Source organism: Shewanella sp. OMA3-2, assembly GCF_021513195.1.
In the GTDB taxonomy this organism is placed as follows: Bacteria; Pseudomonadota; Gammaproteobacteria; order Enterobacterales; family Shewanellaceae; genus Shewanella.
The window spans coordinates 1067401-1125071 of sequence record NZ_CP090974.1; the positions used below are offsets into that span (position 1 = coordinate 1067401).

A 57671-nucleotide genomic window follows, 5' to 3' on the forward strand; every position below is an offset into this window, starting at 1 on the left:
AAACCAACTTCTTCATTAAACCATCATTTTTTTAAAGGTGATTTTTTCAGTAAAGATAATGGCTTAGATCAGGCAGAGAAAGCCATTGCCACCGTGCTTAAAATTCCTGGGGTTATTAATCAATATCCCCCTTGCAGTAAAGACGTGTTGCCTGTGCCTTTATGGCTTTATCCACCAGTAGATGTACAAGGGCAAGGGGCTAATTTTGACCCTATGGACGAGAAAAACAATCAGAAAAACAGCAAGCGAAAACCGGGCGAACTGCAAGAAATTGAGCAACGTAAGAAGGCGCAATATACCGACGACAACCGTAAAACCGATGGTCTTTTAGTGTTTCAAGCTGAAGCCTTGATGACCTGGACTGAACAGATCAATTTAGATCGCTGCCAAAGCGATGAAGACGATGATGCCGATGTCACTGAAATAGCCAAAGACTTAGATATCATTAGTTTGTCTAGGCACAGAAAAGCCAATGCGGCTCGGATTCGATTCGACTTAGATTTACCCGCAGCCGCCCAAGATGATTTACGTCTTGGCGACGGTATTCTGTTACCTGAGTGGGACTATAAACAGCAGCGCTTAGTAGACAATGCTTGTGTGCTGCAAACCATGATAAGTGATGATGTTGAGCCGATGGCGTTATCCTGTGAATACCAAAAGCTTAGCCAAGATATTCTGGCACTGTTTGCGCACATAGGCTTAACCCCAAATCGTCGAAAAGCTCAACCTAGCGGCGATGAAATCGATCTTGATGCCTGGATTGATAACTTTGCTTTACCGGTTAAAGACAGCAGTAAACAAGCCTTTTATATTGATACCCAGCGCCAAAACAGGGATGTGAATTGTCTTATTCTGGCAGACTTATCACTATCAACTGAAGCTTATGTTGATGATAAACAAAGGGTCATTGATGTTATTCGTGACAGCTTAATGGTGTTCAGTGAAGCATTGACGCGTTTGGGTGATGACTTTGCTTTATATGGTTTTTCATCGGTGCGCAGTCAACATGTTCGTTTTCATATTCTTAAAAATTTCGACATGCCCCATAGCGATCATGTGCGTGGCCGCATAGCCCGCATCGAACCCGGTTATTACACCCGTATGGGCGCCGCTATTCGCCAGTCGAGTCAGTTATTATTGCAGCGCGGCGGAGCGAACAAGGTGTTATTGATCATAACCGACGGTAAACCAAACGATTTAGACCAGTATGAAGGTCGTTACGGTATTGAAGATACTCGCCAAGCGATAGTTGAAGCCAAACTATTAGGTTTAGTCCCCTATTGCGTCACCATAGATAAAAAAGGCCATGATTATTTACCTTATCTATTTGGCAGCAATGGCTTTGCTATTGTGAGTAACGCCAGTGAGTTACCGCGAGTTTTACCTAAAATTTATCTGCATCTTACTGCGGTGCATTAGAGACTTCTTGTGAGTTTATATTTAATCATTTTTCGATATAAGAGAAACGGCAATGACAACAGACACGCAAATCCATAAAACTGAAACAGCTAACAATTGTTACTACCAAGTGCAAGACAACGAAGTCGATATTTTTAACTTTGCCATGGCACACAATTTACCGATCCTTATTAAGGGGCCAACCGGCTGCGGTAAAACGCGTTTTGTAGAGTATATGGCACAAGAACTTGAGCGCGAGTTAGTGACCGTTTCTTGCCACGACGATTTAACTGCTGCCGATTTACTTGGCCGTCATTTAGTCAGTTCTGACGGCACGTTTTGGCAAGATGGCCCACTGACGCGTGCGGTGCGTCATGGCGGTATTTGTTACTTAGATGAAATTATTGAGGCGCGCAAAGACACAACCGTTGTACTGCATTCGTTATCTGATCATCGCCGCGAGCTGCATCTTGAACGCACAGGTGAAGTGATCAAAGCCCATAAAGACTTTATGTTGGTGGTGTCATATAACCCAGGTTATCAAAATATGATGAAAGGGCTTAAGCCCAGTACCCGCCAGCGTTTTGTGGCTATGTCTTTTGATTATCCAAGCCCAGATAATGAGGCCGATATTCTGGTACATGAAGCGGGAATAAATCTTGAACTGGCTAAAACCTTAGTCAAGTTAGGCGCTGATATTCGCCGTTTAAGTGATATTGATTTAAAGGCCGCGGTATCAACCCGTTTATTAATCTATGCAGCAAAAATGATGTCCAGCGGCTGTCATGCCCAAGTGGCCTGTCTGCATTGTATTATCGAGCCGTTAACCGATGAAACTGAAACCATTAAAGCTTTGGTTAAACTTGTTAATGCTCATTTTTAAGCCGCTAGCATGATTGACGCTACGGTTAGAGTGACACCCGATTGTGCTGCTGAGCCCGCGCCCAAAGCGCCGGGTTCATTAGCCGTATGGGTATTTATTTACGCTGAATTGACCGAGTTTGGGCTATTTTTCATTTTATTTTTAGTGGCTAAAGCTTATTTTCCTGCAGACTTTAGCCAAGGCCCACAAAAACTCAGCACGCTTGCTGGTATAACTAATACCTTGATATTACTTTCAAGCAGCTTATGCGTGGTTAAGGCTATGGCTGCGATTAAGCTTGGCCATATTAAAAGTACAATTAATTGGTTACTGCTCACTATTATTGCTGGTGGACTGTATTGCACTGTTAAATACTGGGAGTTTGGTCGCAATGAGGCCTTGGGTATTAGCCCCAGAGATGACTACTTTATTGCCGCTTATTATTACATTGGTTTTAATCATTTACTGCATGTGTTGATAGGCATGGCCACCATAGGTTTTGTGGCATTATTAACCGCTTTTGGCTTTTATGATGCTAAAAACCATGAGGGATTAGAAAGCGCAGCAACCTATTGGCATATGATTGATATGGTGTGGATTATCATCTTTCCGCTTTTATATGTACTGCATTAATGTATGTACTGCGCTAAAGCGGCAATGGCTAGAAAGAGCGAGTGGCTATGACAACTAAATTATTAAAGTCACTTATGCAAAGGTTAAAGTCGCACATTAAGCTGCGATTGACTCCAGCGCTTAGCACTAACATTAGCACTCGCACTCGACCTATTTGGGTGTGGGTCACTTTAGTGTTGTTAACGCTATTAAGTGCCGCGCTTGCCGAAGGGAGTTTGATAAAGGCCGCAGTTGGAAATAATATTCAACTCATTGAAGTTAATGAGTTAATCCACATAAATCACATCAGTCAATTAAGTTTACTGCTGGTATTGGGGATAGTGTTGGTCAAAGGCTTATTAGTGATTAACTATTTCATGGGGCTTAAACACACCCAAGGTTGGCCACAACGAATAATGAAAGGCTACCTTGTGCTAGTTCTATTGTTGATTGGCGGCTGTTTTATTTTTTATTAATTGCTCTCCCCCTAGCTTTATCTTTCATTATCAACTTGCTTAGACAGCCAATATCTACATGGGGGGTATATGTAACGTTTGAGCATTTAAAGCATTTTTTGTCCGATATAAGTAGGGGCATAAAATATTCTTGCTCCAAAGTGTGTTTCAAATATGGCCTACGGCCACTATGAACATGAAGCTTCGCTCATAGCAAAGAATGTATCGTGAAGTTTATCTATGTGGGTTCAGCATGGCATTCACTCACCGACACGCAACATTCTTTCGAAATAAAAAAGTCCCTGTAGCTCAACCGACCCATCCCTGGGTCGGATGGTCGGCTCGCAAACTACCATAATGAACCTTTCGAGTATTTTCATAATCTGCTAGTTTTAAAGATTGAGTAGAATAAGATTATTTTTAACACTGACTTGGTTTTGCCCCATTAAGGGCTAGGGATGCTAATTCGCCGATTTCAACTTACTGAATATTTTTCAGTCTATTCGGGTAATAAAGGTTTGCTCGTCATTCACAAAAGCGACAAAGCCGCCGTGATAGATAAATACCCGACCACGCCCCTCAACTAAGCAGGCAAGCTGTGGGTTCAAATCTTCTTCGTTACCCTGTCTTTGATATGTGCCGATTTCAGTGATTACGCCGCTGAGAGTAGGCAAATATCTATAAGTTCGCTTTGCTTGATCAACCAGGTTTAATTCGCTGGCGGTAGAGAAGCAAGAGGGTATCGTACCGGTTTCTTCGATAAACATAGTTTTCAGCTCTTCAAAAGCGGTGATCACTAGCCAGTCGATGCCGTTAACATGATGGATAAACATTGAGTTTCTCTGTAATTCTGATGCGGATATTTTAACATTATCAGGTGCAGAACGTAGTAGAGATTTAGTCATTCTGTGCAATTTACGGTCATTCACTAGGCCACCTTGAAACACGCCTTTGCCCCAAAGTTTGATTAGATGTATGGCCTAGGGCCACTATGAGAATGGTGCTTCGTTTATAGCAAAGCATGTATCGTGAAGTTTATTTATGTAGGTTCAGCATGGCATTTACTCACCGACACGCGCAAGTACGTCCTTGTAGCTCAACCGACCCATCCCTGGGTCGGATGGTCGGCTCGCAAACTACCATAATGAACCTTTTCAGTATTTTCTTAATCTGCTGGTTTTAAAGATTGAGTAGAATAAGATTATTTTTAACACTGACTTGGTTTTGCCCCAAAGCTACTTAGAGCCAAAGCTCTATTTAACAATGCTTACCTTCGTTTTCCATACAAAATTAAATTGATATTGCTCTTTTACCGATGCCATTCTTACTGCCTAGATTGCATAATTTAATGAACTGGTTTTAAACACAGGTATAATGAAATTTGGCTGAATTTAAATCAAACAACTCATTAAGTCAGCCTAAAGTCGTAACGTAGGTTTAATTAGAAAACTATAATTGATTGATAATATTGTAAATAAACATCATCGCTTATTTTTTAAACGACATTATCGTGCAACCTCGATTTATTTTGGTATGTTGAGAGTGTTTTATCACTTTACATCAAAGACATAGAGAATGTAGGATGATATAAATCAATAACTTGAACAGCCGACTTTATCGGGTGAGCCGTTCAATAAGCTTTGAATCTCAGGGAGATTAGCGTGCCTATTAATGTATCGGGTCAAACAATACATAATGGATTCATATTGTCTGAACCATTTATTCATAACGGTAACATGGTAGTACTCACAGGTCGAAACGGATGTGGTAAGACACGCCTTCTAGAAAGCATCAAAAATCAAATGTCAGTAGTTGATTTAGCAGGCGTTAGGATTACAAATCAAGAAATTATGCTTGTAGGTCAAGCCCAACTAACTCCTAATTTTGGTGGTGCATATAATGACGGCCAGTTTCAGACGAAAATAACGTCATCACTCCAAATGTTTGATCGAATTAAAAATCAATTCGACTCACCTTTATCTCATGAAAATGCTAGAAATTATGGAAGGATGCAAGAAGATTCATTACCTTATGAATCACTTTTTAGATTATGTAGTTCAATTAGTCAATATTTAAATAAGCGACCAAGCGAATTAACACATGATGAAATTAAAGTGCATTTCGAAGACCATATTCATAGTGTTCTAGGTTCTCAAAATATATCGAGTATATGTAATCGATACATTCAACGAAAAAAACTTAATAAATATAATAAATATTGTGCCGAACAAGAGGGAGAGGATGTTTCATATCTTAGCGAAGAATCATTTTTAAACAGATTCGGCGATGAGCCATGGAAAATCATAAATAAAATTATCGAGTCAACTTTTGATAATAAGTTTAAATTCTCTGAACCCGATACTCTGTCACAAAGTTATTCGTATAACGCCACTCTAATACAACAAGGTAGCGGCCTTCCTGTCGCGGTCGATGCTTTATCATCAGGTGAAAAAACCTTACTTTGGTTGGCTCTAACATTATTTAACAGCCAATATTATGATCACACTGCCGTGCAAGCCCCTAAATTGCTACTGCTAGATGAGCCAGATGCATTTTTACACCCTCAGATGGTAGTTAAAATGTACAGAGTTCTAACTGAATTTTCTGAAAGTTTTAAATCACGAATATTTATTACTACACACTCCCCAACAACTGTCGCCTTGTCACCAGAAAATAGTACATATATTGTTAGTGAAAACTCAATTTCTCCAGTTACTAAAGATGAGGGAGTTGCGGAGCTATTAGACGGTGTCACTCAAATATCAATTAATCCAGAGAACCGAAGGCAGGTTTTTGTCGAAAGCCAATATGATGCTGATGTATATCAATCTATCTATGCAAAACTATTACATAGTTCAAAATGCTTAGATCCTAAAATTTCACTTAACTTTGTAAGTTCAGGCCCTAAAATGCCAGAACAGCAGTTGAAGGATAAGGTTAAACAGATTTTAAAAATTCATGATGAAAATCTACTGAATGAATTCATAAAATCAATAAACGGTGTTGGAAATTGTGTACAAGTCGTTGGTCAAGTAAAGGCATTAGAACAGGGGGATAATAAAACAGTAAGAGGAATAATAGACTGGGATTTGAAAAATAAACCTTCCAAGCACGTTTCGGTTTTAGCTCAAAATTTTTCGTACTCTATTGAAAATATTACCCTTGATCCTATATGCATACTTCTATTGCTTCATACTAATAAACCTGATGTTTTTACTATGGCCCAAATTTGTGGTGTTGAAGTTCATTGGTCAGATTGGCTAAATAATGACAAACTACTACAAGAGTCTGTAAATCGTTTTATTTATAAGGTGCTGGGTGAAGACAACAATAAAGAGGAGGAGCTTTCTTATGTATCAGGGAAAACGTTACTTACTGATTCTCGATATTTGAAAATGAAAGGGCATCCATTGGAAAAGCTAATCAAAGAAAAATATGGCGCTCTGAATGAATTTTCAAAAACAGGAAAAGAAGGTGAGCTAAAGTATTCCATAGTAAGTAAATCAATGGTAAACCTCACAAATGGACGTTTTATCCCTAGTGTTTTTGAAAATGTACTTTCGTTGGTGCAGAAATAACAGCGAACAAGAGACAATGACACAATAACTATGATTAAGCTTTAGCATTTGAGACTAAACATCATTTTCCTGATGATAAAAAACAACAGTTTAATGTAACAATTAACTAATCCAATACTCGTACAACCCGCGTTTACTGGCGTCTTAGAATTAGGGGGAGGGTTCAAATCTCTACCCCTTGGCGACACAAAGTAATTAATTCATGTTTTAATAGCGCTTTTATCACAATCATCTAACCACTTAATTTAGTGGTCAGGTTAAACATTTATGATATGTGGGGGCAAGGATATGTGGGTCAGTGTAAACTTTAATTGAACCCCATACATTTACTAATCCCACTACCCATTTTTAGACCTTTTGCCACTAACAAACTTTTGTCCAGAAATGAGCTAATTTTTTTGTGTTTATCGTTTTCCACAGCTATCAATGAAGCTAAATCGAAGAGGCAAAAATTCAGGTGCAGATGAGCCAGCGAGTATCCAAAACAGGGATGTTTTGGTTAAGCCCACATGGATGTGCTTGCGGCGTCTCGCTGGATCATTTGCACTTGAAGTTACATTTTAAACCCACTTTGTCCAGAAATGAGTTAACTTTTTATGTTTATTGTTTGCCACAGCTATCAATAAAGCTAAATCGAAGAGGCAAAGATTCAGGTGCAGATGAGTCGGCGAGTATCCAAAACAGGGATGTTTTGGTTAAGCCCACATGGATGTGCTTGCGGCGTCTCGCGGGATCATTTGCACTTGAAGTCAATATGAGGTCTATGAGTATTTAATTGTATTCGGTTACACTTTTATAAAATGAAACCTTCCAACCCGCTTTTGTCCAAATGTAAGGCTAGGTAAGCCAGTAGATAGAGTTTTAGCCTTGCTCAGTTTTTGCCCATAAATGAATTGATTCTTGTTGTTACATAGCTTTTGCCACAATCATCAACAAAGCTAACTCGAAGAGACAACCATCGGCACTAAAGGTCGCGCTGTCACATCCATGTGATCAAGACATTCCGTTTATTCTGAACATCTCAGCGGCAGGCAATAGTCCCGATGAAGTATTGGGCTGGCTACACTAACCAGAGTGATTGCCGTTCAGTCATTTTGTTGGGTCATAATTTAGTTGGGTTAAAGCAAATCTTTATAAAATATCCACCTTAAGATATCAGCCCTAATCGCTTGGCTTGGCGGTGTAGATTTCCCCTGTCTAGTTGTAATTGTCGTGCGGCTTTAGCCCAGACTTGGTTATTGTCCTCAAGACTTTGGCGTATGATTTGACGTTGAAAGTCTGCCACTTTGTCGTTAAACGACTGACCATCGTCTAAGAACAGTGAATACAGACTCTCGTTATTATTCAGTGCGTCATCACCCTGTGTGTTATTAGCTGTTGTTGTGGATGTTACAACCGCGATGGCAGGTTCTGATTTAGGGCTTTCTTGATTGGTAAGCCCTTGCTTAAACTGCTCTGGCTTTAAAGGCTCTGGCTGCAAAGGCGATGATGTAGAAAATTGAGCCGCTGATGCAACTGATAAAGAGCTCCTTGGCTGGGTGGACACGTGTTTAAATTGTTCACCCGCAAAAGTTAAGTGATGAGGTTGAATGATGGTGACACTTTTACCTTCGGCACTGGCTTTAAGGGCGGCGCGCATCAACACATTTTGTAATTCACGCACGTTACCTGGCCATGAATAAGTTAACAATGTTTGCATGGCATCTTCACTTAGGCGCACGGTTTTAGCGCTACTTAAGCCTATTTTGTGTTTTAGGTTGGTGACAATGTTGCCGCACAGGGGCGGAATATCTCTTTGGCGTTCACGTAGTGGTGGCACATGCAGCGGATAAACACATAACCTGTGGTATAAATCTTCACGAAAACGCCCTTCACTCACCGCATGGAGTAAGTTACGGTTACTGGCAGCAATAATACGCACATCCACATGGATATTGCGATCTAGCCCCAAACGCTGAATTTCACCATCTTGAATAACCCGCAGCAGTTTAGCCTGTAACTCTAAAGATAATTCACCTACCTCGTCTAAAAACAAGGTGCCCTGGTGGGCTAATTCAAATTTACCCATACGATCTTTAGTCGCACCGGTAAACGCCCCTTTTACATGGCCAAACAGCTCACTTTCAGCCAAAGTTTCTGGCAATGCAGCGCAGTTTAATTGCACTAAAGCTTGCTGTTTACGCTTAGATTGGGCGTGTAAAGTACGGGCGACCACTTCCTTGCCTACACCGGTTTCACCACTGATTAACACGGATAAATCGGAATTAGCCACAATGCGAATATCGTCTTTAAGCGACAGCATGCAAGGGGTTTCACCAATAAAATCTGACTTCTTTAATGGCTTTTGTTTAAACGAGCTTTCAATATCATTGGCCCAATGGCTTTCTTGGCGCTCAAGTAGGGTAAGCAAGTTAACGTTACGTATAGTGGCAGCGGCAAGGGCGGCTAAAGTAGCAATGCTAATATCGCTTGTGGTATCAAATGCACCGACATTGAGCGAATCTAAGGTGAGTACCCCTACTAGGGTATCTTCAACATATAAGCTGCAGCCGATACAGGCGTGGACATCTAACACGCGTTTGGGATCGATGACTAGATAACCATCATAGGGATCGGCAAGCTCTGAGTCTGCATTAAAGCGAATAGGGTGGCGAGAGGCCATAATGGCTTCTAATCTTGGGTGCTCATGGGGGGCAAAGCCCATACCCAGCACTTCAGGTAATAGGCCATCAACCGCAACAGGTCTAAGTTCATTGCCTTGGTATTCTAATAAGGCAACCGCATCACAGGGCATGACTTGATTAACTGCTGTCATAAAGCGTTGATAAAGCGCTTTTTTAGGCAAGCTTTGGCTAAGATCCACTGCAATATCCAGTAAGGTTTGCGCTAACATGACAGGCTCCGTGGGGTAATTGACAACAAAATAACTAGGTCGTGAGTTTATGTTGTCAATATATCAACGTTTAAGCTTCTGCCCTGTAACAAACTGATAGAGTTGTGACCAACCACACAGTTTTATCGGGGGGACTTAATGGCTCCTGTATTGCTTCTGCTAAGAATTAGTAGCGTGCCATATTTAAAGGTAGAGAATTAAGGTAAGCAGTAGCGGGATAAGAATAGGATAACTTAATGCTAACCAACGCCAGTGCTTAGGTGCGTGGCGCATTTCCATAAATGTATCTACAATTTGCACGCCTTTAACTATGGTCATTAACACTATGATTAAAATACCAATAAGCCGCACGCTGGGTCGTATGCTTTCTAAAGACAATGCATTTGAAGACAGTAAAGCTGCGGGGTAATAACTAATAAACGTAGTAAAGCAGGTTAGCCCGACCAAGGTAATGGCGGCAAGATGTATGGGTTTAGTATTACTGATATATGCATTCATAGGGGTATTCCTGTCATGTGTAAGCAGAGTTTTAATGAGCAATATAAATTAAGAAAAAAACTAAAATCCACACTAGATCAACCATGTGCCAGTAGGTCGCTGCGGCTTCAAAACCTTGATTTTCATTGGTGCTATAAAAGTGTTTACGGCTTTGTTTATACAAATAAAATAAAATGCCACAACCTAATACTACGTGCATAAAGTGGAATGCGGTGATCAGATAATATAAGGTAAAAAAATCATTAGTAGACAGACTAAACCCAGCATTTATCAGTAAAGAGTACTCGTAGCTTTTAGCCATCAGATAGATAAAAGCAAAACATAAGCTGGCAATAAGTTGTTTGCCTACTTTAGGGTTATCGCCACATTTTGCTGCGTCGAGTGCTAGCGCGACAAAATAGCTGCTTATCAATAAACTTATCGTACAAGCAAGCCCTATGCTGATATGTATAATCCCTTGCCCATCGGCAAACATTTGTGGCTCTAAGCGCTTCATTACCGCAAAACCGATAAAAAAAAGCGCAAATACCGTTAATTCCATCATGATGACAAACCACATTGCAATGTCACCAGGTAGCCTAGCCTCGGGATCTGTAGTGTTTGATACCTGACACGGTTGTTGATATGACTGATGTGCAGATAAACGAGCGGGCTCATCGATAATGGTAAATGGCAGCATATATCACCTTAACGGGTAAACTATTTTAATAGTACAAAGCAACAATTGTGCCTATGTTTGATAGGTTAGTGTAAAACTGCTATTTATATGAAAAGTAATGATATTTTATATTTTTTGTTGAGGTTGAAAATACTAGCAGAATTAAGGTGTGTTAATTAGACACGGATTAGACTGACAAACGGATGAATTCCGACAATTCATTTGTATGAAACTCAGCATAACTGTGGTGTAAATCAACTTTTTATCAGTGTTACTTACTGTGACCTGGGTTTTATTTTATAAGCATTGAAGGGCTACAAAATGAACAAGGATAGCGCAATGATAAAATTGATGGTCAACTACTTATACGCAAAGGCTAAACACTGCCTGAAGAAGGGCACTGATTGGCTGAATTGACACTACCAAAGGGCTAACCAATAAATTAATTGCCAGAGAGCTCGATATTACAGATGATACTGTTCAAGTTCCTGTGAAGCATTTGTTACACAATAATGATTAGATGTGCAATAGTATTGGTTTGGATGTTTACTATCAGGTTTGCTATCTTTTGTATCCTACTGTTTATAGTATAAAAAATAAAATATGGATAAGATGATTTATTAAGGTTTTCTTAATGAATCAGCGATATAATTTTCGCTGTATGTTTTTTGTAGTCATAAAAAGTCGACTAAAATAAACATTATCTTTTAAAGCAATAGCATACCTGGCAACATCTTAATTTAAGCGTAATACAACCCACCCATTACTCTTGAATTAATGGGTATACTTTTGAGGAAAAAATGAACAACAGACCTGAAATAACGATTTCATCATTAGATGCAGATAGGCTGTATAACTTAATTGAGTCATTACCGACAAAAAATTTGGTAGGCGTAGCTGAGCTTGAGGTGGAACTTGCCCGAGCGAACATTGTTGAACCAACAGAGATCCCGCCGACAATTGTGACGATGAATTCAACCGTTAAATTTTCTGTTGAGTCATCCAAAGAAGAGTTCATGCTGACCTTGGTATACCCGAAAAACCTTGATGCTGCGGGTGATAAAATATCTATACTCGCGCCAGTAGGCAGCGCCTTACTTGGCTTGTCGCAGGGTGATGAAATTGAATGGCCTAAGCCAGGTGGAGGATTTATCAAAATTAGAATAGAAGAGATTTTCTATCAACCAGAAAGAGCCGGTGAATATCATCGTTAATATCTGATGAGTTAAATCGTTTTATGACAATGTAACTTTAATTGATGCAGGCTGGCTATCAAGAGTCGTTCGACTTAAGCCAGTCTACATACTTGTATCATTCACTTCATATCACTTCATACTGTTCTTCTTTATAACGGCAGCACTGATGCCTTAACCTTTTATAACAAAGTGCTTTGTGGTGTAAAAATGAGCACTATCTTAGTTCGGCCACCTAATCTTGTTCTCACGTTTTAACACTATCTTGTTGGCCTCGATTTGTTTGATTTCTATCCCCGGAGGACTGCTAACTATGGTGTTTGATAGGTATTGAAGCTGGGCTTCAACTGGCCGAAACCTTACTGCAGAATATCGATGATAAGTAGCCTGCGGTAATATCATCACGGTGCTGCTATAAACGTTAAACAAGGAATGCACATTATTCATGTAAGCTGAGCACAATTTATGACATTTTAATATTATTGCTGATTTAAAAATTTATTTATATTAAGACGTTACTTAAAACAAGATGGTGAATAAAAAACAGTCGCAGTTCTAAGATAACTTAGTATACTTAAACTCCCATGACATTGAGTATCAACCTACATTGGACGTTTAATTATGACTAAATTTAGAACACTAGTAATAAGCTTTGCTGCATTTATTGCTATATTTTCCATGAGTATTCCTGCTCAAACAAACCAAAAGTTAGATACCGTTGCAGAAAATGCTTATCTGTACGGGTTACAACAAGCCATTTTTTATGGTCAACGTTGGATTTACACTCAGAATAACGTTAAAGCAAACGAAATCTATTCGGGTGTTAACCGTATTTTTTGGGTCCGTAAACAAATCACCCCTGATTTCCCTGTGGTAACGCCTAACGCCACAACGCTATATGGTTCAGGATTTCTTGATTTACAAAATGGTCCTATCGTAGTGGAAGTACCTGAAATTTCTGATCGCTATTTTAGCGTTCAAGTGATGGATCAATATGGTATTTTTAGGATGATTGTGGGTTCACCGTTTAATGGTACTCAGGCAAGAAAATATATCCTGGTGCCACCAGGATACGAAGGAAACTTACCCGCAGACTTTCCAACAACTGACATTATTCAGTGGGAGTCAAAAACCGCTTATATCGTTGTTCGTATGGCTGTTGAAACAGGATCTGATAAAGAGATTAAAACCATCAATCATTATCAAGACCAAGTGACGACTACACCAGTGAGTGAGTGGGTCGCTAATGGTAATAAAGGCGTATCACAAGCCACAAGCACTATTAAACCTGGAAAATATGTAATCCCTAAAGATCTACCTAGCTACGCAATTAGCCAAGTAGACAAACAGACCGCCAAACAATATTTCACTTTACTGAGTGTTATTTTGAATGATCCAACCATGACGTTATTGCCAGATTCTGCACTTGAAGCGGATATGTTGGCACAACTTAAAGTGGTTAATATTGGTAAAGGGTTAACATTTGATTGGGCTAAATTGTCAAAAGAACAACAATCTGCCCTTGAAGTCGGCTTTAAAAATGGCTTCAAAAGTGTGCGCACCACATTAAAAAACAACCTGATTAACATGAACGGTTGGGGGTCTGTACGTAATGCTGGTGGGTTTGAAACTCGTTGGATGGACCGTGCAGTTATTGCTGACGCAGCTTGGGCCGCGCCGGATAAAAATATTTCTCATGCTGGTGCTTTCTTGTTTACTGACGCTGACGGTAATCCGTTGAATGGTAAAAATAAATATACCATGACATTTGATATGGCAGATTTACCTCCAGTGACACAATTTTGGTCAATTCCTTTATATGATGCAAATGGTTACTTTGTGGCTAACGAAATCAATCGTTATACCGTAAACAGCTTCATGCTTGCTGCAGGCGATTTAGTTGTTAAAGATGGTAAGTTAGTTGTTTATATTCAAAAAGATAAACCAACCGACGCTGACCAGTTAAAAAACTGGTTGCCAGCACCTGCTGAAGGAATGCGTTTTACCGCTCGTTTTTATGGGCCATTAGTACCGCTAACAGACGGAACTTATAACATGCCTAAAGCGGTTAAAACTCAGTAATGTCATTAGCCTCAAGGTTGATCATATTCATTATCATCACTTGAGGTATCCATGCACATTAACCTGCACTTATATTAGAGCTAAATCAGAACTAAATCAGAGCTGGGTTCGAGTCAGGTCAATGTGCATTTCAGTCAAAAATCGATAGGAATAGTATGAAAATATTAAATTCACTCTCCATTCACATCGCTGTTGCCAGTTTACTTTTAGTGGGCAGTTCATCTGTGCAAGCAGAAGTGTCTAAAAAAACACTTGAGTCTATCTCAATCGCTGACACTGTCGAAACACCGATAGGCACACTTGAGTTTTTTGATGGTGTTCCATCAGATGCCACCATTAATAAAGTGTATGACAACCTTGACCGCTCACGTGCCATGGGTGTTTATCTAGACAATATGGGTGCCGTATCAATTAATGCGGTACTTGATGGGCTGGCTGACGCAGGGGCGAATACATCAAATAAGGTTGCTTTATTTGAACAATTAATGGACTCAAAGACACTGGTTATTACGGCTAATACATCGACACTTTATGCCTATGCTGGTACCGATTTAGCTAATGATGGCCCAACGGTTATTGAAGTGCCTGCAGGCATGTTGGGTTTTCTGGATGATAGCTGGCAACGGTTTGTCGGTGATATTGGCGTGACTGGACCTGATAAAGGCAAAGGCGGTAAGTACTTGGTGTTACCGCCAGGTTATAAAGGACCGGTGCCCGATGGATATTTCCTCCTTAAGCCTAAAACGAATCGAAACTTTTTATTTTTACGGGGATCAATCAAAAATGGTTTAGCAAAAGCGGCTAATAATATTAAATCTGGATTGAAAATATACCCACTTAAAAATGCTACCAAACCCGCCAAAACTGAGTTTGTTAATGTATCTGGCAAAGAGTTTAATACTTTATTTCCAAATGACTTAGGCTATTTTGAAATATTGAACGACATTATTCAGCGTGAACCTGTTGATGCTATCGGGCCTGAGGTCCGCGGTGCAATAGCAAGTATCGGTATCGTTAAAGGGCAAGCCTTTAAACCCGATGCACGGATGAATAAATTGTTGCTAGAGGCAGGTACATTAGGTAATGCGACATCTCGTGCTATCACGGTACAACCTCGAATCGATGGCGTGGCTATTTACCCAGACTCAAACAGCGGCTGGACAATGGCCTATGCAAATAAGAACACTTCATTTGAAGCTAATGGCACCATGAACTTAGATGCTAGAACACTGTTTTATTTCAATGCGGGTGGTGTAACGCCTGCAATGGCGGTGACTAAATCGGGTGCGGGTTCTGACTATGCTCTAGCGTTTTTAGATGCTCAAAAACAAGCGTTTGATGGTGCTAAAACCTATAAGCTGCACTTGCCTGCCAATGTGCCGGTGAATAACTTTTGGGCCGTAACTATGTACGATACTCAAACTCGTTCACAGTTACAGACAAGCCAACCTTTTCCTACAGTGGGTAGTTTGACCGATGGGATCAAAATGAACAGTGATGGTTCTTACGAATTATTCTTCGGCCCTAAAGCCCCTAAAGGGCAAGAAGGTAATTGGTTAGCAACAGTACCAGGTAAAAGCTGGTTTTTAATTTTGCGTATGTACGGTCCATTAGACCCATGGATTAATAAAACATGGCGGCCGAGTGAAATTGAATTAGTTAAGTAATCTAGATTACAACATACACCGACACTGCATTAAGCCTTGTCGGTGTTTTTTTATGATTAACGTTGATTGACTGTGTAGAAATACAATGAAGACACAATAAATTAAAACCTAAGTGAGTATCAGAAATAGAGGGAATTAATCGATGAGAAAAATTAACCAAGCGGCCTGGATATTGGCTTCGATTGGAGTTGCATTGACTGGAGCGCAAACGGCTCAAGCAAATGTATCAGAACAACAACTTCAGCAAATTTCAATGCCAAATAAGGTTGAAACATCAATAGGAACACTTGAGTTTTTTGATGGTGTTCCCAACAAAGCAACGATTGATACTGTGTATGACAACCTTGATAGGATGCGTGCGGTACAAGTCTTTTTGGACCATCAAGGTGCAGGTTCACTTAATGCTATGCGTAAAGGCAATGCCAGTATTGGCGCCGATAGCTCAAATAATATTACGATTACAGAACAATTACTTAAGTCTGAATCATTATATCTCACCGGCAACACGTCGACTTTATATGCACTGGCTTATATAGATTTAAAAACGGAAGGCCCACTAGTTGTAGAACTTCCTCCTGGGATGCTGGGTTTTGTGGATGATGCTTGGTTCAGATATGTTACTGATCTTGGTGTAATCGGTCAGAATAAAGGTAAAGGGGGCAAATATTTATGGTTGCCGCCAGGTTATAAAGGCGAAGTGCCTGAAGGTTACTTCGTTATTAAATCTAAAACTTACAATAACTTAATGTTTCTGAGAGGATCAATTGATAATGGTTTAGAGCCTGCGGTTAATAACATTAAGTCAAGCCTTAAAGTATATCCATTATCAAAAGTAGCTAACCCTCCTGCCACGCAATTTACCAATATCTCGGGCAAGCGTTATAGCACTCTTTTAGTTAATGATTTGAGCTTTTATGAAGATCTTAATACGCTTGTTCAAGTCGAACCAATAGATGCTATCAGTGCAGAGTCTAGAGGTTTGTTAGCCTCGATTGGGATTGTGAAAGGTCAAGCGTTCACACCTGATGACAGAATGAAAAAACTACTTAATGAGGCAGCAGTTATCGGTGCAGCAACTGCAAGAGCTATTACCTATGAACCGCGTATAGATGGCGTATTTATTTACCCTGATACACAAAGTGCTTGGACAACAGGTTACGCGAATAAAAATACCTCATTTGAAACTGATGGCGCTATGGGGTTGGATGCAAGAGTACTATTTTATTATAACGCTACCGGTGTTACGCCAGCCATGGCAATAGCGCGAGCGGGTCAGGGGTCTGATTATGCATTGGCGTATGTTGATGCGAATAAACAAGCATTTGATGGTGCTAAAACCTATAAATTGCATCTGCCACCGAATGTGCCAGTCAATAATTTTTGGGCCGCCACTTTATATGATACTCAAACACGATCGCTATTGCAGACGGGGCAAACATTCCCAACAGTAAGTAGTCAGGACAAGGCAATCGAAATGAATACCGATGGCTCGTTTGATATCTATTTTTCACCTCAACCTCCTAAAGGTAAAGAAGGTAACTGGGTACAAACTGTTCCAGGTAAAAGCTGGTTTACGATTTTACGTATGTACGGTCCACTTGAACCTTGGTTGAATAAAACATGGCGACCAAGTGAAATCGAATTAGTTAAGTAATCTGGATTAAAAATATCGCAGGCACAGGATTAAACTGTGCCTGCGATATTTTACCGTTTTATCAACTCTGCTCATTCAAGTATCGAATCACTACTATATTCAGATTTTTTGATTAATATTTGGTATAAAATCAAATCTTTCAGTTATTTAATTATAGCTGTCGAGTGTGTTTAACTCCGCCAGCGGAATAGGTTTGATACACTGATGTTAAATTCCATTATCAATTTATCTTTTCTAGTAATGTGCTTATCGTTCAATTATCCAAGTCATAAAAAACAGATTGAGATTTATTCATGTGATTGAGATTATGTTCCTGATAATATGACCTTTGTCTTTTTTATTGCGCGCATTAAACAACTTTTGATAATGCGCCGACACTTGTGCTACCGCAAAGGGTGCGCTGTCACCAAAGGTATGGAATGAAACCAACAGAGCCTGATTTACAGCTAAAATCTCCTATTCAACGTAATTATAATCGCGCGGTTTTTTACACTTATATTGGTGTGATTGTCATGTCACTTATTTCTGCGGCCATTTTTTATGAACGCCAAAAAGAAGTGCAAATTGAACAGCGTGAAGATCAAGTTGCGCGGCATGTATTGCAAATCGATTTATTATTAGAGTCCAGTATTCGTGCGGTAAAAAGTTTACGTGATGTGGCGGTTGATCATCTGCGCCTAGGCGAGCAAGTGCGTAAAGATCGTCTACCCCAATATGAAAAATTCAATGCTGACGGACAATTTTTTAGTTTAGAACCTAATTATGTCAAAAGTGGTGAACCCTTTACCAATATGGGGCGCATCACAGGTATGGGGTCACTTGATGGGCGCAATGAGCAGTTTTATCAAGAATTAGAAATGTTGTTTGAGCTATCCCTATCGTTTCCCGTTGCCAAAGAAGCCGCACCAAAAGCTTCATCTATTTACTACGTCTCTAAGCGAAAAATGATGTCGTACTTTCCTTGGAGCAGCTCTGATCAACGTTTCAGAGAAGAGCAACTTAATAAGCAGCAATTCCAATTGGCCACACCAGAGCTAAATCCGCAGCGAAATGCTTTTTGGAGTCCGGCTTATGTTGATGGTGTCGAGCAAGGCCTACTCACCACCTTAGGCTTACCGGTTTATCTTGAAGATGAGTTTATCGGCACGATTAACCTCGACATGACCTTAGCATCACTGGCTAAACAAATACGTACCTATTTCAAAATGCCTGGTACGGTAATTTTATTGGATCAACAAAATAACATTTTATCCCACAGTGATTTTGACTCCAATGAAATGAATCGCGTTTATCATATCAGTCAACGTATTCCAGCAGAGTTACATTCATTATCAGAATCTGAATTGTTTGATGCCCATGAAGGCATATTACGTAATAATCATTATATTCATTCGGTTGCATTACATAATGCCCCATGGCGATTATTGTACATCCAAGAAGAAGGTGCGCTTTTTCAAGATTCATGGGAAAAATTGCAACTGACTTTTATCTTGGTTGTGCTAGCACTGTCTGTGTTAGTGACCATTGTGCATTGGCAAACCCGTCGGGCGTTTGTTAGCCCTGCATCAAAACTACTGACTCATTTAGAGGCGTGTTCCCAATCACCGTTACCGCCACCAGAGGTCATCAGCCCAGGATGGGAGCCGTGGTTTTTACTGGTCAGTCGTATTTTTGAAGAAAACAAACAATACACCCGCCATCTTGCTGAGCAAAATAAACGTCTTGATAACCTAGTTGCCAGTCGTACTCAGCGTTTACGTGACACCACTGAGCGCCGTGAACGGGAATTTGCCTTATTAAGATCACTGATTGACTCATTGCCTGAAGCGATTGTCTTTAAAGATAAAGAAGGTAAGTATTTAGGTTGTAATAAGTCAGCAGAACGTATGCTAGGTGTCAATGAAAGTGACATTATTGGCTTAACCACATGTGACTTTACTAGCCCAGAACAAGGTAAGCGCATTCTAGCCGAAGATAAACAAATTTTAGACGACAAAAAACCGCTGCAATATAAAGAGCGCACTGAAATAGCTGGAAAACCGGTATTATTAAATGCCTTTAAACTGCCATTTTATAACCGCCGTAATGAATTACTGGGGCTGATTTCGATCTGGCGAGACATTACCCGCGAGTATGAATCTGCTGAACAATTACGTTTGTCAGAACAGCGTTATCACATGGCGATGGATGCGGTTGAAGATGGTTTATGGGATTGGTATATCGATTCAGAGCAAATTATCTGTAACCCTGCATTCTATTCAATGTTGGGTTATGAACCCAATGAGTTCCCTGCTTTATTATCATCCATTGACGGTTTAACCCACCCGGATGACCGTGACCGAGTTCAGGAGTATCGTAGCCAATATTTACTTGACCCTACCGATGCCTATGAAATTGAATTTAGGATGAAAGGCAAGCTGGGTGAATACCATTGGTTGTTATCTCGTGGTCGTGCGGTAGAGTTTTTAGAATCTGGCCAAACTAAACGTATGCTTGGTACTCATAAAGACATTACCCGCCAAAAAAGTAATGAAGTGGCCTTGCTGGAAGCTAAGCAAGATGCTGAATTAGCGAACATGTATAAAAGTGAGTTTTTGGCCAACATGAGTCATGAAATTCGCACTCCAATGAATGCGATTATCGGTATGTTACAGCTAGCGCAACGTACTAGTTTGACGACCCAACAAGAGGATTATCTCAGTAAAGCGGGCTTCTCTGCCCAATCTTTATTGCGGATTATCAATGATATTCTCGATTTTTCTAAAATCGAAGCCGGTAAGTTAGAACTAGAGCGGGTAGCGTTTCCGTTAGACAAGGTATTGGATCATGTGCTGGATATGAATGCCATTAAAGCACAAGAAAAGGGTGTTGAATTATTACTCTATGCACCTGTTACTGCTGGGCTTATTCTAAATGGAGACCCACTGCGTTTAGGGCAAATATTAGTTAACTTATTGTCAAATGCCGTTAAGTTTACCCAAAATGGCGAAATTGAGCTGGGCTGTGAAGATGTAGGCGAGCGTGATCACCGTATTACCTTAAAGTTCTGGGTGAGAGACACTGGCATCGGCATTAACAAAGAGCAGCAGTCAAAACTGTTTGATGCATTTGCCCAGGCCGATGGTTCAACTACCCGAAAATACGGTGGTACTGGATTAGGCTTATCTATCAGTAAACACCTTGTGTCTATGATGGGCGGAACTATGCAGGTATCGTCAGAAGTGGATCAAGGCAGTACTTTCAGCTTTACCATTAGTTTTGAAATTGCTGAAGAAAATATTGTTGAGCCTTTAATCGTACCTGAGCAGTTGAATAACTTAACCACATTAGTGGTCGATGATAACCCCAGTGCCTTGCAAATTTATTCAGCCTTAATGAAGGACTTCAGCTTTGGGGTTCGCACCGCATCGAGTGGCCAGCAAGCATTAGATTGTTTGGCTAGGCAGCCTGTTGATCTGATTTTATTAGATTGGATGATGCCTGAAATGGGCGGGTTAGAAGTATTGACCAAAGTGGATGAGATGGTGGCCGATGGGCGCTTGGCAAAACGTCCGGTGATTATATTAATGACAGCATACAGTGCAGAACCTTTAGCAAAGGATGTTGCCGATAGAAATGTACATGCCATTTTACAAAAGCCCTTTAAGGCATCAGTTTTGTTTGATGAGATCATTGGTGCCTTTGCCAAAGAGCCAAAACTCAATGTACAGTCTGTTCCCAAAGAAGATATTCAAGAACAACAGTCAGGGTTGATTTTGTTAGTTGAAGATAATTTTATTAATCAGCAGGTTGCATCGGAATTATTAAAAAGTGCAGGTTATGAAGTGGTGATGGCCGACAATGGCCAAATAGCCCTCGACTTAATTGACACCCGCGCATTTGACGCAGTATTGATGGATATTCAAATGCCAGTGATGGATGGGTTAACCGCGTCAAAAGCGCTACGTAAACGTTATAGTCCAGAACAATTACCGATTATTGCGATGACAGCCCATGCCATGTCTGGCGATCGTGAAAAAAGCTTAGCGGCAGGCATGAATGCCCATATTACCAAACCGATAGTATTGAATGAGTTATTCGATACCTTATCCCATTGGATTGAATATAAGAATAATAACAAGGTGTGATCTGGCGGGGTTGAATTGCAGCGGGTCGCACTATTTTTTAGGGATTTTTACAAGGAATTTGACATGAATCGACGCCACCTCTCATTGGCGATAATGCTTGCCATAAGCCCTGCATTATCACTCACTACGCTATCTAGCCCAGTATTGGCTGCGACGGCCGACACCGTCATTAAGACTAGCCAAGTGGCTGAAGGCTTTGTTAATTTTTATTACGATGACACCGACGGTCAACTGTACTTACAAGCCAACAAGTTAAATCAACCTTTGTTACTATTAACCAGTTTGCCTCAAGGTGTTGGTTCAAATGATATTGGTTTAGATAGAGGTCAGCTTGGGCGAACTCGTATGGTGCAGTTTGAGCAGCAGGGGCCCTACATAGTATTGAAACAATTGAATACCAACTATAGAGCCAGCAGTGATAATGTCGCCGAACAGCAGTCAGTCAAACAGGCTTTTGCTGAATCTATTTTGTGGCGAGGTAAATTACTGCCTGGGAAAAAAGCGTTAGTGTCGATTAATGATTTAGTGATTAACGACTTGCATGGTGTGTCAGACGTATTAGCCGCCACAGATCAAGGTGCTTATACCCTTGATAGTCAGTTGTCGGTGATCATGCCCGATAATATTAAGTCCTTTGCACAAAATGCCGATGTCGATGTTAACCTGACCTTTAAAGCGCAACAAGCTGGCCAGCAAGTTGCCGAGGTCACCCCCGATGGTAAGTTTATGTCGGTGCGGATGCGTTATTCATTTATTCAGTTGCCCGATGCGGGTTATCAAGCCCGTGCCTATCATCCAATGAGTGGTTATTTATCTGATGAATATCTAGATTACTCCGCTAAGGTTGATGAACCAATAGTGCAGCGTTATTTATTGCGTCATCGTCTTGAAAAAATCATTCCGGGTGACGCCCCCTGTGAAGTGGTTAAACCCATTACTTATTACCTTGACCCAGGTGTGCCTGAACCGATAAGAACCGCATTGCTCGATGGTGCGCGCTGGTGGGAAGAAGCCTTTAATGAGGCAGGGTTTATTAATGGCTTTAAAGTGGCCATGCTGCCAGAGGGCGCTGATCCGCAAGATGTGCGTTATAACATGATCCAATGGGTGCATCGCGCCACACGTGGTTGGTCATATGGCGCTGCTGTGACCGATCCACGTACCGGTGAAATTATTAAAGGCCATGTTACTCTTGGTAGTTTAAGGGTTAAACAAGATCACCTTATTGCCAGAGGCTTAACCGCAGACTGGCCTGACAGACAAGCCGCCGCCGATGCTGCTATGGCGCTTTCTTTGGCACGAATTCGTCAATTATCAGCCCATGAAATTGGTCACACTTTAGGCTTTGATCATAACTTTGCCGCATCCTCTAACGATAATGCGTCTGTGATGGATTACCCCCATCCGTATGTGCGCTTAGAGAACAATGCCATTGCGATTGATAATCCGTATGCTGAAGGCATAGGCGAGTGGGATAAATACACCGTTGCCTTTGGCTATGGTGCTGCGGCTAATCAAGACAAACTGCTTAATCAAGCACTCACTAAAGGCTATCGTTATATTGGCGAAGCAGATTCGCGTGGAAATGGCGCCAGTCATATTTATGCCAGCCTGTGGGATAACGGCAATGATGCTATTGCTGAACTGTCTCGCTTAGAAACCGTACGTCGTCATGCAATTACGCAATTCAATGGTGAAGCGTTACTCAAAGATGAGCCTAAAGGTGAGTTGGCAGACGTTTTTGTCCCTATGTATTTACTCACTCGTTATCAGATAGAAGCCGCTGCAAAATGGATTGGTGGAACCGACTATAACTACCAGCAATTAGGCTCAGGATTACGCTGGTTTTTTGCCGCGCCAGCAAAGCAACATGCTGCTCTGGATGCGTTAGTGGAAGGGCTATCACCGCAAAGTTTAGCGATACCTGATAATGTACTGCACGCTTTAGTGCCTAAAGCTGGAAACTATCGTAAAACCCGTGAAAGCTTTAATGGCAATATGGGGGTTGTGAGCGATCCTTTGGGGATGGCCGAAGTGATGAGCCGCCATATTGTGACTCAGTTATTGTCACCAGAGCGGCTAAATCGTGTTAATCAGGCTTATATGGAAGATGCTGAGCAATTATCTGTCGTCACTTTGCTAGATAAACTAATTGGGGCAACCGTATACCAAGACTTATCCCGTGGGACTGAGTTAGGTATTAATATGCGAGTTAATACCGTTGTGATTGAAGGTATGCTGGCGGCATATCATCATCAAGATACTGCCAGTGAAGTAAAAGCCCAATTATTGGCTAAATTAAACTATACCGTGAAACAATTAAAACGCCGTAGTACCCGTGCAAGTGAATATCAAGCGGCACATTACGATTGGTTATTTCAAGGCATTGAGAAAAGTCTGCAAACACCGGAATATAAACTCATTGCTAAGCCACTGACTATGCCACCAGGTTCGCCTATTTAATTTTCAGTTCCAGTTGCTAAATACCATGTAAACGCCCTCAAGCGAGCTTGAGGGCGTTTTTATTTGAGTTCATCTATTAACCTGCGTTGAGGTTAATCAGTTTTTTGGGGTTTTTAGGGTAGAACAAGTCAGGTTTTTTATCTAAATGAGAAAACTGGCGAGTATTTTTATAAGGTAACTTCATAAAGCCACTAATACCATGACCTTGAATTTTATCAGCATTAGCAATAATTCTATCAAGGCAGGCCCTGAATGCGGCTTGTTTGCGCGGATTCAGTAGTCTTAAATAGCTGTGAATTTTTAAATGGGTCGGCAGCGCTTCAAAAATAATACAGCCAGTGTGATGGATTTGGTTAAGCCAGCCTAACTCGGTCATTATTTCGGCCTGGGAGTTCGAGGTTTTCTTCAGGGTCTTTACCGTCTTCAAAATAGGAATGCAGGCGTGATTTATCTTCCAACAACGGCACATCTCCAACTTCAAAAGGTAATTGCATTTCCCCTGTTACTTCAAAGGGCATATTAGGGTTACTGCGTTCAATATGCAAAGTGTCTTTTGCGTTAAAGAAGCAGGCTTTAAACACCCCAATACGCTTAATTCCACGTGCCATAGTGACCATGTTATTCACCGCAAGCATTAGTGCGCTTTTATGGCTAGGGTCATAGGTTGCTAAGTTTGAGTCAATGTACACCCCAGTTGGCTGCCAATGTATTACCAATCCGCCGACGATAGAATATTGAGCTAAACGTCCGACAGCCGCAATAAAGCCTTTTTCTGTATCTGCCATTCCGACCATAAAGTTTCGATAATACTTATCGACCTGCACATCATCAATATTGGCAATGGGGTCATGACTATTATGCTCTTTTAAAAATGATTTACGCGAGCTATAACTAACGGTTTCAATCACCCTTAAACGCGGTTGAAGCCATACCGGAATTTCAGATTTAGTCGGCAGATAGGGAATGTCGGGTAAGTGCATCCTATGGTTATGACGCATACTTTTTAAAAAATAATCGCCAGCACGGGCTCTTAATTCAGGGTTTTCGCTTAACATGCCATCTAAAGTTTTAGCTAATTCAATCGGCAGACCAATACTTGTGGCGGGAATAACCTTAGTACCAAAACGACTGCTTTGCCCTGACGCGAGTGCATATAATGTGCCTGCTACACCTTGTTCATCAAATCGTGCTGAAGAAAGTGCACCACTGAGTTGGTCTTCACCAATAAAATAGACATCGCCCATGCGGGCATTTGTTTGGTGCTGATCACTAGACATTAACGACATTACATTATCATCAACAGGACGGTTAAACTCATCGCGCTGTGCAAAAACAGCTGAGCCCCAATCGATTAGCGACAGGTTGTCATTTTCGATGTCATAGACTAGATTCGACGGTTTAATATCTCCGTGTACAAAGGGTTTACCTTTACGCAGATAATACAAAATATTGGCAAGTTGTCGCGCGATACTGACTATCATTGATGCTGGCAATGCGCCCATACGCAGGCAAATTTTATCTAAGTCTTCTCCTTTAGCGCGCTCCATCACTAAAATACCTTGCTTGCCGACACGTTCAAACTTGATTGCAGCGGGCACATTAGGGTGTTTTACTAAACTAAGCATGTAGGCTTCTTCTTCAAGCCTGTCTTGAATGTTTTGCGGTAACGTCAGGCGGGAAAATTTAAACACATGTGAATCACCGACACTATTTATGCCAGCAAATACAAAGCCGTAAGCACCTTTACCAATAAATTCTATTGTCGAGTAACCAAGCTTGATCAGCTGCTGCTTACATAATCTGACCCAAGCTTTATGCTTGCGGGCATCATTTGCCTTAAGCAAATAAATAGACTGTTCTTCATTAATATAAAAGTGTTGTAGTTGTGGCGTTTGCAAATGATATCCCCTTCAAACTGCTTAGGTTATTTAAGCCTTATCTCAGCCCGACTTCAAGCGCTTCCTAACTAATTTTATCGGTTAAGTAAACCTTGACCTGTATCAAGTTACTTTTACCCTTGAGTCGATAAGATTAAGGTGAATTTAGCAATCGTTTTGATCGGGAATGAGTTATGCCAAAGATAATAAAAGCGGATTTAATTCAACTTTTTGACTTTCCTAGAATGCGTATTCTGCAATCTATGGAAGTTGCACATTGTCCTCATGCGGTTTTTTTTAATGCTGCGGACGAACAATGTATTACCTGTCATCAAGGGGAAGAGTGTGTCTGGATAAATCATAATGATGAGATGGTTGCGATGGAGCAAAAATCTGTCAATGATTTAACACAGCAATTACTGGTAGCAGTTGATTTTGTCGACTCAAGTTTGTCGCCACATCATTTATCCCGTCGTAACTGTCAGTGTGAGAACTGCGTGTGGTTAGCTAAAGTTCAATTGGTTCTACAGGGAGATTCATTAAGTAAATAGTGGCAGGATTAAAGTTGCTTCTGTTGATTCAAGCTTATAAAGTGGGCGGTAATTGAACTCGCTGGAGAGACTAAGATGGACCCCCAATTTTGGCATGAAAAATGGCAGATGCAACAGATAGGTTTTCACCAACCACAAGTTAATTCGTTATTAATTCGTTTTTGGTCTGAACTGAAGTTAGTGCCCAAGAGTAAAATTTTTGTGCCGCTGTGTGGTAAGTCTTTAGACATGTGTTATTTAGCTGAGTTTGGTCATCAAGTGCTGGGCTGTGAGTTAAGCCAAACGGCAATTGAACAGTTTTTTAATGATAATCAATTACCCTTTCAAGTTGCACAACATGCGCAACATCAGTTTTATGCAGCCGACCAAGTCGAGCTAATACAAGGTGATATTTTTGCTCTAGCCCCTAGTGCAACGGCTGATATTGGTGGTTTTTATGATAGAGCAGCATTAATTGCCTGGCCAGAAGAGATGCGTCAACAATATGTACAAACGCTTGCTAAGCTTATTCCCGCCGATATATCAGGGTTGTTAATTACCTTAGATTATCCCCAAGACACGCTTAAAGGCCCACCATTTGCTGTAAGTCCTGACTGGATAGAACAATATTTATCGCCGTATTTTGAGGTGACCTTGCTTACCTGTGACGATGTACTGGCTGATAACCCAAGGTTTGTGAATAAGCAGGTGCCTTGGTTAAACGAAGCGGCATATAAGTTAACTCGCAAAAAGTAATTATAAAGCTTAAAAGTAGCCCAATAAAAAAGGCGACCGGATGGTCGCCTTAATGTTAGCGTCTAATCAGATTAGAAGTCGTAACGTACGCCTACAGATAAAACGTTATCATCTTTTAGATCTGTTTTAACGTTGTTGTCAGTATAGTCACCTTCATACATTGCATAATGAGCAAATAATAAAGTCGACTTTGCGACGCGGTAATCAGCACCCACAGTGATGTTTTGTACATTAATATCATCAGCACCCGCTTGACCGAGTGCTTGGTAGTACTTACCCAAACCAGCATCATCTTGACCGTATTCTACTTTCAAGTTAACACCATTTAAGTTGTAAGCTGCGTTAATGAAGTAAGTGTTACCGTCAATACTAGTGTCTGCTACGCTTTCAGAATTTTGGAATAAGCCGCCCACTTTGAAATCACCAAACTTAACTTGACCAACAGCACGGTAAGCATCAATGCCACCGATAGCTTTGTTATAAGCACCAACAACATAGTAATTTTGCTTGGTTAACCCTTTATCACCAATCGTGGCGCTTAATGCATACTGAGAATCATCAGAAGCTTGGTTATCTTCCATTAAGTAGGTTGCGTTAAGCGTGATCAGGTCTGCAATAACTGGAGAGTAGTACCATATGCCATCAGCGCTACGAATTTGTCCGCTGATTAAGCGGTCGATATCGGCATTAGAATTACCAAAAAGATCAACATTACCTTCAGCTTGTTTAAATACTGTGTCGTTACGACCGACTAACACAGAGCCCGCTGAGGTTTTGATACCTAAAAATGTGTTACGGGCCTTAAATGTGTCACCTGAACCAGAAGTGTTTTCAACTTGAAATTCCATTTGATATAAAATTTCTACAGCATTAGAAATTTTTTCACTGCCTTTTACACCAACAAGCGAAAAGTTATTTTCTAAGTAAGTGCCACTTTTCCCAACCGTTACACCGTTAGTGCCACTTTGTAGGGTTGCACCTGTATCTGAATTAGTAAGCGATAAATCTAAACGACCGTAAAAATCAGGGCCATCAGCAAGGGCTGCAAATGAGGTAATAGCTAAGACAGACGCAACAGATGCAGATAGTAAGGTTTTTTTCATTTTTCATACTCCCAGAACTTAATGTTCTATGATTCCATTTTAAGAATGGTTTTTAATGGTGACTAATGCCAGAAAGTGGCTATGTAACAATCTGGTTTGAGATTTTACAGTTTTACTAAGCTTAGTGTGTGTTAGAGATCAAACTTTTAAACCTTAGGCTGTTTTTTATATATAAATCGGACTGGAGCATATTTGGCGACTGTTTTTATACTGTATTCAGTATTTTCATATGTCACTGTGCTTAAAAAGTTATCAGTACACCTTTATAAGCGCTTAAGTTGCCTCAGTCTCAATCAATAATTGAAAATTCAATGAGTAACAAAGTAGTTTAGCAGTTGTTAAACTAAGAGGTATATTTTAAACAGGATAAAAATGAGTTTGGTTTGTTATCTAGCGATTCATTACCGACATTAATAATCTATCTAAACGTAAACTTATTACACCGTAAATATGGGCTAAGATTTTCATTATCTCAGTCAGTATTATGTAACGTTTAGGGACAATGTTCATTTGTTGACTTTAAACACTGGGTGATGTGACGGCAGCGGATAGTTAAGCTTGTGCAAATAGCGATTAAATAAAGCTAGGTCATTTAGCTTTGATGACGACTACGTTAAAATGGACAACTAATTAGGTTAGTCAGAATAAAGGCATGTGATGTTGTCAGAAGCATATATGAATCGGTTTGCGGGTATAGGGCGTTTATATGGTCAAGCAGCGTTAAATGCTTTTGCGCAAACTCATGTGGTAGTTGTCGGCATTGGTGGTGTGGGTACTTGGGTAGCGGAAGCCCTTGCAAGAAGCGGTGTCGGTCAAATTAGCTTAATTGACTTAGATGATATATGCGTGACAAATATTAATCGACAAATTCATGCCTTAGCGCAAACCGTGGGGCAATCAAAAGTCGAAGTCATGGCAAAACGTATTCGAGACATTAATCCAGAATGTCAGGTTAATGAAATTGAAGATTTTATTACCTTAGATAATCTCAGTGAATATTTCCCCCGAGAAAATGATTCTTCTAATGGTCATAAAATTGATTATGTTGTTGATTGTATTGATGCGGTAAAGCAAAAGGCGGGGTTAATTGCCCATTGTAAACGTAATAAAATTTCGATTGTGACTATCGGTGGTGCAGGTGGACAGACCGATCCTAGTCAAATTCAAGTGACAGATTTAGCCAAAACAGTGCAAGATCCATTATTAGCTAAAGTACGAGGTATTTTACGCAAAGAATATGGGTTTAGTAAAAACACTGAGCGACGTTTTGCTATTGATGCGGTATTTTCTACTCAGCACTTAGTTTATCCCCAGGCTGATGGCAGTGTATGTGCGACTAAAGCGACTGCTGAGGGCAGTATGAGAATGGATTGTGCTTCTGGTTTTGGTGCCGTGACCATGGTGACAGGAACGTTCGGTTTTATGGCTGCCAGCCGTGTGTTAGCTAAAATATCCGCCAAGGCTTGTGCGAAATAATCGCCCTTAAATCGTTAAGTCATGAGATGTTAGATTTCTATATTCAATAGCTTGTACACTAAAATGTTACTGGTTGCTTGTATGCATCACGGTTCATTTACTCCACAATTAAAGTATTGTCGGCATATTTTTGCACACTTTCATAAGGGAAGCTGACGGTAAACATCGGCCCGCCTAATGGCGAAATTGATTCATATCGGATGTTACCGTTAAGTAAAGTCGCGGCATTAAATGCTGCGGCTAAACCCAAACCTATTCCACCTCTATTTCTGGCCGTGGTAAAGAAAGGTTCGAACATGCGTTCTGCTATCTCTTCAGGAATACTCAAACCATTATTTTGAATTTCAATATTCACTTTGTCATATTCGATTACCACATTTATCATTATTCTGCTGTGTTCAATGCCTTTAAAGGCATGGGTGTAAGCATTAGAAATAATATTACTAATAATTTGGTTGAGTAAGTTAATGTTACTAATGATTTCTAATTTTTCATCTATATTTATATTAATATCAACATGTTGTGGTGAAAACATAATTTGAGTCGAATCGATAATATCTTCCAGTTGTTGCTTTAAATTAAACTGCGTGTTTTTTTCGTAACGTGACTCTGCAGCAACAGTTTTGAATTTTTGGATTAACGTGCTTGCTCGAGTAATATTATTGACTATTAGCTGACAACTTTGTTGATACTCTTCGAGAATACGGTTTATCTCTTCTAAGGTGGCGTGTTCGCTATGGATTAGCTTAATTAAATCTTCTACATGAGAAAGCTGCGAGCTTGCCGCGGTTAAGCAAATACCAATAGGAGTATTTATTTCATGCGCTAACCCGAAACTAATCCCCCTAATGCCGCCATTTTCTCCTGTTCGACAAGAACCTGTTGCGCGCGTTTTAAAATCAGTAATGACTGTTCTAGTTCTTTGGTTTGCTCTTTTACCTGACGAGCTAGCTCATCTTTATAACTGCGCTCAAGCTTAAGTAATCGTTCACGGTCTTCTAGCGCACTTTGCAGCGCAGTTTTCGATTCCTGTACATCAGAAAATGATGCCCGTACTTGCTGCTGCATAGTGTTAATCGCTTTTGCCACCATAGCAAATTCGTCGTGTTTATTTTTATGATCAAAAACCAAAGGGTTAAAAGGTTTATCAAGGCTTATTTGGTTACAGTATTGGCTGAGCTTAAGTAGGTGTTGGGTAATGTTCAACCAAACTAGAAATAAAATAAACCCAGCCACTAAGAAGGTTTTTATCGCATTTGACAGTAATATAAGAATGGCTTTGTCATAAAGTCTATCGTAAATAATGTTCAAGTCTGCTTGGACAAGTAAAGTACCTACCTTTATTGCGCTTGAGTTGGTGTAAATGAGATCAAATTGTTTTTCAATGGTCGATTTTTGATGATATTTACCTGCCTGCCACTCTTGGCCGCTATCATCCTTGATTGAGATATAAGTAATATCGGGTAATTGGCTTAAACCGTCTAGCTGAGTACTAATTAAGCGCTCATCAATTACCCAAATACTTGCCGCTAGCACTTCCAAGTTAACCTTTTCGATACTAGAAAAGGCTCTATCAATACGATTTACATCACTGTTGTAATCATTAAATAACTGATAAATAGTCGTAAGCAGGGTGATAAGCGAACTAAAAAGTACAATCGACAACATAAGCTTTCGACCGATAGGGCTAGTGAATAATTGTCTGGAGAATTTCAGCATAGTATTTATTTAATTAATCTAAGTGCTTATATAATAAGTTAGTTCAAAGTTTATATTATAGCCATATTTAATTAACCGCTTGATGACTGAATTTTTAATGGTTAAAGCTTCTTCTACTATATTGATGTTTATTAATTTATCGTATCAATATGGCATTAATTTTGCTTTGGTATAATTAGATGTTCAAATTTTTGACACTGAGGCTGTGATGAAAAAAATGATGATTAAAACTATTAGCTTGAGTAATGCAAAACGTACCTTTATGAGTACTATGTTGTGGTTGGTCGTTTCATGTGTGGGATTATTATTTGCCCCGAAAGCGCTATTGTCTCAGTTAGCACTTGCTGAAATTGTGGCGCAGTATAATTATCTTATTGGTTTAGGTTTGATCGTGGGTTCGGCATATTTTCTCAGCCAATTAGTAAGCTTTGTTGCTGATGAGTCTATTCAACATTTGCGTCAAAAACGTACGGTTGAAACCGTTGAAGCTAAAGTTAAATTACTTGACCCAGCTGAAAGGGCATTGCTCAGAGAGTTTTTTTTGCAAGGTGCAACTATCTTAGCCTTGCCAAAAAATGAGTTAGCAGTAAAAAGCTTATTGCATACTAATATACTGGAAGAGCTGGGTAATGAACGTCATTATGCGATTCAAGGACCTACGGCAGAATATAAAATATCAATGTCTGCGCGGATTTATTTAAATCGCGATGTATTACGTTTACCAGCAGGAGAGCCGACTCAAGAAGAGCTAACCTATTTATTAAAAGCCAGACCTCACTTTATTAGCGGTTTAGTTCAGCCTCGTAAACATGCAGCTTAATAGCATTTTCTGTTTAAGTTACAGAGTGTCACAAACCTTGCGGTATAGAAACTTGTAGAATAAAAAAGGGGGCTAAGTTAGCCCCTGAAATGGTTCAATATATAATTAACACAAATGACTAGGAACAAGAGGTATTACAACAATAATGTTACCCATCATTGCCTGGAGCCGACTTCACAATAAACATCCACATTAAGTAAGAAACAATCCCCAAAGTACTAAAAATGACAAGCATAGACATTAATCCAATTGGGTTTCCAAACATTAAATCTAACCAAAATGCCATGATAGCTATCCTTTTAGGTGTGAAGTCATCGTTATCATAATGCTGAAATAAGCTTATGAAGCTGATCTTGATCAATGGTTCACCCTATTATTAGGTATATTTATGTGTAAATGTGATCTTTGTAACGTGTAATGTATTCTAGTTTGCATGCCGTAGAATCTAGTCTTACAGCAAGTTTTTTTAATTAGCGGTGTTTTTTACAATTTATTTTGAAGATACGTTGAGAATTTAGGCGATTGTCAGTAAAGTCTCTCCAAAGGGCTTGCCATTGTCACAAGCATGAGTATAATTCTGTTCACTTAATTGGTACTGATTAAGTTAAGTTTTTATAGCATTTTGTAGTTTTAGTTAAAAATGTATAAATATAATAAAATGTGAGTTGTTAAGTTTTGCAAAGATATTTGGTCTTTTTTAGATTTCTTTGCAAAGCTAAATATAGCTTAAAGAGCAATGCCCGAGTGGTGAAATCGGTAGACACGTCGGATTCAAAATCCGATTTCGAAAGAAGTGACGGTTCAAGTCCGTCCTCGGGTACCATAATTTAAAACCCTGTTTCTTAACGAAACAGGGTTTTTTTATATTCAATTTTTAGCCATAACATGACAAATATTCCTTTCTCTCATTTTCCTCCGTTGTTGTCGGTTCTAAGTCGTTAATTTAATTTTCTAGCAATCGATAATTGTAAAAATATGTCTAATTAACCCCCAAGTGTTTAATGACAGATGTAGTCATTTCTTAACAGCCTAGTTATCGGCGAGAACGGGTCATAATGGACTGTTTACATAAATGATGTTTCAGGTGACTGGGTTACTCTTTTGAAAGGCTTGATGATGCTCAAAGTGAGAGTAGATCTCATCAAACGAGTCATTTGCTAAGGTTAGGGTTAAACCATATTTAATTCACTTAGCAAGTGATGACTTGTCTTTTTAAGCGGAAACTACATTACAGCAGGATATGCGTGTAGGTATTTAATTGACGTTTTTATTGTAATTTATTTTATGATTTAACGAAGGTCGGTAAGTCAATTTCATTCTAAAAAGTTAACAGGTAACATAAATATTGCACTAAAATTTTTATCAGTGGATTATATCAAATGAGAAACTAACCATTAACAATCATTCACTTAACCTAAAATTCATTTTAGATCATATAAATCAGTTGGTTATACTTGCGTGGTTTTCCTGGATGATTTTCAGTTATAACATTCTATCTAAACAGTATTGAGCAATGTAAGGTGGCATATTAGTTTCAGCACATTTATATATATTAGAAATTCAAAACGTTAAGGAATCATCTATGCAAACACAATTTAATGTTCAAGTAGGCTCGTTTGGTAAAATAACTAAAATCCCTAACGCTTGGTCCAATGAGGATTATCATCAATTAATGGCGATAATGGGTTTAGATGATGGCTTAGAGGGAATGGATGCGGCTGAATTAAGAGAAATGTGCATGATGTCTCTGAGTGATTTAGAGGCGAATGAAGCGGCAAAAGTTGTGTTAACTCACTTATTTGATAATGAATTAACTGAAGGAAAAATTGATCAATTAAGTCACGATATGGTCGGTGACAGAATGTGGGAAGAGTATTCAGATTGTTTGTTACATGAGCGTTTCTTCAGTGCCTATGCACTATTAAGAGAAGCGTTTAATGGTATCTTTGCTCAGCCTACAGGTGTGGAGTTCACCGTTAATGTTGTCGCTAACGATATCGATGATTTACATATTTTTGATGAATCATTATCAGCCTCTATGGTTCGTCTTTTATCTTCAGCTCTGACTCCAGATGCTTTGTTGCATAGATTATATGAGGATCAAATATCAGGTTATCAATTTCCTGAAGCCGCAGGCATTGTGTGGCAATTGCAACAAACTGCAGCAGAAGGATTGAGCCGTCAATTTAAAATGGTTAGTTCAAGTTTTTGGTTTAGCAAGTTAGCTGAAATTGAACAGTTTGATGCGACCTCTCATGCAGATGTTTCAGATGAAGATGAATAAATTGAGTTAAGCTTAATGAATAAAAAAAACCAGTTGCCGTAGCAACTGGTTTTTTTACGCGTTAACTTTATTTATTAGTGCTTACGACGACGGAACGCCGCTAAAGGTAGTAATAACGTTGTTAACCAACCTAAAGAACCCGCATCATCATCTCTTGGCATAGATTTAACAGATGCTTCGCCCATATTACTGCTTAGAACACCGTCACTTGCTACTACGCTAAATGAGTATGTAGCTACTTCTGTAGGTACAAATGTAACATTCTTCTTAGTTGCATCAAATTGAACGGCTGGACCACTAGTTTGTGTCCAAGTGTACGTTAATGTATCTTGATCTACGTCAACTGCATTTGACTTCACAGTAAGTGTAGTATTTACGAGGCCATTGACTGCTGAAGGGTTAACAGTTGGCGCATCATTAACATTGCTCACCGTTAGTGAAACAGTCGTTGGTGTAATTACATTTCCTGCAGCATCCTCAGCGGTATAAGAGAGAGTATCTTTACCAAAGAAGTTAGCTTTTGGAGTGTATGTTAATTCACCTGCTTCAGAAATCATCGCTGTACCATTGGTTGGTTGCTTAGAAATCATTGCTTTGGTTAGCGCTCCAGATGGCATGACATCAATTAGATTCTGAGCTTTGGCAGTCATACCATCACCAGATACTTGTACGCGAGCCACTTTTTGATCCGCTTTAGTATCATTTAGAAGCACATTCATTGATGCTGTACTATCTTCAACAACGTCAAGCATATCTGCTTGACCAAGATTAAACTCAGTCGCTTTCACTTTATACGCTAACTCAACATTACCAGCAGATGCTGCAGAAATTTCTACATAATCATTTGCTGCTACAGTTCCACCAGTACCATTGAAGTGATAAGTCGCCCCAATTGAACCGCCAATATTTTCAGCGCCGATTGTTAAAGCAGCTGGAATTGTTGGAACTTTGAAGTAATTAAATGTCACTTCTTCAGTGTCACCGGCTTTAAACCATACACTGAAGCTATATTGATTGCCTGAAGTGTCACCGTATATCTGCGCATCATTCCATTCAACAACAATATACTTGGTTGCACCAGCTGTAAGCACGTCGATTGATACTGTACCACCGCCAGTATCACCTACAGTGCCATCACTCAAGTCAAAGTCTGTCCAGAAAGGAGCAACGATGTTGTTAGGATTACCTGAGTCAGGTAATGCTTTATTCGCATAAGTACCTGCTGTAGTGCTACTACGGGAATAACAATACCATTATCTGACATTGTTATCTGAGTGTAAGTTTGACCATTGTATTTATAAGCTGGTACGTCAAAGACAAAATTAACTTCATCACAACCATCAGCACAAGGAGGCGTGCTTCCAAATCCTAAGTTAGCGATATTTGGATAAGAGCCGCTTCCCTTAGTCGCAACCATCTTAGGCTGCTTCATGGTACCTACCCAAGTAATAACACCAGTATCTGCATTGACGCTCATACCATTCTGAGTCGCATCTGTCATGTTAACCATAACATCGTCTTTGTTTGTCAGTTTGGTGCCTTTAGGGGCTGTCGCGATAACGGTAACATTTGTGGTGTTTTTAAACATAGTGTTATTAACAACCGCTTTTACTTCAAACTCATCAGCAGTCGTAATATCAGTATCGGTAGTAAAGGTATTGATTAAAGAAGAATCACTTGTTTCTTTCGCGAGCACAGCTAAAGGTAAATGTGCATCTTGTTTGCCATCATTACTTGTAAGCATGATGTTGCCAAATATCCAATCACCGTAAGTGCTGTAAGAAGAGTCAACGGTAACAGTAAAGGTCGCCGAAGCACCTGCAGCAAGCTCTAATGATGTTGGTGAAATCATGATGCCAGCAGAATCAGCTTTAGCGGCTAAAGTCCATGATGTAGCTTCTGCACTTTTATTGTTTACCGTGCGTGTGAAAGTACATATACCCACACATGAGTCAGCAGCAATAGAAGGTTTATCGAACGTTAACACCGCTTTGGCTGCTGCGTCTAAGTCCATACGACCAGCACCCATAGCAAATGGCGATGCAGGAGTGACAGCGTCATCATCTAAAATGTCAGCCATTTTTGCAGTAGAGGTTAGCGCTGTTTTAATGTCGATAGCAGACCAGTCAGGGTGTAATTGCGCCATTAAGGCCGCAGCACCAGCAACGTGAGGGCTCGCCATACTTGTACCTGTAATCGCATTGAACGGCTTACCGCCTTCATCCGGAGAGAATGCAGATAAAATACTTGTACCAGGAGCGGCTAAATCTGGTTTGAGGATATTTTCATTACCGTTAGGTCCGCGAGAGCTTGACTGGTTGATCAGATCTGCAAGGCCTTGAGATACAATGCGCTTAACTTCAGCAGAAACTGTACCAGTAGTAGCTGTGTCACCTAATGAGTCAACAAGGGCAACACCGTCAGCTTTTGAAATCATAACTGATGGGAAAGTAACGCCAGGCATAGACATAGTTGTTGGTGCGCCAGGTACACTGTTATATACCACAAGTGCTTTAGCACCAGCATCCATAGCATTTTTAGCTTTTAAGCTAAAGTTACAAACGCCACGAGATATAAGTGCGATACCATCTTTGAAAGAGTCAGCGGCAAAAGGTGCACAACCGGTGAAGTTTTCAGCATTGATATTTTTTGCGGCAATAATCGGGGCAGTAACATCCATTTCAAAAACAGTATCAGAACCAGGAATGGCTAATAACTCTTCGCCGCCCACAGTGAATGCATTAGCAAAGAAACGACCTGTAGTGCTGTTTGCTACTGTGATACCAGATTCGATACAAGCAGGGCAACCAATAGTTTTAGCGCCATTACCGTCGTTACCAGCAGCACTTACAACAACAATACCAGCCGCTTCTGCAGCTTCGAACATTGTTTTGTATGGGCTACTTGCAGGGTCGGCACCAGCGCCACCACCCCATGAGTTGTTAATAACATCAGCGCCATCGTTGATAGCGTGTTCTAATGCTTCCATCAGCATAATATTAGAGCCGCTACCACCACTACAATCTGCTTTGCTATAAAGTGCTTTATAAGCCATTAAATAAGCTGCTGGCGCAACACCAGAAAGCGTGACATCAATACCTTCATATGTCACATCAACTTTATTACCTACCGCAGTACCTGCAACGTGGGTACCGTGACCACCAAAACCAAGTGGGCTCATATATTCGTCGGCACAAACTGGGAAAGTTGGAGCAGACCAGCGAGCAACAATGAGTTTGTTGTTACAAAAACTGGTATCTACAGTCGAGCAGTAATCATCATTTGGAAGTGCGCCAGTTGGTGCGTCAAAACCGTCATCAGCAAACATAGGGTTTTCTGGGCGAATACCACCATCAATAATAGCAACTTTAACGCCTTTACCAGCGTTTTCCATGCCGTTAACTGCATTCCACATTGCTTGGCTATTGATGATTTCATGAGAAGCATCCATTTGTGCTTCATACATTGTTTCAGGATAAACGGCCTTCACTCCAGGGATTGCCATTAACGCTTCAATCGTTAAACCTTGGCCAACAATAGATACGCCGTTAAATAATGTTTTGAATTTACGTTCAACTTTGGCATTGCCTGTAACTTTAGTTAACGCACTGGCAAATTTACTTTGTTCGGTGGCTAGAAATGAGGCGTAGTCTTTAACTGGAGCCGATTGAATATCAATCTTACCATTTTTAGATTTGATTGCTGTGGCGGATAAGTTGTTGATCCCACCTTGATAAAGAGCCACAGCAGGAGACGACAGCTCAATAATAAAACGTTGAGGAGCTGTGATACCATTTGCTTTGACAGTAGATTTTTTATAATTGTCAGTTGATTGTAATTCTGGAGAATACTGTAAACCAGTGTAATCAGTGTTTGCATAAGTAACACTTGAAATTAATGCCGCTGAAATAGCGAGTGATAGTTTAGTCTTCACAACGTCTTCCTTGTTTTCAAGTCACGCTCAAAACATTCTTAAGAATTGTGGATCAATTCTGAGATAAGTTATGGGTGTAATTGTAATATTTTTATAATGATTATGTTGCGCATCGTGGCGCAACGTAGACATTTTTATCACAACCAGATAACAAATGTAATGAGGTAATGGAAAAAACTCTTGTTTTTTATTAAACGGAATTCGATGCTGTTTATATTTACTTATAACTAATTGTTCTAAGGCTTAACCGCTCTAACAATGGGATTCTGTAAACTAATCAAGGTTTCGGTAGATTGAATTTCGTCAATTGATTGTATGCGATTAATCAATACATGCTGTAATCCATCGATAGATTGGCACATTACCTTTACAAAAATGGAGTAATTACCCGTAGTGTAATATGCCTCAACAACTTCATCCAATGCATTTAATTTTGCTATGGCGGCAGGGTAATCACCGGCGCTTTTCAAATTAATACCAATAAAACAGCAAACATCATAACCTAATGCTTTAGGGTTTACGGTGATTTGTGCCCCTGTAATGATGCCCGCTTGTTTCATTTTTTCAACGCGAACATGGATGGTACCAGCACTAACTGAAAATCGTTTTGCAAGTTCGGCAAACGGCGTGCGCGCATCTTCCATCAAGGCTGATAGAATTTGATTGTCAAGTTGGTCGCGCTGAAATGAACTATCCACAGTAAAACACCTATTCCTTATTTGAATTGGCATTAATTTACGTCTTTTGTTATGTAATTACTATCAAAATTACTGTTCAGTCATTGGCTCTATAAAACTCGGTAATGCACTAAAGTGCATTGGAATTGCTGAGTATGGATGTTTTATAGATAATTCTGTGGCGTGTAGTAATAAACGGGGCGCTAAACGCTTTGCTAAGGGGTCGGCGTAGAAACCATCACCCAGAATAGGATGGCCTAACGCCATCATATGTACGCGGAGTTGGTGCGAACGGCCAGTAATAGGGGTGAGTTTAACTAAGGTTGAACGCTTAGCGTAGCTGATAATATCGATAAGGGTTTCAGAGGGTTTACCTACTAGATGATCGACCTTTTGCTTGGGTCTATTAGGCCAGTCACAAATTAATGGCAGCGATACTCGGTTCACCGACTGCTGCATATGGCCAGCTACGCGGGCAAAATACACTTTGTGGGTTTCCCGCTCTCTAAACTGACGTTTTAATTCTCGCTCAGCATTTTTGCGTAAGGCTAGTAGAATAATGCCTGACGTCGCCATATCCAAGCGGTGAACGATTTGTGCATTAGGGTGATCACGTAATACACGAGAATAAACACTGTCATGGTATTTCGCTTCTCTGCCTGGAACCGATAGCAATCCAGACGGTTTATTGATCACAATAATATCTTTATCTTGATGGATTATATCCAACCAAGGTTCGGTTGCTGGTTGGTAGATAAAGTCAGCCATGGTTTGTCTCTATAACAGGAGATAGAAAAGGACGGCAAAGATACTGATCCACCTTATAAGATGCAAGTGAATCGTAAAAAGCTAATTTAAGAGAAGGCCTCACCATTGACCAGCATAATGGTGAATGTCCACACCACAAATGCTAATGGAATATGCACCAGCGCATAAAAACATTGATCTAATCGACTCATGCCTTTTGCTAGCCATATTAAATAGCCGTGAAATAAAATAACGAATGGAAACAGTACCATTAGCGGGTAAAGTGCAAATGGACTCGCATCGGCAAAAAGACTGTGACTCAGTAACGCCCAAAACACCATAAAAGTGGTGGTAAGAGGGGGCGTAGCTGTCCGATATTGTTCTGGATAAGGGAACATCCTGTGTCCTTTGGTGAGAGACTAACCTTTAATCTCTTTTTTACCATGGATAACCTTACGATGCACCACTGAATAATGACGTAGTCCAGCTGGACCATGGGACACTATCACTGAAAGTAGGACTAAAAGGGTGATAATTTCCACCTGCCAATCAGTAAATGGGAGTAATAAAAATAACAATCCAACCTTGGCAAGTGTTAGCAGCCCTTTTAATTGAATGAGCCATTGCCAATCACGAATAATTTCCCATGTCATCAGCAACAAGCCTGTTGTCATTGTGATAAGCCAGTAAGGCAACCATAAACTTTGATCCACATGTAGCAGTATCCCGCCACCGGCACCGACAACACCAATAATATGTAACGCTCTAAGTCCTGTTTTGGCTAACCGCTGAAACCAGAAGCGTGTTTCAGAAAGCGGCTGGTGTTTTGTATGTTTGCTCATAAAGCTTCTTATCTTTGGTTTATTCTAAACATATTAACAACCCGACAATTAATTAGCAGTACATCAATTTCGTTTTTGGGAGGCTAGTCAACATCTGATTTTGGTAAATAATGCGTAAGTACACAGATAAGATCACAATTTAAAAGTGGTTATTAGTATGTGAGCTGGCTAGCAGTCTACCCCTTTAGAGGGTGATATGCTCAGTTGTAAGATTAATGCCGCAAGGCTGGGGGATACAATGTTAACACGTACACAAAAATTACTACTAGCATTACTGATTTCAGGTGCACTAAGTTCAGTCGCATATGCCGCACCAGAAAACTTAGCTGATTTTCATGGTGAAATGGGCAATTGTGATACTTGCCATGTGAGTAAAAAAGGACCAGTTGACGACAACTTAACCTATGAAAATGCCCAATGTTCAAGTTGTCACGGAACCTTAAAGGAAGTGGCTGAAACTGAAAGAAAAGGTATTGTTTCACCACATCAATCTCATTTAATTGGTGAGATCAGTTGTACCAGTTGTCACTCAGGACATGAAAAATCAGTTACTTATTGTGATTCTTGCCATAGCTTTGAATATCAAATGCCATTTTCTGGCAAATGGGAACGTGAGTTTGTGCCTGTGAATGCAGACAAAGCCGCACAGGATCAAGCTATTGCTAAAGGCGCGAAAGAAACGACTGATGTTATTGTTATCGGTTCTGGTGGAGCCGGTTTAGCGGCGGCTGTTTCTGCACGTAATAATGGTGCTAAAGTCATTTTGTTAGAAAAAGAACCTGTGCCAGGCGGTAATACAAAACTCGCGGCAGGTGGTATGAATGCTGCAGAAACCAAAGCTCAAACAGCATTAAAAATCGAAGATAAAAAACAAATTATGATCGATGACACCATGACGGGAGGCGGTAATTTAAATGATCCTGAATTGGTAAAAGTACTGGCAAATAATTCATCTGATTCCGTTGACTGGTTAACTGCATTGGGTGCGGATTTAACCGATGTTGGTCGCATGGGCGGTGCAAGTGTTAACCGCAGCCATCGCCCTACCGGTGGTGCAGGTGTTGGCGCACATGTTGCTCAAGTACTTTGGGATGCAGCAATAAGCCGTGATACTGATGTCAGACTTAATAGCCGTGTTGTACGCATTATTGAAGATGCTTCTGGAAAAGTCACCGGTGTGTTAGTTAAAGGGACGTATACTGGTTATTACGTGATAAATTCAGACTCGGTAGTGATCGCAACGGGTGGCTTTGCTAAAAATAATGAGCGAGTGGCTAAATATGACCCTAGCTTAAAAGGTTTTAAAGCCACTAACCATGCTGGCGCAACGGGTGATGGACTCGATGTTGCTGAGTTAGCCGGCGCGGCAACCAAAGATCTGCAATATGTGCAAGCACATCCAACTTACTCACCAGTAGGTGGTGTGATGGTGACTGAAGCTGTTCGTGGTAATGGTGCTATTTTAGTTAACCGTGATGGTAAACGTTTCGTAAATGAGCTAACTACTCGCGATAAAGCATCGGCAGCTATTTTAAATCAAAAAGGCGAAAGTGCTTACTTAGTATTTGATGACTCAGTGCGTAAAAGTTTGAGTAAAATTGAGGGTTATATTCACTTACACATAGTGAATGAAGGCAAGGATTTGAGCGAGCTTGCTAAAAAGCTCAGCATGCCTAGTGCAGAGTTAACCAAAACATTAGCTGATTACAATGGAATAGTTAAAGCGGGCAAAGATACTCAATTTGAGCGTCAAGATTTACCTCGAGAGTTAGCATCTGCTCCTTATTATGCTATCGAAGTTGCACCTGCTGTTCACCATACTATGGGTGGAGTTGTTATTGATACTCAAACCGAAGTAAAAGGAATCAGTGGGAAGAATATTCCAGGGATGTTTGCCGCAGGTGAAATTACAGGTGGCGTGCATGGCACCAACAGACTCGGCGGCAACGCAATTTCTGATATAGTCACTTTTGGTCGTATTGCCGGAGAGCAAGCCGCTAAATACGCTAAAGAGCATTAACATAAGCTGTTATTCACTTTCATAATTAATCATTTTAACTCTCAGCGAGCCCTTAATCGGGCTCGTTTTTTATTGTTATGCCCGTAAAAAATTGAAAGTATTTGTTCATATTTTCATTTTTAAGGATGTCTTATTAACGACAACAATGTTTCATTCACATACACTGGATGCAAAATTGAGTTTGCTGACAAGTTGGCTGGTAGACGTGAGTTGTTTTTAACTAACAACGAAGCTTGAAATATGCCAGTATTGATAAGCTTTTAGCGGTAGGACATATTATGAGAATTGGTTTTTTTAGTGCTAAAACATATGATATTGATCATTTCAATTGCACCAATAAAAATTTTGGGGTCCAAATTGAATATTTTGATTATCGACTCTGCATGCAAAACGTCAAACTGGCAGAGGGCTTTCAAGTTGTGTGCGCGTTTGTTAATGATTCATTATGTGAAGAAGTGTTAGTTGAATTAGCCAAAGGCGGCACAAAAGTGATTGCAATGCGCTGTGCAGGTTTTAACAATGTTGATTTGGTTGCTGCAAAGCGTTTGGGTATACAAGTGGTCAATGTACCTGCCTATTCGCCAGAATCCGTTGCTGAGCACAGTGTTGCCTTAATGCTAACCCTTAATCGTAAAATTCATAAAGCATATCAACGTACTCGTGATGCTAACTTTGCCCTAACAGGGTTAGTTGGTTTTAACATGTTTGGCAAAACCGTTGGCGTTATTGGTACCGGTAAAATTGGCCTAGCGACCATTAAAATCCTCCAAGGCTTTGGCTGTAAAGTGTTGGCATACGATCCTTATCCTAACCCAGCAGTTATTGAATTAGGGGTTGAGTATGTCAGTCTAGATGAGATTTACCCTGTATGCGATATCATAAGCCTACATTGCCCGTTAACTGCGGATAACCATCATTTATTGTGCCAGAGTAGTTTTCATAAAATGAAACAAGGGGTGATGGTGATTAATACTAGCCGTGGCGGTCTACTTAATGCCATAGACGCAATGGAAGCGTTAAAAGATGGTCAGTTAGGTGCATTAGGGCTAGATGTTTACGAAAATGAGAAAGGGTTATTTTTTGAAGACAAGTCCGGAGAGATTATTCAAGACGATGTTTTTCGGCGTTTATCTGCGTGTCATAATGTTATTTTCACCGGACACCAAGCCTTTTTAACCGAGGAAGCCTTAAACGCGATAGCGTTAACCACACTGAATAATGTTAAAGCGCTTTTAGCCGGTGAGAAATCTGGTAACGAGCTATGTTAACTGAGGCTTATTATTGATAGATTGGAGCCTTATGGCTCCAATTTTTTGTAAGAGATACTATGATTATTTCAACCCAAGTACATGATATTGCTACGCCTACAGGCACAATGCGCACCACGGTATTTCGCCCTGAACAACCAGGGCAGTTTGCTAGCGTGATTTTTTATTCTGAAATCTTTCAGTTAACAGCGCCGATAGCGCGTGCGGCAGCCATTATTGCTGGGCATGGTTTTGTAGTATTAGTGCCTGAAGTATTTCATGAGCTGAACCCTATAGGTACTGTATTGGCCTATGATGATGCAGGCAAAGATAAAGGTAACCAAGATAAGTTCGCCAAACCGCTTGAACAGCATGACAGTGATACTCAAGCTCTGATTGATTTTGCCCGCTCACAAACCTATTGCAGCGACAAAGTCGGCGCTATGGGGGTATGCATAGGAGGTCATTTAGCTTTTCGTGCCGCATTGAATCCTGATATCAAGGGAGCATTTTGTTTATATGCAACCGACATTCATTCTAATACCCTACCGTGTAAGCCTAATAATGATTCACTAACCCGTGCCGGTGATATTAAAGGTGAATTAGTGATGGTATTTGGCAAGCAAGATCCCCACGTTTCAAGTGAAGGACGCAAAGCGATTTATCAGCAATTGGAACGCGTAAACGCTAATTTTAGTTGGCTAGAAGTGAATGCTCAGCATGCCTTTATGCGTGATGAAGGCGATCGTTACGACCCAGCATTAGCTCTTCAAATGTACTTGCAAGCGGTGGCTTTTTTTCAAAGAACGTTGAACTAAGTGGACCGTTTTAGCTATGTTATGAGCGGCAACTAGCATAGTGACAAATAACAAAAAGGCGCATTTGCGCCTTTTTGTTTTATTACAGTTATTGGCTGTTATAACCGTTTAGGGATAACCCGCTTAGCAGTAACTTTTTTCTTACTAGGTGCATCGTTAGCTAGCTTAATAACGCCTTTTTGAAGCATCAAGCTGTTTGGATAGGTCATTACATCACCTGAGTCGCGTTTAAGCAGAATATGAAATAAGGATATTTCAACGATCACCCCAGACATATCTTCATCTTTTTCAACAATTTTGATTCGATCGCCAATGCGATACGGGAATACAAAAAAGATCAATACACCCGCGGTGATATTACTCAAAATTGACCACTGAGCAAACAAGGCAACACCTAATACCGCAAATGCTGAGGAAACAAATAAAGACACTTCTTGGTAGCCTAAACCCAATGAAATGGCAATAACTGACAAGGTGACAAAAAACATAAAATATGAAATTAGCCTAGTCACCAAACGGCTACGGACTTCGCTTACCTGTTTTTTAATGGCTTGAATCTTAATCAACTTTTTTAGCTGATTCTGGGCAATGATAAACACCGCTAAATACAGCAACACCATCATAGTTTGGTTCAACATAAAACGTCCTAAAGAATACAATCTCAATATGCAGTTATGATCAGTTATAATACGGCTTTTTAAGCCACTTGGCTTGTTGATTAATCTAAAGTTAATTTATTTTAAATTTAAATATGGAATGATATGTCTGATTATAAAGTGCTACATACAAGTGCCGATGAGTTTGGTGACATATTTGTGCTTGATGATGGCCACTTTAGGGTCTTATCATTTGGTGATAATGATGAACAAAGTAAAATGGATAAAACAGAGCCTTTTGTTCCACAGCATACCTATGTGCAAGCAATGTTATGCGCGTTAATGGCAAAGCAGCCTAAAAGTGTGGTGATATTGGGGCTAGGCGGTGGCGCACTAGTGCATGCTTTACGTCATTATGATGCAGCGATTAAAATCACCGCCGTAGAATTAAGGGAACAGGTTATTCATGCCGCTAAACGATTCTTTCAATTACCAATAGGCAAAAAACTGACTGTAGTGCATCAAAATGCGAATTGTTTTCTGCAAGCTGGCGACTTTAAAAAATGTGACGTGTTGTTTGTCGATATTTACAGCGAAAAGGGAGTTGACCCCAAACTCTTATCTGCTGAGTTTACCGAGCATTGTTATTTAGGACTCAAAGCTGACGGAATATTGGTACTTAACTGCTGGAAAGAGCACCGTAACAATACTTCATTACTCAGCCACTTACAGGATCACTTTAGTCATATTCATGCGTGCTTAACCGGCGGCGGAAACTGGGTGGTTTTTGCCACTAACCAAAGCCAGGGGCTGGTAGCAATGAGTAATAAATCCAATCAACACACCTTATCCCAAGCGTTAGATATTAATGTATCTAGGGTGCTAACCCGTTTTGAGCCTTGGAAGTAATATTTATTGTTGAGCATTATGTTGCTCAATATAAAAAATCGATAACCGCTAATGGTTCAATTGCAAAACCGATTAGGATGATAGATTTTATCCGTTATACATAATTAACCTGCCAGCGTATTCTAACTCCATCGAAACAGGGCGCGGTTTTAAAGCAAGCTTAAATTAAAACTAAGTCCATATTAAAAACCTTACTAAGTTATTTAATACAATGGAGTTAATCATGACACAATCAATTATCAACAGCACTATCAAGCCATTCAAAGCCACTGCATTTCACAACGGCGCATTCGTTGAAGTGACAGAGCAAGACATACTAGGCAAATGGGCAGTTGTGTTCTTTTACCCTGCAGATTTCACTTTCGTTTGCCCTACTGAATTAGGTGACATGGCTGACCATTATGAAAAGCTTCAAGCTATGGGCGTAGAGGTTTATTCAGTATCAACTGATACTCACTTTACTCACAAAGCATGGCATTCAAGTTCAGACACCATTGGCAAAATCACTTACCCAATGATAGGTGACCCAACAGGTACTATCACTCGTAACTTCGGTGTGATGATTGAAGAAGATGGGTTAGCACTTCGCGGTACTTTTGTGATTAACCCAGAAGGTGAAGTGAAAGTTGCTGAAATTCACGACCTAGGTATCGGTCGTAGTGCATCAGAATTAGTGCGTAAAATTCAAGCTGCTCAATATGTCGCTAGTCACGATGGTGAAGTATGTCCAGCTAAATGGCAGCCAGGAGAAGAAACCTTAGCACCATCAATCGACCTAGTCGGTAAGATCTAAGGCTAACTTCTAACGCGAAATTATAACACGTTAGACAGTATACCCAGCCAGTTAATGTCCCCCGTATTAACTGGCAACCTCCTACTCTAACTAACTTTTATTCGCATATTTTATAGTTCCCAATTCTATTTTCCATAGACAAACATTATCCCTAGGAGTTGTTATGTTAGATACCAATGTAAAAAATCAACTGAAAACGTACCTTCAGAATCTTAAACACCCAGTTGAACTCGTGGTATCAACTGATGACTCAAAGAAATCTGCTGAGCTTAAAAGCTTAGCGCAAGATATTGTCGACAGCTCTGCACTGGTTAGTAGCACTGAAGCTACTGGACTACGCAGCCCAAGCATGACAGTGATTAACCCTGAATTAGCCACCAGCATTACCTTTGCAGGCTTGCCAATGGGTCATGAATTTACTTCATTGGTATTGGCGTTATTACATAGCGGCGGTCACCCAATTAAGTTAGACGCTGATATTATTGAGCAAATTCGTACTTTGCCTGGTCAGTATCATTTTGAGACTTATGTGTCATTAAGCTGCCAAACGTGTCCTGAAGTGATTCAGGCATTAAATATGATGGCGGCCATTAACCCTAATATCACCAATGTGATGATTGATGGTGCGTTATTTCAGCAAGAAGTTGAGCAGCGCAATATTATGTCGGTGCCATCAGTTTACTTAAATGGTGAGTCATTCTCAGTGGGCGCTATAAGCGTAGTAGAAGTATTAAACAAGTTAGATAAAAATGCCGGTAGTCGTAAAGCTGAGCAATTAAACCAAAAGTCAGCATTTGATGTGTTGGTTGTTGGCGGTGGCCCTGCTGGTGCTTCAGCAGCAATATATGCAGCCCGTAAAGGCTTAACTACTGGGATTGTTGCTGAAAAATTTGGCGGCCAAGTTGCGGAAACTGTGGGCATTGAAAACTTTATTTCGGTGTCTAAAACAGAGGGCCCCAAATTGGTTGCAAACCTTGAAAATCACGTTAAAGACTATGATGTTGATGTGATGGAAAACCAAAAGGTCGTTAAAATAGCATCAAACGGTTTATTTGATGTTGAGCTCGCAAATGGTGCCACACTACAAAGCAAAACCGTGTTGTTAGCTACAGGTGCAAGATGGCGTGAAATGAACGTACCAGGTGAGAAAGAATACCGTGGTAAAGGCGTGGCTTATTGTCCACATTGTGACGGCCCATTATTTAAAGGCAAACGTGTTGCTGTTATTGGTGGAGGTAACTCGGGTATCGAAGCAGCCATTGACTTAGCTAACATTGTTGAGCATGTCACAGTTCTTGAGTTTGACAGTATTTTACGTGCGGATGAAGTACTGCAGCGTAAAGCAAAATCAATGGGTAATATTACTATTATTACTCAAGCACAAACCACCAAGGTGAATGGTGATGGTAATCGTGTTACAGGGCTAACCTATACCGATCGCCAAACAGGTGGCAGCCATGAGGTGACTTTAGCCGGTATTTTTGTACAGATTGGCTTAGTGCCTAATACTGAGTGGTTGAAAGGTGTTATTGATTTAACCCCACGCGGTGAAATTATCGTTGATGCACGTGGTCAGACATCGATACCAGGCATATTTGCGGCAGGCGATGTGACCAATACTCCCTATAAGCAAATTATTATAGCCATGGGCAGTGGTGCCACGGCTTCGTTAGGTGCGTTTGATTACTTAATTCGTCATTCAGACACCGACACAAACGTAGTAAAAGTCGCTTAATATTATTCAGTTTAATCGATTGAAGCCAGCATCGTGCTGGCTTTTTTGTGTGTTAAATGACATGCGATAAACTGTGCTAATTTCAATATAACTTCTGAATGTTTTCTGAACCATCTTGTTGGTGAAATTATACGAAATGAAGTATGACAAGCAAACGGCGAATGGTCGTGTTTAGCCTGTATTCGGGTGATGAGATAATAATAAAGATTTCAATTATTTGATTTAGATTATACTTGTATGGTCGATAACAAGAGATGATTATAAAAACTAGCACTAAAGATTGCTTTTTTATGGATTTTTTATACCGACAAGGTGTCCGTTGGCTATGATTAATGAAATCCAGCTTTTATAGATTAAATAGAAATAAAAATGATCGAAATAGCCTCTCATGGACCGAGATAAGTTCAATTTTCTAGCACAGTGCAATCTATATAAAGATTCACTATATGTTATGTATCGCTTGGGGGCGAAGTATGAATTGGTTTAATAACATGTCCATTTTTAAAAAAGTGGGATTAATATTCGTATTGTCTGTGGTCATATTTACCGTCAACTTAGCAATTAGTATAGTGGCAATAAATAAAAATCAAGACACGATGAATTTTATGCAGAGTAAGGTTAGCGAGCGTGTAGAACTTGCTAATCAAAACGTTATCTTTGTGCAGCGATTAGATGAGCTATACACACAGTCGGTTTCTTTTGCTGACGAAGATTTACTGACCAATGCATCTAAAGTCTTTAAGTCATTAGATTCAAATTTAAATAAACTTAGTGCGATAGACGAAAATCAGTTTCAGTCGCTATCATCATTATCCCACTCACTTGAACAATATAATAATATGACATCTAAACTGGCTCGCGGCATGCTTGATGGCAGCATAGACATGAGCCAAGTGGGTCAAATTAGTCATAAGAAGTCAGAAATATTTGAAACGCTGACACGTGGTATTAATCAATATAAAATTGATAAAGTAGACGAGTTCTCATCAACACTTGCAGAAGCCAGTAATCGTTCAGAGCAAAGCTTATATCTTACGTTAAGTATTGGTATTGCTTTGTTAATTATCATGGGTATTGCGACCATATCTATTGCACGTTCAATCAGCAGCTCTGCCAGTAATGTTGCAAATTCGCTAGGTGAATTAGCTGATGGTAAAGGTAATTTACGTCATCAATTACAAGTGACGGGGAGTGATGAACTGGGCCAAGTATCGAGTAATTTCAATCGATTTTTACGTCTGCTTGCTGATTCAATCGAAGGTGTGGTTAGTGTAACCAGCCCATTATTGGACAGCGCGAAAGCGCTAAAAGACAGAATGTCTTTGGCAACTAAAGCGACCCAGCAACAAAGTCAAGATGCGCGCAATGTGCAAGTTTCGATGGAGGAGATGCGTCATTCGGTTAATAATATTTCACTCAGCGCCCAACAAGCTGCAGAAGCCGCACAAGAGGCTGAACGTGAAGCAACCGCTGGTTTAGTGGTGGTGGAGCGAACGATTAATATTTCCCAAGACTTGAATAAAGGTATTGAGCTCGCTTCTAATTCTATTAATGAATTAGCTAAAGATACTGAAAGTGTGGGCTCTATTTTAAACGTGATCACCTCGATAGCGGAGCAAACTAACTTATTAGCGCTAAATGCGGCGATTGAAGCGGCGCGTGCTGGTGAACAAGGTAGAGGCTTTGCTGTTGTGGCTGATGAAGTGCGTGCATTAGCGTCTAAAACGGCCGATGCAACTAAAGAAATTCGTGAAGTGTTAGACCGATTAAAAGGTGCCGCTGTGTCGTCGGTTTCGACTATGAATGCTGCAATTACTAAATCATCAGACAATGAACGTTACGCTAAAGATACCGGTGATGTGCTTAAGTCTATTCAATCAAAAATTGTCAGTATTAATAGCATGAATACCCACATAGCATCAGCGACGGAGCAGCAATCGGTTGTGGCTGAAGAAGTGGGCGGTAATGTAGTTGAAATGAATGCATCATTTGAGAACACCTTAAATATTTTAAGTGAAGTGCATAATATTTCTCAAGGATTAGATGATTTTGCAGTACAACTTAAAAATACGACGTCACAGTTTAAATTATAAATATTAACTTTTATTAAATGATAGGTGAGTTGATATAGTGTAAAAAATGGCGCTCAAATGAGCGCCATTTTTGTTTATTGCTATTAGAGGGGGTCTACTCTTTGGTTTTATTTTGTTGTACTTCAGATTGTTGCGCTTTATCTAACTGAGCTTTATTGAGTTGCGCTTTATCTAGCTGTGCTTTATCTAGCTGCGCTTTATCTAGCTGCGCTTTATCTAGCTGAGCTTTATCGAGCTGCGCTTTATCTAGCAGTGCTTTATCTAGCAGTGCTTTATCTAGCTGTGCTTTATCGAGCTGTGCTTTATCGAGTTGTGCTTCAGCTTGTTGCACTTCAGTTTGTTGCACTTCAGTTTGTTTCACTTCAGTTTGTTGCACTTCAGTTTGTTGCACTTCAGCTTGTTTCACTTCAGTTTGTTGCACTTCAGTTTGTTGCACTTCAGTTTGTTGCACTTCAGTTTGTTGCACTTCAGTTTGTTGCACTTCAGTTTGTTGCACTTCAGTTTGTTGCACTTCAGTTTGTTGCACTTCAGTTTGTTGCACTTCAGTTTGTTGCACTTCAGTTTGTTGCACTTCAGTTTGTTGCACTTCAGTTTGTTGCACTTCAGCTTGTTTCACTTCAGTTTGTTCAACTTCAGCTTGTTTGGTTTCTTCCAGTAGGGCTTCTTCTCGTTGAGCTTCTTCTCGTTGAGCTTCTTCGAGTTGAGCTTTATCGAGTTGAGATTTACCGAGTTGAGACTCTTCTAATTGGGCTTCATCTAGTTGAGTTTCATCTAGTTGAGCTTCATCTAGTTGAGCTTTATCGAGTTGAGATTCATCTAGTTGAGTTTCATCTAGTTGAGCTTCATCTAGTTGAGTTTCATCTAGTTGAGTTTCATCTAGTTGAGTTTCATCGAGTTGAGTTTTATCGAGTTGAGTTTCATCTAGTTGAATGAAAGGTTGGGACTCAGAGTTACGCACTAGCGTTAATTCTTTAATTAAATTATCCGCATGATCAACTTGATCCATCATCCACAATATATAGCGAATATCGACATGAACAGCGCGGGTGATCGTTGGGTTAAAGAACCAGTCTTTGGTAATTGCTTCGTATGTAGAGTCAAAGTTTAATCCTACAAGTTCACCTCTACCATTGAATATCGGTGAGCCTGAGTTACCTCCTGTGGTATCGACGCTGGATAAAAAGTTAACTGGAACCGAGTTAAAATCACTTTTAGGCTCAATACAGGAAATAAGTCTACACAACCAAGAGCGTGGATCGTTATACACTGACTGAACAGTATGTTTGCCATAGTCGTTAGTCGCGATAGCAGCTAATAGTTTGGCTGGAGCATTGTACGGTTCTACTCCAATATGTTTAGCGGTAATACCTTGTAAGCGGGTGAATGGCTGCTTGTATAAAGCATCATTAGATTGATAACCATCAACCATGCCATATGTTATCCGTAAAGTACGATTTGCATCAGGGTAAACAGGCCAGTTATTGGCTTTATAGTAGGCAATAATAGCGGCCATATATTCTGGACGAGCTTTAGATAATTTACCTTCAATGACCTTATTTTCTTGTTCCAGTGCCATATTGGTGTCATGCAACTCAACCGCTAAGCGGATAAATGGGTCACTGCTGGTTTGAAACTCTTCAACTGTTTTATTCATCCAAGCCAAGCGGGTAGCTTGATCAGTTAGCTCTGTTAACGCATATATGCCATGAACTTTAGCAACAAATCCTTGATGATCAGAACTATTGTTTAATGCGTTATCAAATACTTCAACTTTTAAGGGTTGCGCCATATAGGCATTTAAGTCCTGTAACCATAAGGTTTTATCCACTTCAATATCAAAGCTGCTATCGATACGTTTCATGTCTGCACGGAACATTTTCATGTCACGTTTTTGGTAACCAGATTCACGCATAGCATCCGGTTTTTGTTTTTCTTGGGCTAAACGGTACAAACTTTTAGCGGCAAGCAGTAAGGCACTTGATTGCGCGTTTTCAAAATAATAGTTAATTTGAGCATATTTTTGTTGTTCAGCAAGTAAGACTTCAAGGTCAGCAATTAACAGCGGATTAGCAGATTCATCCTTTTTTAACCATGCTAAAAAGCCGTCTTCTCTACTTTGTTTGATGCCGACAATATCTGTCGCTTTAAAGCCGTCTAATAAACCATTAAGCTTTTTCATCCGATTTGACATCGAAGCCATAGTGCCCGCATATTTAATCGCGATGTTTTTATCTATATTTCCCATTTGGGTGATAGTGTCAATTTGCAACAGATAGCGCGTGGCATGGGTTGGATATAACCAATCACTGGCAAACTTAAGTTCACTCGTCAGGTTGTAACGACTGGTCGAGCCTGGATAACCTGCGGCAAATACGCCGTCACCTGCTTTAACGCCATCAGCATTTACTTTTAAATAGCTTTTAGGGGTAAAAGGAACATTGTCAGCCGAGTAAACGGCTGGTTTACCATTTTTGCCTACATAAGCGCGTAAAAAGGTAAAGTCAGCAGAATGACGAGGGTATTCGTAATTATCAATATCTCCACCATAACCGCCAATGCTTTCGGGTGGTGCGTAGACTAAGCGAACGTCGCGAATAATAAGCTGTTTGATGAGGTAATATTCTAGACCGTTGTGATAACTATTTACTGAACAACGGTAGTTATCATCGGCTTCACATATTTTAATTAAGCTTTTGCTGTTAGTTTGAATTTGCTCATAACGTATTAATGGCTCATCACTTAAATCAGCTGTAATCAGCTGGGTAACATCTGTGACATTTTCAGTAATGTATAAACGCTCATTAGGACCAGCAGAAGGCTCGTCGGCCATTGTTTTAGCTAAAAAGCCATCAGTGAGGTAATTATGTTCTTTTTTACTGTTATATTGAATGCCGCGATAGGCGCAATGATGATTTGTGACAACTAGGCCTTGGGGAGACACGAAACTGGCGGTACAATAGCCCAAACTGACGACCGCATTCATTGGATATTGGCCTAGGTCTGCAAGTTGCGTTGCGGGAATGCCAATACCACGTTCTATTAGTTTATCGGCGATAGAGGGCATCTGATAGGGTTGCCATTGCCCTTCATCGGCATAGGTGAAACCCGATGACAACACTAAAGCGGCTATCAATATAATACGCATGTTTTTTCCTTATGCAGTTTATTTTCCGTATGTTTGCAATCGCCGCTGGGTTAATATCGCTCAGCTAAATTCGACCACGGTGTTATACCATATTTTTTAAAGTCGTTGGAATCTTGGAGTGTTAATGTCACAACCATCAACCGCATTTAGAGCCAGAAACAGGCAGAAAGATGCCGAAGTAAATGCCTTAAAGTTACCTCCTCATTCAATAGAGGCCGAACAGTCAGTGTTGGGTGGATTGATGCTCGATGCTGAAGCATGGGATCGCGTAGCCGAAGCGGTTGTAGCGGAAGATTTTTATTCTCGATCACATAGAATGATTTTCAATGCGATGCAGCGTTTGATGGAGCGCGCGCAACCTATTGATTTGATCACGGTATCTGAGCAACTTGAAATAGAAGATCAACTCGATGATGCTGGTGGATTTTCTTACTTAGGTGAAATTGCTAAAAATACCCCGAGTGCCGGCAATATTTTATCGTATGCGCAAATTGTACGTGAACGTGCAGTCGTTAGAGACATGATCAGTGTTGCCCATGAAATAGCCGACGCGGGTTATAATCCTGAAGGCAGAAATTCAAGTGATTTATTAGACTTAGCTGAAAGCAAAGTCTTTAAAATTGCTGAGTCTCGGGCGAATTCAAGTGAAGGCCCTGAAGGGATAAAATCCATTCTTGAAAAAACCGTCGATAAAATTGAGCAACTTTATAATAACCCTCATAACGGTGTCACCGGTGTTTCCAGTGGTTTTGCTGATCTTGACAAAATGACCGCAGGTTTTCAGTCTGGTGATCTAGTGATTGTTGCTGCACGTCCTTCTATGGGTAAAACTACGTTCGCGATGAATCTATGTGAGCAGGCTGCTATGAACGAAGATAAACCTGTGCTTATTTTTAGTCTAGAGATGCCCTCAGAACAAATTATGATGCGTATGCTGGCCTCGTTAGGCCGCGTCGATCAAACTAAAATTCGTACCGGTCAGTTAGATGACGAAGATTGGGCGCGTGTTTCATCAACCATGGGCATTATGCTTGAACAAGGCAAAATGTATATTGATGATAGCTCAGGGTTAACCCCAACGGATGTGCGCAGTCGTGCAAGACGAATTGCACGTGAGTACGGCGGTTTATCGATGATCATGATCGATTACTTGCAGCTCATGCAGGTGCCAGCGCTAAAAGATAACCGTACCTTAGAGATTTCTGAAATATCTCGTTCATTAAAAGCCTTAGCCAAAGAGCTTGAGATCCCAGTGGTTGCACTGTCTCAGCTTAACCGCTCTTTGGAACAACGTGCTGATAAACGCCCGATTAACTCTGACTTACGTGAATCTGGTGCAATTGAGCAGGATGCTGATCTTATTATGTTTATCTATCGTGATGAAGTTTATAATGACGATACCGAAGATAAGGGCACAGCTGAAATTATTATTGGTAAGCAACGTAACGGCCCTATTGGGCGTGTTAGGTTAACTTTCCAGGGGCACTTTTCTCGATTTGATAATTACTCAGGGCCACAATTCGAAGAAGATTAATCTTATCGATTACCTGTTTAATTTAACAACACAATTAACGATGGCTTAGCTTTGCGGCCATCATTTGTTTTATAAGGCCATTTTTTGAAACCTTTTCCTCGCGCTGAAATTAGTCGTCACGCCTTAAAACATAATCTTGCCCGATTACGTGAGATAGCTCCCCACAGCCAAATTATGGCGGTAGTAAAAGCCAATGGTTATGGTCATGGGTTACTCAATGTTGCCCAATGTGTCAGTAATTATGACGGTGGAGCCGATGGATTTGGATTGGCAAGGTTAGAAGAAGCGCTTGAGCTGCGTAATGGCGGAGTACAAGGGCGTTTATTATTACTTGAAGGCTTTTTTAGGGCGTCAGATCTGCCATTAATTGTTGAAAATGATATTGAAACCGCCGTTCATCATGAATCACAGCTGCAAATGTTAGAACAAACTGCTTTATCTAAGCCAGTAAAAGTATGGCTTAAAGTTGATTCTGGCATGCATAGGTTAGGCTTTAGTTTGACGCAATTTCCTGCAATTTATCAACGCTTAATGGCCTGTGAATCGGTAGCTAAACCGATTAATCTAATGACTCACTTTGCCTGTGCCGATGAGCCCGATAATCCACTGACATTAAAGCAAATGAGAGACTTTGAAAACCTCATAGCCGGCCTTGATGGTGAGCGTACCTTAGCTAACTCGGCCGCCACGATATTTTGGCCGCAAAGTCAGGCTGACTGGGTGCGTCCTGGTATTGCGCTTTATGGTGTATCACCGGTAATGGGTGATAAAGGCACAAACCACCAATTAATCCCTGCTATGGAATTAGTCTCTAACTTAATTGCTGTGCGGGAACATAAAGCGGGCGACTGTGTTGGTTATGGCGCATATTGGCAAGCTAAAGAAGACACGTTATTAGGTGTGGTTGCCATAGGGTACGGAGATGGTTATCCCCGCAATGCACCAGAGGGAACTCCTGTATTGCTTAATGGGCGTAGAGTACCCATAGTCGGTAGAGTGTCAATGGATATGCTTACCGTCGATTTGGGCTTAGATGCAACTGACTGTGTCGGTGATAGCGTGCAGTTATGGGGTAAAGAGCTGGCAGTTGAAGAAGTTGCTGAGCACATAGGCACAATCGCTTATGAACTGGTGACTAAATTGACTCCAAGAGTGATGGTTAAATTATTACCTTAAGCTGAATCAGTCGCTTAATAGTTAGATTTCAAACTGTAGCTGGCCAGTCATTACATCATGCCTGGCCTAAAAAAATGGAGTGAATGTTCAAGAGTGGTGACCTCACAATATGGGTATTACTCTTCAAAACATATTTCAATAAAAGCCATCCCATATTCGTGTGAAAATGGCATCATAATTTTTTTGCCTTTAGCTTGATGTGAAATTGTGTGGTTCTTTCCTGATACCACAGCAGGGGTTGCCATATCAAAATCATAACCTTTACTGCTGAGCAAGTTCTTCGCTCCGCCAGTAACCATATTGGTAATTTCACCTACTAAATCAGTAATGTCAGCGTTAATACTAGTTGGTTTTTCACCTAGCATTTTATTCATAATCTCTAGAATTAGCGATTCTTCGAAGGTAATAGACAATGATCCTTTAGTTTTAGGCCCAACCATGCCAATTAAGCCTGAGACATCTCCTTTAGCTAGGTCATGATTCTTCAATTGTGGCTTGCCAGGCTTAAGATCCATGGTTGCCATTGTTGATATCACATTCACTAACGACACAAGAAAAGGGTTAATAAATTCAACGTTCATATTGAACTTGCTCCTTATTGAGACATGCTGTTAAGGGGGAAAGTCATTACACTATAAATTACTCTAGCATTAACCCACAGTCTAGAACACCCTTGATGATTTGGGTATCTGAACCTAAT

The 57671-nt window shown here is 40.3% G+C and carries 41 protein-coding genes, 1 tRNA gene and 3 pseudogenes (1 of these 45 running past the window's edge); 27 read left to right on the forward strand and 18 right to left on the reverse strand.

Annotated features, from left to right (window positions below; translation table 11 throughout):
• The 4 genes in view from L0B17_RS04760 to L0B17_RS04775 are tightly spaced (at most 52 nt apart) and all read left to right on the forward strand, a layout consistent with a single transcriptional unit that may run on beyond the window.
• Positions 1-1419: the 3' portion of a nitric oxide reductase activation protein NorD gene (locus L0B17_RS04760; protein ID WP_235087981.1), read on the forward strand. 570 nt of this gene lie to the left of the window's left edge; 1419 of the gene's 1989 nt are visible here — the last part of the coding sequence; its start codon lies off the left edge, out of view; the stop codon is at positions 1417-1419.
• Positions 1420-1471: 52 nt separating this feature from the next.
• Complete coding sequence (locus L0B17_RS04765) at positions 1472-2281, forward strand: CbbQ/NirQ/NorQ/GpvN family protein (protein ID WP_235087982.1); 810 nt, start codon at positions 1472-1474, stop codon at positions 2279-2281.
• A 9-nt stretch (positions 2282-2290) separates the two neighbouring features.
• Complete coding sequence (locus tag L0B17_RS04770; RefSeq protein WP_235087984.1) at positions 2291-2893, forward strand: cytochrome c oxidase subunit 3 family protein; 603 nt, start codon at positions 2291-2293, stop codon at positions 2891-2893.
• A 47-nt stretch (positions 2894-2940) separates the two neighbouring features.
• A complete protein-coding gene (locus tag L0B17_RS04775; RefSeq protein WP_235087985.1) occupies positions 2941-3348 on the forward strand; it encodes a cytochrome C oxidase subunit IV family protein in 408 nt (135 codons plus the stop codon).
• 473 nt (positions 3349-3821) lie between these two features.
• On the opposite strand, the gene L0B17_RS04780 is transcribed toward L0B17_RS04775, so the two are convergent.
• Complete coding sequence (locus tag L0B17_RS04780) at positions 3822-4160, reverse strand: cytosolic protein (protein ID WP_235089586.1); 339 nt, start codon at positions 4158-4160, stop codon at positions 3822-3824.
• An 828-nt stretch (positions 4161-4988) separates the two neighbouring features.
• Here L0B17_RS04780 and L0B17_RS04785 point away from each other — a divergent pair.
• Positions 4989-6905 (forward strand): ATP-binding protein, encoded by a 1917-nt coding sequence (locus L0B17_RS04785; protein ID WP_235087987.1) that lies wholly within the window; start codon positions 4989-4991, stop codon positions 6903-6905.
• A gap of 1147 nt (positions 6906-8052) precedes the next feature.
• On the opposite strand, the gene norR is transcribed toward L0B17_RS04785, so the two are convergent.
• From norR to L0B17_RS04800, 3 genes are all read right to left on the reverse strand, one after another.
• Positions 8053-9798, reverse strand: a complete 1746-nt coding sequence (norR, locus tag L0B17_RS04790) for a nitric oxide reductase transcriptional regulator NorR (protein ID WP_235087989.1) — start codon at positions 9796-9798, stop codon at positions 8053-8055.
• Positions 9799-9981: 183 nt separating this feature from the next.
• Positions 9982-10296 carry a cytochrome C oxidase subunit IV family protein gene (locus L0B17_RS04795; protein WP_235087991.1) on the reverse strand — a complete coding sequence of 105 codons (315 nt, stop codon included), beginning with the start codon at positions 10294-10296 and terminating at the stop codon, positions 9982-9984.
• Positions 10297-10327: 31 nt separating this feature from the next.
• A complete protein-coding gene (locus tag L0B17_RS04800; RefSeq protein ID WP_235087992.1) occupies positions 10328-10975 on the reverse strand; it encodes a cytochrome c oxidase subunit 3 family protein in 648 nt (215 codons plus the stop codon).
• Positions 10976-11399: 424 nt separating this feature from the next.
• On the opposite strand from L0B17_RS04800, the gene L0B17_RS04805 reads away from it, so the two are divergent.
• The 7 genes from L0B17_RS04805 to L0B17_RS04835 all read left to right on the forward strand — a co-directional run bounded on the left by L0B17_RS04805 (position 11400) and on the right by L0B17_RS04835 (position 24140).
• The gene (locus L0B17_RS04805) at positions 11400-11474 is read left to right on the forward strand and encodes a hypothetical protein (RefSeq protein ID WP_235089587.1); all 75 of its coding nucleotides are present in this window, start codon (positions 11400-11402) and stop codon (positions 11472-11474) included.
• 280 nt (positions 11475-11754) lie between these two features.
• Positions 11755-12168: a nucleoside diphosphate kinase regulator gene (gene rnk / locus L0B17_RS04810; RefSeq protein WP_235087994.1), complete on the forward strand. Its 414-nt coding sequence runs from the start codon at positions 11755-11757 to the stop codon at positions 12166-12168.
• A 600-nt stretch (positions 12169-12768) separates the two neighbouring features.
• Positions 12769-14229, forward strand: a complete 1461-nt coding sequence (locus L0B17_RS04815; RefSeq protein ID WP_235087996.1) for a DUF1254 domain-containing protein — start codon at positions 12769-12771, stop codon at positions 14227-14229.
• A gap of 155 nt (positions 14230-14384) precedes the next feature.
• On the forward strand, positions 14385-15896 hold the full coding sequence (locus L0B17_RS04820; RefSeq protein ID WP_235087997.1) for a DUF1254 domain-containing protein: 1512 nt from the start codon (positions 14385-14387) through the stop codon (positions 15894-15896).
• Positions 15897-16038: 142 nt separating this feature from the next.
• Complete coding sequence (locus L0B17_RS04825) at positions 16039-17550, forward strand: DUF1254 domain-containing protein (RefSeq protein WP_235087999.1); 1512 nt, start codon at positions 16039-16041, stop codon at positions 17548-17550.
• A gap of 419 nt (positions 17551-17969) precedes the next feature.
• Positions 17970-21677 carry a response regulator gene (locus L0B17_RS04830; protein WP_235088000.1) on the forward strand — a complete coding sequence of 1236 codons (3708 nt, stop codon included), beginning with the start codon at positions 17970-17972 and terminating at the stop codon, positions 21675-21677.
• A gap of 63 nt (positions 21678-21740) precedes the next feature.
• Positions 21741-24140 (forward strand): zinc-dependent metalloprotease, encoded by a 2400-nt coding sequence (locus L0B17_RS04835; protein WP_235088002.1) that lies wholly within the window; start codon positions 21741-21743, stop codon positions 24138-24140.
• 76 nt (positions 24141-24216) lie between these two features.
• Here L0B17_RS04835 and L0B17_RS04840 read toward each other — a convergent pair.
• Positions 24217-26038 (reverse strand): annotated as a pseudogene (locus tag L0B17_RS04840) (protein kinase domain-containing protein).
• A gap of 173 nt (positions 26039-26211) precedes the next feature.
• On the opposite strand from L0B17_RS04840, the gene L0B17_RS04845 reads away from it, so the two are divergent.
• Complete coding sequence (locus tag L0B17_RS04845; protein ID WP_235088004.1) at positions 26212-26568, forward strand: hypothetical protein; 357 nt, start codon at positions 26212-26214, stop codon at positions 26566-26568.
• A gap of 75 nt (positions 26569-26643) precedes the next feature.
• Positions 26644-27303, forward strand: coding sequence for a thiopurine S-methyltransferase (locus L0B17_RS04850; RefSeq protein ID WP_235088006.1), 660 nt, complete (start codon positions 26644-26646; stop codon positions 27301-27303).
• Between the two features lie 71 nt (positions 27304-27374).
• Here L0B17_RS04850 and L0B17_RS04855 read toward each other — a convergent pair whose 3' ends face one another.
• Positions 27375-28406, reverse strand: a complete 1032-nt coding sequence (locus L0B17_RS04855) for a porin (protein WP_235088008.1) — start codon at positions 28404-28406, stop codon at positions 27375-27377.
• A gap of 660 nt (positions 28407-29066) precedes the next feature.
• On the opposite strand from L0B17_RS04855, the gene tcdA reads away from it, so the two are divergent.
• Entirely contained in the window at positions 29067-29882 is an 816-nt protein-coding gene (gene tcdA, locus L0B17_RS04860) for a tRNA cyclic N6-threonylcarbamoyladenosine(37) synthase TcdA (protein WP_235089589.1), read from the forward strand.
• A 97-nt stretch (positions 29883-29979) separates the two neighbouring features.
• Here the strand turns inward: tcdA and L0B17_RS04865 are convergent.
• Positions 29980-31601 (reverse strand): annotated as a pseudogene (locus tag L0B17_RS04865) (ATP-binding protein).
• 208 nt (positions 31602-31809) lie between these two features.
• Here L0B17_RS04865 and L0B17_RS04870 point away from each other — a divergent pair.
• Positions 31810-32421 carry a superinfection exclusion B family protein gene (locus L0B17_RS04870; RefSeq protein ID WP_235088010.1) on the forward strand — a complete coding sequence of 204 codons (612 nt, stop codon included), beginning with the start codon at positions 31810-31812 and terminating at the stop codon, positions 32419-32421.
• Between the two features lie 148 nt (positions 32422-32569).
• On the opposite strand, the gene L0B17_RS04875 is transcribed toward L0B17_RS04870, so the two are convergent.
• Complete coding sequence (locus tag L0B17_RS04875) at positions 32570-32707, reverse strand: DUF3149 domain-containing protein (RefSeq protein WP_235088011.1); 138 nt, start codon at positions 32705-32707, stop codon at positions 32570-32572.
• A 452-nt stretch (positions 32708-33159) separates the two neighbouring features.
• Between L0B17_RS04875 and L0B17_RS04880 the strand changes: the two genes are divergently transcribed.
• A tRNA-Leu gene (locus L0B17_RS04880) sits at positions 33160-33244 on the forward strand.
• 759 nt (positions 33245-34003) lie between these two features.
• Entirely contained in the window at positions 34004-34705 is a 702-nt protein-coding gene (locus tag L0B17_RS04885) for a hypothetical protein (RefSeq protein WP_235088013.1), read from the forward strand.
• 74 nt (positions 34706-34779) lie between these two features.
• Here the strand turns inward: L0B17_RS04885 and L0B17_RS04890 are convergent, their stop codons facing one another.
• The 6 genes from L0B17_RS04890 to L0B17_RS04925 all read right to left on the reverse strand — a co-directional run bounded on the left by L0B17_RS04890 (position 34780) and on the right by L0B17_RS04925 (position 40905).
• The gene (locus L0B17_RS04890) at positions 34780-35847 is read right to left on the reverse strand and encodes an Ig-like domain-containing protein (RefSeq protein WP_235088015.1); all 1068 of its coding nucleotides are present in this window, start codon (positions 35845-35847) and stop codon (positions 34780-34782) included.
• Positions 35844-38639 (reverse strand): S8 family serine peptidase, encoded by a 2796-nt coding sequence (locus L0B17_RS18155; RefSeq protein ID WP_272491885.1) that lies wholly within the window; start codon positions 38637-38639, stop codon positions 35844-35846. The genes L0B17_RS04890 and L0B17_RS18155 overlap by 4 nt, the downstream gene beginning before the upstream one ends.
• Before the next feature lie 236 nt (positions 38640-38875).
• Positions 38876-39337: a transcriptional regulator AsnC gene (asnC, locus tag L0B17_RS04910; RefSeq protein ID WP_235088016.1), complete on the reverse strand. Its 462-nt coding sequence runs from the start codon at positions 39335-39337 to the stop codon at positions 38876-38878.
• 69 nt (positions 39338-39406) lie between these two features.
• Positions 39407-40084, reverse strand: a complete 678-nt coding sequence (gene rluA / locus L0B17_RS04915) for a bifunctional tRNA pseudouridine(32) synthase/23S rRNA pseudouridine(746) synthase RluA (protein ID WP_235088018.1) — start codon at positions 40082-40084, stop codon at positions 39407-39409.
• A gap of 86 nt (positions 40085-40170) precedes the next feature.
• Positions 40171-40461, reverse strand: a complete 291-nt coding sequence (locus L0B17_RS04920; protein ID WP_235088020.1) for a hypothetical protein — start codon at positions 40459-40461, stop codon at positions 40171-40173.
• A 21-nt stretch (positions 40462-40482) separates the two neighbouring features.
• Positions 40483-40905 (reverse strand): hypothetical protein, encoded by a 423-nt coding sequence (locus tag L0B17_RS04925; protein WP_235088021.1) that lies wholly within the window; start codon positions 40903-40905, stop codon positions 40483-40485.
• Positions 40906-41143: 238 nt separating this feature from the next.
• Between L0B17_RS04925 and L0B17_RS04930 the strand changes: the two genes are divergently transcribed.
• From L0B17_RS04930 to L0B17_RS04940, 3 genes are all read left to right on the forward strand, one after another.
• On the forward strand, positions 41144-42925 hold the full coding sequence (locus L0B17_RS04930; RefSeq protein ID WP_235088023.1) for a flavocytochrome c: 1782 nt from the start codon (positions 41144-41146) through the stop codon (positions 42923-42925).
• 278 nt (positions 42926-43203) lie between these two features.
• Positions 43204-44193, forward strand: a complete 990-nt coding sequence (locus L0B17_RS04935; RefSeq protein ID WP_235088025.1) for a 2-hydroxyacid dehydrogenase — start codon at positions 43204-43206, stop codon at positions 44191-44193.
• Positions 44194-44252: 59 nt separating this feature from the next.
• Positions 44253-44990 carry a dienelactone hydrolase family protein gene (locus tag L0B17_RS04940; RefSeq protein ID WP_235088027.1) on the forward strand — a complete coding sequence of 246 codons (738 nt, stop codon included), beginning with the start codon at positions 44253-44255 and terminating at the stop codon, positions 44988-44990.
• A 98-nt stretch (positions 44991-45088) separates the two neighbouring features.
• Here L0B17_RS04940 and L0B17_RS04945 read toward each other — a convergent pair whose 3' ends face one another.
• Positions 45089-45628, reverse strand: a complete 540-nt coding sequence (locus tag L0B17_RS04945; RefSeq protein ID WP_235088028.1) for a mechanosensitive ion channel domain-containing protein — start codon at positions 45626-45628, stop codon at positions 45089-45091.
• A gap of 123 nt (positions 45629-45751) precedes the next feature.
• Here L0B17_RS04945 and L0B17_RS04950 point away from each other — a divergent pair, with 123 nt between their 5' ends.
• The 4 genes from L0B17_RS04950 to L0B17_RS04965 all read left to right on the forward strand — a co-directional run bounded on the left by L0B17_RS04950 (position 45752) and on the right by L0B17_RS04965 (position 51116).
• Positions 45752-46495 carry a spermidine synthase gene (locus tag L0B17_RS04950; RefSeq protein WP_235088031.1) on the forward strand — a complete coding sequence of 248 codons (744 nt, stop codon included), beginning with the start codon at positions 45752-45754 and terminating at the stop codon, positions 46493-46495.
• 223 nt (positions 46496-46718) lie between these two features.
• The gene (gene ahpC, locus L0B17_RS04955; RefSeq protein WP_235088032.1) at positions 46719-47288 is read left to right on the forward strand and encodes an alkyl hydroperoxide reductase subunit C; all 570 of its coding nucleotides are present in this window, start codon (positions 46719-46721) and stop codon (positions 47286-47288) included.
• 163 nt (positions 47289-47451) lie between these two features.
• Entirely contained in the window at positions 47452-49023 is a 1572-nt protein-coding gene (ahpF, locus tag L0B17_RS04960; protein ID WP_235088034.1) for an alkyl hydroperoxide reductase subunit F, read from the forward strand.
• Between the two features lie 491 nt (positions 49024-49514).
• A complete protein-coding gene (locus L0B17_RS04965; protein ID WP_235088036.1) occupies positions 49515-51116 on the forward strand; it encodes a methyl-accepting chemotaxis protein in 1602 nt (533 codons plus the stop codon).
• A gap of 94 nt (positions 51117-51210) precedes the next feature.
• On the opposite strand, the gene L0B17_RS04970 is transcribed toward L0B17_RS04965, so the two are convergent.
• A complete protein-coding gene (locus tag L0B17_RS04970; protein WP_235089593.1) occupies positions 51211-52074 on the reverse strand; it encodes a pentapeptide repeat-containing protein in 864 nt (287 codons plus the stop codon).
• Positions 52066-54261, reverse strand: a pseudogene (locus L0B17_RS04975) (S46 family peptidase); the annotation flags it as partial. The pseudogene L0B17_RS04975 and the gene L0B17_RS04970, both read right to left, overlap by 9 nt.
• A 124-nt stretch (positions 54262-54385) precedes the next feature.
• Between L0B17_RS04975 and dnaB the strand changes: the two are divergent.
• Entirely contained in the window at positions 54386-55795 is a 1410-nt protein-coding gene (gene dnaB, locus L0B17_RS04980) for a replicative DNA helicase (protein WP_235088038.1), read from the forward strand.
• 84 nt (positions 55796-55879) lie between these two features.
• The gene (alr, locus tag L0B17_RS04985) at positions 55880-56971 is read left to right on the forward strand and encodes an alanine racemase (RefSeq protein WP_235088039.1); all 1092 of its coding nucleotides are present in this window, start codon (positions 55880-55882) and stop codon (positions 56969-56971) included.
• Positions 56972-57087: 116 nt separating this feature from the next.
• Here the strand turns inward: alr and L0B17_RS04990 are convergent, their stop codons facing one another.
• Complete coding sequence (locus tag L0B17_RS04990) at positions 57088-57552, reverse strand: chemotaxis protein CheX (protein ID WP_235088041.1); 465 nt, start codon at positions 57550-57552, stop codon at positions 57088-57090.
• Positions 57553-57671: the final 119 nt, after the last annotated feature.

Coding starts and splice junctions, on each gene's coding strand:
- L0B17_RS04765 (WP_235087982.1), top strand. CDS start 1,472: ATGACAACAGACACGCAAATCCATAAAACTGAAACAGCTAACAATTGT.
- L0B17_RS04770 (WP_235087984.1), top strand. CDS start 2,291: ATGATTGACGCTACGGTTAGAGTGACACCCGATTGTGCTGCTGAGCCC.
- L0B17_RS04775 (WP_235087985.1), top strand. CDS start 2,941: ATGACAACTAAATTATTAAAGTCACTTATGCAAAGGTTAAAGTCGCAC.
- L0B17_RS04780 (WP_235089586.1), bottom strand. CDS start 4,160: ATGTTTATCCATCATGTTAACGGCATCGACTGGCTAGTGATCACCGCT.
- norR (WP_235087989.1), bottom strand. CDS start 9,798: ATGTTAGCGCAAACCTTACTGGATATTGCAGTGGATCTTAGCCAAAGC.
- L0B17_RS04795 (WP_235087991.1), bottom strand. CDS start 10,296: ATGAATGCATATATCAGTAATACTAAACCCATACATCTTGCCGCCATT.
- L0B17_RS04800 (WP_235087992.1), bottom strand. CDS start 10,975: ATGCTGCCATTTACCATTATCGATGAGCCCGCTCGTTTATCTGCACAT.
- rnk (WP_235087994.1), top strand. CDS start 11,755: ATGAACAACAGACCTGAAATAACGATTTCATCATTAGATGCAGATAGG.
- L0B17_RS04815 (WP_235087996.1), top strand. CDS start 12,769: ATGACTAAATTTAGAACACTAGTAATAAGCTTTGCTGCATTTATTGCT.
- L0B17_RS04820 (WP_235087997.1), top strand. CDS start 14,385: ATGAAAATATTAAATTCACTCTCCATTCACATCGCTGTTGCCAGTTTA.
- L0B17_RS04825 (WP_235087999.1), top strand. CDS start 16,039: ATGAGAAAAATTAACCAAGCGGCCTGGATATTGGCTTCGATTGGAGTT.
- L0B17_RS04830 (WP_235088000.1), top strand. CDS start 17,970: ATGAAACCAACAGAGCCTGATTTACAGCTAAAATCTCCTATTCAACGT.
- L0B17_RS04835 (WP_235088002.1), top strand. CDS start 21,741: ATGAATCGACGCCACCTCTCATTGGCGATAATGCTTGCCATAAGCCCT.
- L0B17_RS04845 (WP_235088004.1), top strand. CDS start 26,212: ATGCCAAAGATAATAAAAGCGGATTTAATTCAACTTTTTGACTTTCCT.
- L0B17_RS04850 (WP_235088006.1), top strand. CDS start 26,644: ATGGACCCCCAATTTTGGCATGAAAAATGGCAGATGCAACAGATAGGT.
- L0B17_RS04855 (WP_235088008.1), bottom strand. CDS start 28,406: ATGAAAAAAACCTTACTATCTGCATCTGTTGCGTCTGTCTTAGCTATT.
- L0B17_RS04870 (WP_235088010.1), top strand. CDS start 31,810: ATGAAAAAAATGATGATTAAAACTATTAGCTTGAGTAATGCAAAACGT.
- L0B17_RS04875 (WP_235088011.1), bottom strand. CDS start 32,707: ATGGCATTTTGGTTAGATTTAATGTTTGGAAACCCAATTGGATTAATG.
- L0B17_RS04885 (WP_235088013.1), top strand. CDS start 34,004: ATGCAAACACAATTTAATGTTCAAGTAGGCTCGTTTGGTAAAATAACT.
- rluA (WP_235088018.1), bottom strand. CDS start 40,084: ATGGCTGACTTTATCTACCAACCAGCAACCGAACCTTGGTTGGATATA.
- L0B17_RS04920 (WP_235088020.1), bottom strand. CDS start 40,461: ATGTTCCCTTATCCAGAACAATATCGGACAGCTACGCCCCCTCTTACC.
- L0B17_RS04925 (WP_235088021.1), bottom strand. CDS start 40,905: ATGAGCAAACATACAAAACACCAGCCGCTTTCTGAAACACGCTTCTGG.
- L0B17_RS04930 (WP_235088023.1), top strand. CDS start 41,144: ATGTTAACACGTACACAAAAATTACTACTAGCATTACTGATTTCAGGT.
- L0B17_RS04935 (WP_235088025.1), top strand. CDS start 43,204: ATGAGAATTGGTTTTTTTAGTGCTAAAACATATGATATTGATCATTTC.
- L0B17_RS04940 (WP_235088027.1), top strand. CDS start 44,253: ATGATTATTTCAACCCAAGTACATGATATTGCTACGCCTACAGGCACA.
- L0B17_RS04945 (WP_235088028.1), bottom strand. CDS start 45,628: ATGTTGAACCAAACTATGATGGTGTTGCTGTATTTAGCGGTGTTTATC.
- L0B17_RS04950 (WP_235088031.1), top strand. CDS start 45,752: ATGTCTGATTATAAAGTGCTACATACAAGTGCCGATGAGTTTGGTGAC.
- ahpC (WP_235088032.1), top strand. CDS start 46,719: ATGACACAATCAATTATCAACAGCACTATCAAGCCATTCAAAGCCACT.
- ahpF (WP_235088034.1), top strand. CDS start 47,452: ATGTTAGATACCAATGTAAAAAATCAACTGAAAACGTACCTTCAGAAT.
- L0B17_RS04965 (WP_235088036.1), top strand. CDS start 49,515: ATGTCCATTTTTAAAAAAGTGGGATTAATATTCGTATTGTCTGTGGTC.
- dnaB (WP_235088038.1), top strand. CDS start 54,386: ATGTCACAACCATCAACCGCATTTAGAGCCAGAAACAGGCAGAAAGAT.
- L0B17_RS04990 (WP_235088041.1), bottom strand. CDS start 57,552: ATGAACGTTGAATTTATTAACCCTTTTCTTGTGTCGTTAGTGAATGTG.